Origin of the sequence: Kitasatospora sp. NPDC085879, assembly GCF_040686255.1 — a bacterium.
Classification (GTDB): Bacteria; Actinomycetota; Actinomycetes; order Streptomycetales; family Streptomycetaceae; genus Kitasatospora.
In genome coordinates this window covers 1-55,361 of the sequence record NZ_JBFBJZ010000024.1, presented here as the reverse complement: position 1 = coordinate 55,361, position 55,361 = coordinate 1, and the positions used below count along the sequence as shown (strand labels likewise).

The following is a 55,361-nucleotide window of genomic DNA, read 5'->3' as shown; positions in this document are numbered from 1 at the left end:
ACTCGGGCAAGGACCGGACGGGCATCGTGGCGGCCCTGGTGCTGACCCTGCTGGGCGTCCCGGAGGAGGACGTCCTCACCGACTTCGCCCGCACCGAGGACGCCACCGCCCGCCTGGTCGCCGAATGGCACGCCCGCCACCCGGACCTCACCCTCGTCTGGCCGGGCTACGGCCGCGCCCCGGCGGGGATCATGCGCCGCTTCCTTGCCGGCCTGGCCGACCGCTACGGCTCCGTCACCGACTACGCCGCCACCCGCCTGAACGCCGACCCGGCCCTCGTCGCAGCCCTCCGCACCCGGCTTCTCAGCGATTGACGGAGGAGAGCGGGGACGCGTGGTGGAGGTGCCCCCGCGCGCCCCTGCCGTAGGTCACACCGCCGCGCCGCGCAGCCGCTGCACCGCCGGCTCCAGGCCGGACAGGATGGTGTCGAAGCGGCGCGTCCCGGTCGTGGAGTCCACCTGCAGGCGGCTGATCCGCAGCGGGTGGGCCGGCAGCCGGGGCCCGAGCCGGTGGTCGGAGAGGAAGCCGAGCCGGTAGCCGAGGCGGCGCAGTACCGCGTCCGCCCGCGGGTCGTACCCCCCGTCCGGGTAGGCGAAGGCGGTGGGTGCCTCGCCGAGCCACTGGGTGAGTGCCATGTGGGCGGCGGTGATCTCGGTGTGCACGGTCGAGTCGTCGCAGCGCCCGAGCGAGGGGTGTCCGAGGGTGTGGTTGCCGATGGCGACGTCGGCGGCCCGCAGGGCCCGCAGGTCATCGGGCCGCAGCTGCTCCTGCCGCGGCGGCCGCCGGTCGGCGCTGACCCGCAGTTCCTGCAGGCAGCGGCGGCGGTCCGGGTCGGGCAGTTCGCGCAGCCGGGCGAGCAGCCGTCCGGGCGGCCCGCCGGGCAGCAGGCGGGCCCGGCCGCCGTGCCGGGCGAGGTAGGCGGCCTCGTGCCACCAGAACGGGCGGTCGGTGCCGATCAGCTCGGCGATCACGAAGGCGGCGGCGGGGATGCCGCGGGCGGCGAGCATCGGCAGGGCGTGGGTGAAGACGGAGCGGTCGGCGTCGTCGAAGGTGATCAGTACGGACCGCGGCGGCAGCGGACGCCCCTCCGTGACGGCCCGCTCGACCTCGGTGAGCGAGACGGGGTTGGCGAGCCGGCGCAGCCGGTCCAGCTGGGCGCCGAAGGAGCGCGGGTCGGTGACCCCGTGGTAGGCGAGGACGGCGAGCCGCTGGGCGGCCCGGGCCCGGAAGAGCGGCTGGGCCGGGGTGAGGCGCAGCCAGCTGCCGCGGTCCCGCACCGGCCCCCGGCCGCGGGCGTGCACCGGATCGCGCAGGACGGACGTGGTCGACGGGGTGCCGACGCTCGTCGAAGCGCCGACGGTCGTGGACTCGGAGTACGGCACGCGGTTCCCCCCTCGGTCGCCGCAGCGCGGCGTGGCGGTACCGTCGGCAGGCGGAGCCCGGCCTCCGACCCCGGGTGCGGCGGCTCCGCCCCCGGTGTGATCCGGTCCGCCGCCGGGGACTCCCTGCCCGGCCGCGGACGGCTCCTGGATCGCTCAATGTAATGGAGACCATCGGGTCCGACGGATGGTTGTACGGCCCTCGGCGAAATTTCTCCGGCGTGCGCGGGCGCCGTTCCGGCGTACTCGTGGAGACTGGCGGTGTGCCCGCGGCAGGGCGCTCGAGTAGCGTGGAGGACATGGTGCACACGGATCGTCACGAGTCGCTGACTCGCTGGGCGCGGATGTGGAGCGGATGCGCGCTGGAGCGCCACAAGCTGCTGCTCACGGCGGTCGGGGCGGCCTGCATCGCGGTGGGCATCCTGGTGGCCGTACTGGTGCCGGACACCGGTGGACCGGCCTGGGCGATGGCCGTGGCCGGCTGCCTCGCCGCCGGTGTGGTGGTGCTGGCGCGCGTCGCGGTGGCCGTCCTGCGCGGGCCCGCCCGGGTCGGCTGACGCGGGGCGCAATTCGCGCTCCGAAAGCCGCACCGTCCGAATGCCGGACGGAATGTCCCGGCGCACCGCGCCTTTCCGGTCGACGCCACCCCATTCCGGCCGAAGAGGGCCCGGGAATGACCGAACGGGCCGCTTTTCGGCCCACCTACCCGCTTCTTTCACATTTCTCGGGCAGCAGCCCCACACTTCCCCCTACTGTGGTTCCCGCCCGGACCGCGACACCGCCGGGCAGGGGCCGGTCGGACGGCGCCGGGGAGGGCGCCGCGGAGGGGAGAACGATGGGGACGACCGCCGCGCCCGCGGCTGCCGGAGGATTCCGCACCACGCTCAAGCGCGGCCTGGCCCGCGCCACCGGCTCCGTGCCGGGCGAGGGCGCGACGTACCTCATCTACCACCGGATCGGCGGCGGCACCGCGGACGAGCTCGACGTCGCCACCGCCGACTTCACCGCCCAGCTCGACCTGCTCGCCGACCTGCCGCCCGGCCGGGTGGTCTCCATCGACGAGGCGACCGACCGGCTGGCGGCCGGCCGCCGCACCCCCAGCACGGTGCTCACCTTCGACGACGGCTTCTCCGACGTGTACGAGCGGGCATGGCCGCTGCTCAAGGAGCGCGGCCTGCCGTTCACCGTCTACCTGGCCAGCGGCCACGTCGGCGGTGAGATGCGCTGGGAGGGCTCCACCGCGAAGGGGCCGGCCGCGCCCGGGCTCGGCTGGGCCCAGCTGCGCGAGATGGCCGACTCGGGCCTGTGCACCGTCGCCAACCACACCCGCACCCACGCCCGGCCGGTCCTGCTGACCACGGCCGAGCTGGACGGCTGCAACGACGACGTCGAGGAGCACCTCGGCGCCCGGCCGCGGCACTTCGCCTACACCTGGGGCGTGCCGGTGCCGCACATGGCGGTGGCGCTGCGCGCCCGGTTCCGGACGGCCGCGACCGGCGAGGTCGGCCGCAACCTGCCCGGCTCGGACCCGGCCCGGTTCTGCCGGGTGCCCGTCCGCCGCACCGACCCGATCGACTTCTTCCGCGCCAAGCTGTACGGCCGGCTGGTCCCGGAGCGGGCCTACGCCCGGATCGTGGCCGCCGCCAAGGCGGTGGGCGCCCGTGCCTGAGCCCCGGCAGACGTCCGAGCCCCGGCCCCGGTTGCGCGGCCCAGGCGGCCGACCGCTGCGGGTCGCCCACCTGACCACCGTCGACATGAGCCTGCAGCTGCTGCTGGCCACCGAGCTCAAGGTCGACCTGGAGGCCGGCTTCGAGACCTACGGCATCAGCGCGCCCGGCCCCTACGTGCGGCAGCTGGAGGCGATCGGGGTGCGGCACGAGCCGCTGCACGCGCTGACCCGCGCCTGGCACCCGCGGGCGGACGCGGCGGCCGGGCGGGAGCTGCTGGCGGTGCTGCGCCGGATCGAGCCGGACGTGCTGCACACCCACAACCCGAAGACCGGTGTGCTCGGCCGGATCCTCGGCCGGCTGGCCGGGGTGCCGGTGGTGGTGAACACCTGCCACGGCCTGTGGGCGCAGGCCCACGACCCGCTGGCCAAGCGGGCCTTCGTGCTCGGCGCGGAGGCGCTGGCGGGCCGGTTCTCGCACGCGGAGCTGTACCAGAACGCCGAGGACCGGCGGACCCTCGCCCGCGCGGTGCCCCGGTACCGCTCGCGGGTGGTGGGCAACGGCGTGGACCTCACCCGGTTCACCGCCGTCCGCCCGGCCGACCGCGCCCGGGTGCGGGCCGAACTCGGCGTCGGCGTCGGCGAGCTGCTGGTCGGCGGGGTCGGCCGGCAGGTCGCCGAGAAGGGCATCCGGGAGTTCGCGGAGGCCGCGCGGGCACTGGCCGGCAAGGCCCGCTTCGTCTGGATCGGGCCGCCCGACCCGGACAAGCCGGACGCGCTGGCCGGCGCCGAGTACGGCGTCGAGTTCCCGGGCGCCCGCTCCGACATGCCGGAGCTGTACGCGGCGCTGGACGTGTTCGTCCTGCCGTCCTACCGCGAGGGCTTCTCGCGCTCCGCCATGGAGGCCGCGGCGGGCGGTCTGCCGATGGTGCTGAGCGACATACGAGGCTGCCGGGAGATCGGCACCGACGGCGAGCACCTGCTGCTCGCACCGCCCGGCGACGCCCGGGCACTCACCACGGCGCTGGACCGGCTCCTCACCGAGCCGGACCTGCGTGCGCGGCTCGGCGAGGCGGCCCGCGCGCGGGCGCTCGCCGAGTTCGACCAGCGTGCGGTGGCCCGGGTCTCGCTGGAGACCTACGCGGCCGTGGCCGGGGCCAGGGGGCTGCCCTGGACGGTCGGCTGAGGGGCCCGCACACCACCACACCCGTTGGGGGGAGAGCATGCAGCGTGTTGGGGGAGGTATCAGGCGCGGCGGTGATCTGCTGATCGCCGCCGCGGCCGGGATCGTCGCGGTCCCGCTCGGCCTGCTGATCGTCGTGCTGATCCGCTGCACGACGGGCGGCCCGGTGCTGTTCCGGCAGACCCGGACCGGCCGGCACGGCAAGGAGTTCGACATCCTCAAGTTCCGCACCATGCGGGAGAAACGTTACGCCGATGAGCCGGACGCACCACGGATCACCCGGCTCGGCCGCTTCCTGCGCACCACCAGCCTCGACGAACTGCCCCAGCTGTGGAACGTCGCCCTCGGCGAGATGGGCGTCATCGGCCCCCGGCCGACCCTGCCCGAGCAGGTCGTCCACTACTCCGACCACCAGCGCGGCAGGCTCGCCGTCCGCCCCGGGCTCACCGGCTGGGCCCAGGTCAAGGGCCGCAACTCGATCACCTGGCCGGAGCGCATCGAGCTCGACCTCTGGTACATCGCGCACCGCTCGCTCCTGCTCGACCTGCGCATCCTGCTGCTGACCGTCAAGGTGCTGCTCCGGCCGAGCGGCGTCACCGCGGCGGGCGGCGTCAACCCCGGCTTCCCCGTCCCGGCCGAGCCGCCGGTCCGGGTGGTCGTCCCACTGATCGCCCCGCGCGGGGCCGAGGAGGTCTCCTCGTCCGCCGCCGCCACCCGATGATGGAGCCATGACCGAAGCCGCCCAGCTGTGGATCGCCGGCGCCGGGGGCGTCGGCCGCGAGGCACTCGACACCGCACTCGCGGCCGGCGTCCCGGTCGCCGGCTTCCTCGACGACCGGGCCCGCGGCACCCTCGTCCGCGGCCTCAAGGTGATCGCCCCGGAGGACCTGCCGCCCGGCAGCCGCTACCTGGTCGGCATCGCCGACCCGCAGGTCCGGCTGCGGCTCGCCGCCCTGCTCGACGCCGCGGGCGGCGAGCCGGCGGTGCTCGTCCACCCCCGGGCGCTGATCGCCCCGGAGACCGAACTCGCCCCCGGCTGCCTGGTGATGGGCGGTGCGTACGTCTCCAGCAGCGTCCGCCTGGGCGCGCACAGCCAGGTGCACTACAACGCGACCGTCGGCCACGACGCGGTGCTGGGGGAGCGGGTCACGGTCTACCCCGGCGGCAACGTCTCCGGCGCCGTCCGGCTCGCCGAGGGGGCCACCGTCGGTTCCAACGCCGTGGTCCTCCAGGGCCGCACGGTCGGCGCGGGCGCGTTCGTCGGCGCGGCGGCCGTGGTCACCCGGGACGTCGCACCCGGCACGGTGGTGGTCGGCTCCCCGGCCCGGCTGCTGCGGCCGGCCGCGGACGGCTGACGAAGGCCCCGCTGGGCGGCGGAGGTTAGGGTCGGTCCATGGCCATCCCGACCTTCCTCGCCGAACTCCGTGCCCTCGTCGGCACCCGCCCGCTCTGGCTCTCCGGCGTCGCCGCCGTGATCACCGACGACCGCGGCCGCGTCCTGCTCAACCGCCGCAGCGACAACGGCAGGTGGGCGCTGATCGGCGGCATCCTCGACCCCGGGGAGCAGCCCGCCGAGGGCCTCGCCCGGGAGGTGCTGGAGGAGACCGGGGTCAGCGTCGAGCCCGAGCGGCTGACCTCGGTGACCGTCTCCCCGCTGCTGGAGTACCCGAACGGCGACCGCGCCCAGTACCTCGACCTCACCTTCCGCTGCCGGCTGCTGGCCGGCGAGCCGCGGGTGAACGACGACGAGTCGCTGGAGGTCGGCTGGTTCGCGCCGGACGCGCTGCCGCCGCTGGACGGCTACGCCCGGCACCGGCTGGACCTCGCCCTCGCCGGCGCCGAGCACACCGTCTTCTCCTTCGAACCGGACGTCAGCGGGAGCTGAACCACTCCGCGGTGCGCTCCAGGCCCTCCCGGAGCGGCACCGGCCGGACGTCCGGGAACAGCTCGCGCAGCCGCCCGTTGTCGGCCTGCGAGTCCCGGACGTCCCCCGCCCTCGGCTCGGTGTGCGCCGTCTCCAGCGGCCGGCCGAGCACCGAGCCCAGCTCGCCGACCAGTTCCAGCAGCGTGGTGCGGGTGCCGAACGCGAGGTTCACCGGGTCCGGGTGGACCACCCGGCGCAGCACCGCCTCGGTCAGCACCTGGGCCACCGTGCCCACATAGGTGAAGTCCCGGCTCTGCCCGCCGTCGCCGTGCACCGTGAGCGGCCGGCCGGCCAGCGCCGCGTCCAGGAAGGCCGGCACCACCGCCGCGTAGGCGTGCCCGGCGGGCTGCAGCGGACCGAAGACGTTGAAGAACCGCAGCGGCAGCACACCCAGGCCGTAGCAGTGGTGGTAGGCGGCGAGGTACGCCTCAGTGGCCAGCTTGCTCACCGCGTACGGGCTCATCGGGGCGGTGCGCATGGTCTCGCGCTTGGGCAGCTCCCGGTTGGCGCCGTACACCGAGGAGGAGGACGCCGCCGCCACGTACAGGCCGCCGGCGCGGCGGGCCGCCTCCAGCACCTCCAGCGTGCCGGTGGCGTTGGCGTGGTGGCTGGCCAGCGGGTCCGCCACCGAACGGGGCACCGAGGGCAGGGCGGCCAGGTGCACCACCGCGTCGGCGCCCGCGAAGGCCTCGTCCAGCAGCGCCGCGTCGAGGATCGTGCCCTGGTGCAGGGCGACGCCCAGGCCGTCCAGGTTGGCCTTGTCGCCGGTGGACAGGTCGTCCACCACCCGGACCTCCTCGACTTCCGGACGGGCCAGCAGGGCCCGGGCCAGGTTGGCGCCGATGAAGCCGGCTCCGCCGGTGACGACCACGCGCATGCTGGGACTCCCCCCGTTCGGCCGGAGCCTCTCCCCGCCCCGCGCTCCCGGCCGATGCTAGCGGCGCGCCCACCGCCCGGAGGGCGTTCCGTCACAGATGGGGCCGACCGGTCTTGTGCTGTCGGTACGTCTCCTCGGCCGCGTCCAGGACGGCCGAGAGGTCGCCGCCCGCCGTCGCGGTGACCACGGCCGCCACCGCACCCTCCACGAACGGCGCGTCGGCGAACCGCACCGGGAAGGGCAGCCCGTGCTCGTCCGCGTCGGCCAGCAGCGCCAGCACCGTGGAGACCGCGCTGCCCAGGTCGGAGAGGACCGCCACGCCGTGCCCCTGGTCCACCCGCCGGGCCGCCGCCGCCACCAGGACGGCACTGGTGCCCAGATCGTCGTCCCCGGTGCCGCCGGTCGCCGCCACCGGGGACGGGTCCTCGGTGCCGGTCATCGCCAGTGCCAGCCGGCGCACCGCCAGCGCCAGCTCCTGGCTGTGCGACACCAGCACCACCCCGACCCGGCCGTGCCCGGTCGGCCGGGCCGGCCTGGGCACCGGCGCCGGCCGGGTCGCGGTCGCCGTCCCGGCGGACGGGGCTGACGGGGCGTCGGAGATCGGGATGACATCGGCGTGCGTGCCGGCCCGGCGGTCCATCGGCGGCTCCCTGGAGGCTGCGGCGATCGGAAAGGCTGCAGGAGGCGGAAGGTCGTGCGGGCACCACTCTCGCAGCCCGCCGCCGCGGGACGGGCCAATGGCGGCCGTGTCTACCACAGCCGCTCCGCGTCCGGGGGCGATCCGCCGCATCCGGCACCCTCCGGGCGAAGTCGCCCCGACGGCCGACGGCCGCTGGCTACGCTGGAGCCCGGACGACAGCGGGAGGAACAGGGCATGGCGACCGACACGGCGACCGGCACGGAGCGCGCCCCCAAGCCGAGACTCGACCTCGACGGGGCGAAGTGGCTGTCCAGCAGCCAGGGGGTCGGGGACGTCCAGATCGCCTTCGTCGACGGCTTCATCGCGATGCGGGACGGACGCAGTCCGGACGGACCCGCGCTGATCTTCACCCCGGCGGAGTGGCGGGCCTTCGTGCTCGGGGCCCGGGACGGCGAGTTCGACCTCACCTGAGGCGGCGCCCGGCAGACCTCCGGCTGAACCCCCGGTGACGGCGCGGAGGTCACAAATGAATTCTGATGGTCTGAAACTCGTTGACTGCTGGACAAGCGGCGGCCCACAGTATGGAGCAGGCAGACGCCGTGCCGACCGCCCCCACGCGGTCGTGCACGGCGCCCGCTGTGCTGCCCGTCACCGGCGCCGGCGACGAGCTCCTCCCGAGGTGTCCCCACACGCACCGAAGTGCGTCGGCTGAACCGGCCCCGTGAAGGGCAGGCCGTCGCGGGGAGGAAGGGCACCACGCCGAGAGCTACTCAGCTCGGTACCCGATGTCCGGGTCATCCGCACGCCCCCACGCGGCGGTGCCCCGGACAGGTCCGCGAGTGCGACGGGCCGGGGCCCCGCGAACCTGGCTTGTGGAGTTGTCGTTACTGCTCCGCCCCCGGCCGGGACCCTTGCGGGCCACGGACCGGCGACGGTGGATCAGGTCTGTTCGCACGACGACGTGCTGAGCGAGGGAAGCGTGGCATGGCACGCCTGAACAAGCCGCCCCCCGGTGGGACGAACCCACAGCGGCTGTCGTGCTGAACCGAACGTAGCCCGGACGGTTGCTCAGAGTCAACATTGGTCTCTGAGCGTCGATGCCCGGCCGGTCACCGCCGTGCGCCCGCGTGCGCCGGTGGCACCCGCGCGCGGGCCCGGGGGCCCGCGACCCGTACGATGGTGTCATGTCATTCCTCCGCCGTCGCTCCGGCTCTCCCGCAGGTCCGGACTTCGACGTGCTCGCGATGGACCCGGGCGACTGGCCCGGCCACTTCGGGGCCATGACGATGAACGCCCAGGACGGCTCGTGCCAGGGGATCTTCCTGCGCTACGACCTCTTCGGGGGCCGCGGCCCCGCCATGTTCATCGGCAACCTGCCGGACGGCTCGCCGGCCCGCGAGCCCGAGGATGGCGTGCCCTTCGAGATCCGGCAGCTGCTCGCCGCCCTCGAGAACGAGGAGCAGGTCGACTTCGTCTCCGCCGAGGACTTCCCCGTGATGCTCGGCGACGACCTGCTGATCGTGAAGAAGGTCAAGGTCAGCGAGGAGCGGGTGTTCTGCTCCCAGTTCGGCCGCAGCGACGGCGTGCTGGTCACCATCGCCTCCTGGGACCGCCCCATCGCGGACGACCTCTACCAGCTGCTCAAGCCGCTTCCCGCGGAGATGTTCCAGCAGGGCTGAACCGACCGGTACGGACGCGCTTGACGGTTTCGATCAACGCTTCGTACAGTCACCGGCATGTCGTGCCGCCTCCCGCTGCTCACCCGCCGCCGGCACCTGGACCTGCGGCGCACCGCGGGCGGGACCTGTCCGGGCAGATGACCGGGGCCCCAGGCCCCTCTCGACCCCGCGGCACCGGGCCGCCCCAGGCCGCCCGCACCCCCGGACCGCCGGCCGCAGCACCCGCCGACGGACCGCACCCGTGCCGCCCGCCGCCCGCGTCCCCGCCGCCAGCCCGGAGGCACCTGCCATGACACCTGCAGCCACCCCGGTCGACGAGCGCGCCGCCGTCACCGAGGCCCTCGCCCGCCTGCCCCGCGTCGCCGACCTGCTCGCCGCCCGCGCGGAGGAGCACGACCGCGACGGAACCTTCCCCTACCAGGGCGTCGAGGCCGTGCACGAGGCCGGCCTGCTCACCCTCACTGTCGCCCGCCGGCACGGCGGCGCCGGAGCCGGCCTCGCCGACACCGTCCGCGCACTCGTCGAACTCGGCCGCGGCGACGCCTCCGTCGCCGTGCTCGCCGCGCACACCCTGCTGCTCCACGCCGAACAGGCCAGGACCGGACTCTGGCCGGCCGCCGCCTACCGCAGGGTGCTCACCGAGTCCCGCCGCGGCCCCGCGCTGCTCGGCACCCTGCGCAGCGAACCCGCCGGCCCGCCCGCCACGGTGGCCCACTGGGACGGCGAGGGCTGGGAGTTGACGGGCCGTAAGAGCGACTGCAGCGGCGCCGAGGCGCTCGCCTGGATGGCCGTGCCCGCCCGCACCGACGAGGCCGTCCCCCGGGTCGGCCTCTTCCTCGTCCGCGGTGACAGCCCGGGCCTGGAGATCGACCCGGTCTGGGACCAGCTCGGCCTGCGCGCCAGCGCCGGCCACGACGTCGTCCTCGACAAGGTCAGGGTCGCCCCCGAACTCGCCGTCCGGCTCACCCCGCCCGGCCGGGAGACCCCCGAGCAGCGGGCCGCCGCCGACACCGCCCGGGCCTGGCACGACCTCGCGCTCGCCGCCGTCCACCTCGGCACCGCCCGCGCCGCCCAGGACTGGCTGGTCCGCTTCCTGGGCCAGCGCACCCCGGCCAACCTCACCGAACCGCTCGCCACCCTGCCGCGCTACCGCACCGCGCTCGGCGAGATCGAGGCCGGACTGATCGGCGCCGAGGAGGTGCTCGGCGCGGTCGCCGCCGCCGTGGACCGCGGCGAGAGCGGCGCCGCCGGCGCCCGCAGCGCCGCCGCCCAGCTGCTCGCCGGCCGGGCCGCCGCCGCGGCCGTCCAGCAGGCCGTCGCCCTCAGCGGAACCCCCGGACTCAGCCGCCGCCACCCCCTGGAGCGCTTCCTGCGCGACATCCTCAGCAGCCGGATGCACTTCCCGCCGGACGAGACCGTCCTGGACGTCATCGCCGGGACGGCCCTGGAACGCGGCGGTCCGCGCCGCGCCGGGTAGCCCGGAGCAGCTCCGGACCCCCGGCCCCGACGCGGACCGCGCCCCGCTCAGCGGGTGCCGACCGCCGCACGCACCGCCCGGCGGGCCAGCGCCGCGTCGTCGTACAGCCGGCGGATCATGATGCGCTGCTCCTCGCCCGCCCCCGGGACGTCGTGCAGCCGGATCTCCCGCATCAGCACCAGGACGAGGTTCACCAGGAAGGCGTCCCGGGCCAGCGTGCCGCCGGACTGCGCGAGTTGGCTGATCTGCCGGCGCGCCGCGGTGTCCCCGGAGAGCACGCTCCACAGCACCGCCAGGTCGTAGCCCGGCAGGTACCAGCCGGCCTCCTCCCAGTCGAGCAGCACCGGCCCGGACGGCGCGAGCAGCAGGTTGCCGAGCAGCGCGTCGCCGTGGCACAGCTGCCAGCCGGTGTTCGCGAGGCCGTGCAGCAGCCCTCGCAGGTCGCCGGCGTCCCGGTCGGTGAGCTGGCCCACCGAGTGGTAGCGGGCGATCTCCAGCGAGTAGTCCAGCGGCTTGCCGAACACGTCCGTCGGCGGGCGCCACAGGTTCAGCGTGCGGACGGCGCCGAGCACCGCGCGGACCTCGCCCGGGGTCGGGGGGTTCACCGGGTGCCGCTCGCGGGCCGCCGGACGGCCCGGCACCCGCTCCAGCACCAGCACGCAGCGGTCGTGGTCGGCCGCCACCAGCCGAGGCAGCCGCACCGGCGGGCGGTGCCGGACGAACGCCCGGTAGACCGCCACCTCGTGGTGGAAGCGCTCGACCAGTTGCTCGTCCCGGGCCGCCTGCGGCGCCAGGCACTTGGCGACCACCGGGGCCCGGCCGATGGTGCCGGCGATCAGGATGTGCCGGCTGCCCTCCCGCAGCACCTGCCGGGGGAGGAAGGCGGGACATATCCGCGAGACGGCGGCCAGCGCGGCCTTCACGGCGGGCGTCTGCAGGGAGGCCGGGTCGACCCGGTCGACGAAGCCGTCGCCGGTGCGGGTGGTCAGCAGCCGGCCCGGAACGGGCCGGACGGGGACCTCGGACCGGCCGGCGAGCGCGGTACGGGCCAGGGCGGTGCGGGGGTCGCGCAGCTCGGTGCCCCTCGGCGCGGGCCGGCCGCCGGCCGCGGTCGGGGGCCGCAGTGCGGGGCGGCCCTGCCCCGGGAGGTGGCGCGCCATGCCCTGTTCGGGGGCGGGTGCCGGGCGGGTGCCGGTGCTGGCTGTGGAGTACATGGGCTGGTGAGGGTCCCTTCCTGGCCGACTGCTGTGCCGTCTTCGCCCCGTCGGGCCGGGGGCCTTGCGATGCCCCTGGCCCGACCGGCGGCCCGGGTGGAGTGCGGGCGTCGGGCGCGGTGCCGGCCGGCCTCCTCCGCACCCTGGGGAATGCGGTGTCCGCCTGCCGCGCCGTGCCCGACGCCCCCGCGCCACCCGGCCGCGCCACCCCCTCCGGAGGTGCCGGAGGCGTCCGCCCGGAGCCGTTCGGACGGGCCTCTGACGGTCCGTCGGGCCGGAACCGTGGACGTTCCGGCCGCCTCCCGGCTCCGAAGTCGGGGTGGCGCAGTCCTACCTGACACCCCGTCGGCACTGGCACACCATGTGGCGTGCCCTGGCGAACCCTGGCGAATGGTCGCGTGGCATGTGACAGAGCCACTACTGTCGAAATCAGCCGAGGAACCTGGGGGCTTCACGTGAGCAAGGGGCCGAACGCCAGACTCGCCGACCTGTTCGCCCTGACCGGATGGTCCAAGGGCGAGCTGGCCAGGCTGGTCAACCGGCGCGGTGCGGCGATGGGGCAGCAGCAGCTCTCCACCGACACCTCGCGGGTGCGGCGCTGGATCGAGCAGGGGGAGATCCCCCGCGATCCGGTGCCGCGGGTGCTCGCCGCCGTGTTCACGGAGCGGCTCGGACGTGTCGTCACCACAGAGGACCTCGGTCTGGAGCGACACCGGCCCACCAGGGCGGGCACCCCCACGGAGACGGCGGCGGTCGTGCCCTGGCAGCCGGATCGGACAGCGGCGGTCCTCACCGAGTTCACGGGAATGGACCTCATGCTGAACCGACGCGGTCTGGTCGGTGCGGGCGCGGCGCTCGCCGCCGGCACCGTCATCGCCGACAACCTCCACGACTGGCTCACCGGCGACGGTGTCGCCCACGCCGCCGAACGGCCGGGCCCACGCCACGTGCTGACCCAGGGCGGTCCGCAACCCGTCGTGGACGCGTACGACGCCGGCCCGGTCGGCAACGACGAGGTGACCGCCCTGGAGCGGTCCGTGGAGGTCTTCCGCGCCTGGGACGCCTCCCGCGGCGGCGGCCTCCAGCGCAAGGCCGTGGTCGGCCAACTGAACGAGGTCGGCGACATCCTGACGCATCGACACACCCCGGCTGTCGAACGGCGGTTGTGGACGGTCGCGGCCAACCTGGCGGTGCTGGCCGGGTGGATGTCCCACGACGTCGGCCTGGAGCCCACCGCGCAGAAGTACTTCGTGATCGCCGCGCAGGCCGCCAAGGAGGCCGACGACCGGCCCCGCGCCGGCGAGGCGATCTCCCGGGCCGCCCGCCAGATGCTCCACCTCGGCCGCGCCGACGACGCCCTGGAGCTCATGCAGCTCGCCCAGGCCAGCGCCGGCGACCGGGCCCAGCCGCGCACCCGGGCCATGCTGCACACCGTCGAGGCGTGGGCGCAGGCCTCGCTCGGCCGCTCCGACGCGACCCGGCGGGTGCTGGGGGAGGCCGAGGACCTCTTCGTGCAGGACGCCGACGAGGCGCCGCCGAGCTGGATGCAGCTCTTCAACGAGGCCGAGCTGCACGGCATGCAGGCGCTGGTCTACCGCACCCTGGCCGAGCACGACCCGGGTGCCGTCCGGCTCGCCGAGCAGCACGCCCGCCGGGCGATCGACCTGCGGCCGGCCGGCCGGGAGCGGTCCGCCCTGCTCGACCAGATCACCCTGGCCTCGGTCTACTGGATCTCCGGCGAGCCGGACGAGGCCTGCCTGCAGGCCAAGCTGGCGATGAACGCGATCAACCAGACGTCCTCGCTGCGGACCTGGGACCGGCTGCGCGAGATGTACCGGCTGGCCGGGCGCTACCAGGGCCTGCCGGAGGTCGCCGAGCTGCGCGATGAGATCGACGCGGTGATGCCCCAGCGCCGCCGGCAGGTCTAGAGCCGGCAGGGTCGGGCCGTCCGGGGCGTCCCGTCAGACCGGGCGGAGCAGCATGCGGAGGGCGGTGGCGCGGCCGTCCCCGCCGAGCAGCGGTGCGCCGGTGCAGCAGAGTGCGGTGGTGCGGCCGTCGGGCCGGCGTATTCGGACGACGGCGGATCCGGCCTGCCCGTGCACCAGGATGCGGGTGACCAGCCGGCAGAGCTGCGGGCGGTCCTCGGAGTGCAGCAGGGCGGGCAGGGCGTCCAGGGTGAGCGGGCCCAGCCGGTGGTCCCGGCCGAGCAGGCGGTAGGCGCCGTCCGACCAGTGCACGCCGTCGGTGAGCAGGTCCCACTCGGCGGCGGCGACGTCTCCCGGACGGCTCACGGCGGGTGCGTGGCCGGCGGTCAGGCTCATCGGTGCTCGCTGCGGTGTTCGTAGAGGTGAGGGTGCGGCCCGCGGAGGGCCGTCCACCGAGCCTGCCACAGCGGCGCGTCCGTTGTGGGGGATTTGCGGACATCGTCCGTGGATTTTCCGGAGGCATATGCCGGCACGCTGCGGGGCCGGGCTCGCGGGGGCGGTTCTGCGCCGCCGTTCCGTCGCCCTGTGTGCAGATAACCGCCCCAAGCGGTAGCCTTCGGTGATTCCGGCGCCCGGGCGCCTGTCCAGGACCGATCCACCCCCGGTGACGGAAAAGCCGTTGCCTCGACGACCGCCGCAACGGATGCTGACCTCATGTTCGAGCCAGTGATAGCGCCCAGTGCCAGTCTCGTCGGCCTCCTGCAGAGGGGCCGCGGCGACGGGCAACTGCATGCCCTGGCCGCCGACCGCGCCGAGGCGATCACCGCCCTCGAGTTCTGCGTCACCCACGACCCCCGTGCCGACTGGCAGGTCGAGAACCGCTCCCTCTACTACGCGCGCCTCTACATGGAGCTGGAGGCGCCGCTCACCGGCATCGAGGCCCACCTGCGCGCCCCCGAGGACGTGATCGACCAGGACGAGGCTCGCACCGGCCTCGCCCTCTCCGTCCTCGGCCACCTCGCCGCCTACGGCCGCCGCGACGCCGTCGACCTGCTGCGCGGCTACACCGCGACCGGCTGGAACTGGTCATGGGCGCTCGACGAACTCGCGCTGCGCGACGACGACCAGTCCCTGCTCTCGCTCGCCCCCGCCGTCCTCGCCCGCTTCCCGGCCGACCCGGAGGGCGACGCCGAGCTGCGCGCCGCCGTCCGCGGCGCGTACGAGCCGCGGCCCTGGCGGCTGTGGGCCGCCCACCACCCGCGGGTCGCCACCGCCGGCGAGCAGTCCCCCTTCGACCTGTGGCAGCGCCAGATGAACCGCGGCGGCGTCACCCCGGGCTGGAGCACCACCGACGTGCTCGCCTGGGCCGACCAGAGCGACCAGGCCGCCACACCCGCCGCCGCGCCGGACCGCTCACCCGAGGGCGCCGCCCGCCGCGCCGCCGCGGCAGCCCGCTGCCTGGCCGCGGTCGTCCGCCCGGAGGACCGCGACACCGTCCTGGACGCCGCCCGCAACGGCGCGCCCGGCGCCCGCACCGCCGCCCTGCGCTACCTCGTCGACCAGGGCGATCCGGCCGCGGCCGGCCTGATCGAGGCCGCCGCCGCCGACATCGACGAGCGGATCGTCACCGCTGCCCTGGAGGTGCTCGGCCGGATGCGCGGCCCCGAGGCCCTCGCGCACGCCCGCCGCTGGGCCGACCCGGCCACCGGCGGCGCCGACAGCGCGCTGGGCGAGGCCGCCGTGCAGCTCCTCGCCGACGCCGGCGAACCCGCCGACGGCCCGCTCGTGGTCGAGGCGCTGCGCCGCTGGATCTCGGTGCGCGGCACCGAGGGCGCCGGCCTGGCCACCCTGGTCGACGGTGCGGGGCGGCTGGCCGCCGTCGCAGCCGTCCCGGCCCTGCGCCACGTGTACGGGGAGACGGGCTCCTCCGAACTCCGCGGCCGCGCCGCCCGCGCGCTGGCCGCGACCGACCCGTACTTCGCCCAGGGCCCCGCGGTGGAGTGCCTCTGGGACTGCGAGGAGTCGACCCGTGAACTCGCCGCCCGCCACGTCACCACAACGGGTGATGTGCGGGTCCTGGAGCGCCTGCGCAGGCTCGCCGCCGACCCGGCGGAGGAGGCGGAAGTGCACGCCGCCGTGCGAGTACGGCTGACCGCGCGCGAGCGTCCGTAGCCGATCGAAGGTTGCGATCGGGGACAAATCGCCCGCCCCGGTGCGGCATGATGAGCGGACGCCGCACCGGCCGCCGGGCCGGCCGCCGATCCCCTGGAGCACCGCCGCCATGAACCGATCCCGTCTGCTCGCCCGTGCGGCAGTCCCGCTGGCCGCCGCGGCCGGCGTCCTGGCCCTGGCCGCGCCGGCGCTCGCCCACGTCGAGGTCGAGTCCGGCACCGCGCGGGCGCTGGCGACGAACGCGGTGGTGGCCTTCGACACCGAGGGCGAGTCGTCCAGCGCCGGGATCAAGCAGGTCAAGGTCGTGCTGCCCGCAGGGATCGCACCGTCCGACGTGTCCCTGGTCGAGGCGCCCAAGGGCTGGAGCTTCACCCCGTCCGAGGACGGCTACCAGGTGGCCGGCGCCGCGCTTGCCCCGGGGAAGAACGCCGCCTACAAGATCAAGGTGCGCCAGCTGCCGAACGAGAGGTCGGTCGCCTTCAAGACCCTGGTCACCTACTCGGACGGCCACGTCGACCGCTGGATCGAGCTGCCCCAGGGCGGCGCCGAGCCCGCGCACCCGGCGCCCGTCCTGAAGCTCGCCGCCGCCGCGCCCGGTGCCAAGCCGCTGCCCACCTCGTCGTCCGCGAGCCCCTCGGCCGCGCCGAGCCCGACGGCAACCTCCGGCGCGCCGAGCGCCGCGCCCAGTGCCGCGCCGTCCTCGGCGAGCCCGGAGGCCACCGTGCCGGTCGCCTCCGACGGCGGCTCCGGCAGCGGCACGGCCACCGTCGCGGTGGTCGCTCTGCTGGCCGCGGCGATCGTCGGCGTCCTCGTCTGGCGCCGTCGGGCGGCCCCGCGCGACTGACCGCCGAGGGGCGGCAGGTGCGCTACCCGCCGATGCCGGCGTCCGGGGCGAGCACGCCCGCGGTGACCAGTCCGATGATCACCACGCCGAGCGCCACCCGGTACACCACGAACGGCATGAAGCTGTTGTGCGAGATGTACTTCAGGAACCAGGCGATCGCCGCGTAGCCCACCGCGAAGGCGATCGCGGTGGCCAACAGGGTCGGCCCCCAGGCGGGCGCCGGACCCTCACCGATCTTGAACAGCTCCAGCGTGCCGGAGGCCAGCACCGCGGGGATCGCCAGCAGGAACGAGTAGCGGGCCGCCGCCTCCCGGCTGTAGCCCATCAGCAGGCCCGCACTGATGGTGCCGCCCGAGCGGGACACGCCCGGAATCAGCGCCAGCGACTGCGCCAGGCCGTACGCCGCCGCGTGGGGGAGCGTCAGATCGCTGATCGGGCGGGCGTTCCGGACCGCCCGCGAGCGGTCCGCCACCGCCAGGACCAGGCCGAACACGATCAGCGTCGTGCCGATGACCCGCAGGTCGCGCAGCGAGGTCTCGATGGTGTCCTGGAAGGCCGCGCCGAAGATCCCGATCGGCAGGGTGCCGACGATGACGAACCAGCCCAGCCGGGCGTTCGGGTCGCTGCGGCGCGCGGGCCTGAACAGCGAGGCCGCCCAGGCGCCGACGATGGCGGCGATGTCCTTGCGGAAGTAGATCAGCACCGCCGACTCGGTGCCCAGCTGGGTCACCGCGGTGAACGCCGCCCCGGGGTCGTCCCAGCCCGCCAGCGCCGAGAACACCCGCAGGTGCGCGCTGGAGGAGACGGGCAGGAACTCGGTGAGCCCCTGGACGAGGCCGAGCACGGCCGCGTGGAACCAGTCGATCACCGGGCACCGGCCAGGGGCGTCCGTCGAGGGCTGTGCATGGGGGCTGTCCTGTTCGTTCGTGGTGGTGCGCGGTCCGCCGAGGGCGCGACGCGGTCGGGGCGGCTGCCGGGGGCCTACTGCCGGGCCGCGCGGATCGCTGCGGCGCCCTCGGCGCAGCTGGAGAATAAGCATTCAAGATGTCCGGGACCTGTCCGCAGGGTCAAGATCCGGTGTCCCGCCGTCCCACCCGGGCCGGCCTTCCCGCACCATGACGGCATGTCAGGCCGGGTGCGCCCGCCCCGCTGCGGCATGCTGGCCCCGGGCCACCACACGGACGGGAGCGGACGGCATGAGCGGACGGCTGGCGGGCAAGGCGGCGGTGGTGACGGGCGCGGCCCGCGGGATCGGCCGCGCCACCGCGGAGCTCTTCGCCGACGAGGGCGCCCGGCTGGTCCTGACCGACATCGACGGCCCCGCGGTCGAGGCGCTCTGCACCGAACTCTCCGCCGACGGCGCCGAGGCCGTGCCGGTGACCGGCGACGTCGCCGTGCCCTCCGACGCCCGGGCGATGATCGACGCCTCGGTGCGCTCCTACGGCCGGATCGACGTCCTCGTCGCCAACGCCGGGGTGATCCCGCTGCACACCGTCGCCGAGGCCACCCCGGAGGACTGGGACGCCGTCATGGCGGTCGACGGCCGGGGCATGTTCCTCACCTGCAAGTACGCGATCGAGCAGATGGCCGCGGCCGGGGGCGGCTCGATCGTCTGCCTCTCCTCGATCTCCGGCGTCGCCGGGCAGGCGGGCCAAGCCGTGTACGGCCCGGCCAAGTTCGTCGCCACCGGGCTGACCAAGCACCTGGCCGTCGAGTGCGCCCCGCAGGGCATCCGGGTCAACGCCGTGGCCCCCGGCACCATCCGCACCGACCGCGTCAAGCAGCTCCCGGACGAGCCCGGCGGCCCCGAGTACCTGGAGGCCATCGTCCAGCAGCACCCGCTCGGCCGCCTCGGCGAACCCGAGGAGGTCGCCCGCGCGATCCTCTTCCTCGCCTCCGACGAGGCCTCCTTCGTGACCGGCGCGGTGCTGCCGGTGGACGGCGGCTACCTCGCCCGGTGACGGCCCCGCGGCCGGGCCTCAGCCACGGCGCGGGGCGAAGCGCAGCGGGGTGCCGGGCCGGGCCTGGGCCGCGGCCGCCAGGTCGGCGCGGGGGACGACACCGATCACCGGGTAGCCGCCGGTGGTGGGGTGGTCGGCCAGGAAGACCACCGGCAGGCCGTCCGGCGGTACCTGCACCGCGCCCAGCACCATGCCCTCGCTCGGCAGTTCGCCCGCCCGGGCGCGGACCAGCGGCGGGCCCTCGCTGCGCAGCGCGATCCGGTTGGACGCGGCGGCGACCCGGTACCCGGCGACCGGCGGCGGACCGGCGAACCAGGCGGCGTGCGGCCCCGGGAGCAGGTCCAGCACCAGCTCCCGCGGCGGTCCGGGCAGCGGCACGAACTCCGCCGCCGGTCCCGGAGGTGCGCTGCCGACCGGCAGCCGGTCGCCCTCCCCGAGCGGCGCGGGGCCGAGCCCGGACAGCAGGTCGGCCGAACGGCTGCCCAGCACCGGTGGCACGTCGATGCCGCCCGCGACCGCGAGGTAGCTGCGCACCCCGGCCGTCGCGGCCCCCACCTCCAGCAGCGCGCCGGCCGGCACCCGGACCGCCGCGCCCCAGGCGGCCGGCCGGCCGTCCACCCGGACGGGCGCGGGCGCCCCGGTCACCGCCACCACCACGGGTGCCGAGGGGCGGAGGGCGGTCCCGCCGAGGGTGGTCTCCAGGCCGGCCGCGTCCGGCGCGTTGCCGAGCAGGCGGTTGGCGGCCCGCAGCGCCGGTTCGTCGAGGGCGCCCGCGCGGGGCACGCCGAGGTGGGCGACGCCGCGCCGCCCGAGGTCCTGAACGGTCGTCAGCGGGCCGGGGCGCACCACCAGCAGGTCAGCCACGGGCCACCGCCTCGAACCGGACCCGGGTGCCCGGCGCCAGCAGGGCGGCGGGTTCGCGCCCGGTGTCCCACAGCCGCAGCGCGGTGTGCCCGAGCAACTGCCAACCGCCGGGGGAGGAGCGGGGATAGACCCCGGTGTACGGGCCGGCCAGCGCCACCGACCCGGTCGGGACGGAGCTGCGCGGGGTGGCCCGGCGCGGCACGTGGTACCGCTCGGGCAGGCCGGTGAGGTAGCCGAACCCGGGGGCGAAGCCGCAGAACGCGACCCGGTACTCGGGCTCGGTGTGGATGCGCATCGCGGCCTCCGGGGAGACCTCCCAGAGGTCCGCCACCTCGGCCAGGTCGGCGCCGTCGTACACCGTCGGTACGGACACCAGCGGTCCCTCGGCGGGCGGCCGTTCGGGCGGCGCCCAGCCGGCCAGCTCCCGGGCGAGGGCGGCGCGGTCGGCGACGCCGTCCAGCAGCACGGTGCACGCGGCGGGCACGATCTCGGTCACCGCGGGCAGTTCCGCGCGGCGGGCCAGCAGTTCGGCGTACAGCGAGGCGACGCGTTCGGCCGAGCCGGCCGTGACGAGCAGCGCGTCCTCGCCGACCGGGCGGACGGTCAGGGCGCCGTCGTTCCGCCGACCCTCCATCAGGTGAACGCCTCCACCCGTACACCGGCCGAGGCCAGTGCGCCGCGCACCCGCCAGGCGAGCTGGGCGGCGCCGGGGGTGTCCCCGTGGACACAGAGCGAGCGGGCGCTGACGGCCACCGTCTCGCCGCCGGCCGTGCTCACCGCGCCGTCCCGGGCCAGCCGTACGGCGCGGGTGATCACCGTCTCCGGGTCGTGCACCACGGCGCCCGGCTCGCGCCGCGGCACCAGTGTCCCGGCCCGGGTGTAGGCCCGGTCGGCGAAGGCCTCGGCGACCACCGGCAGCCCCACCCCCTCGGCCACGGCGAGGAGTTTGGAACCCGGCAGGCCCAGCACCGGCAGCGGGCCGTCGCACACGGCGCCCGCCCGCAGCACCCCGGAGACCACCGCCTCCGCCTGCTCGTCGTCGGCCACCACCCGGTTGTACAGCGCCCCGTGCGGCTTCACGTACGACACCCGGGAGCCGGCCGCCCGGGCGAAGACCTGCAAGGCGCCGATCTGGTAGGCGATTTCGTCGGCGAGCTCGTCCGGCGGCACGTCCATCGCGCGTCGCCCGAAGCCGGCGAGGTCCCGGTACGAGACCTGGGCGCCGATCCGGACTCCGCGTTCCGCGGCGAGCGCGCAGACCCGCCGCATCGTCGAGGGGTCGCCCGCGTGGAAGCCGCAGGCGACGTTGGCGCTGGTGACGACGGACAGCAGGGCCTCGTCGTCGGTCAGGGTCCACCGCCCGAAACCCTCGCCGAGGTCCGCATTGAGATCGATCACCGCGTCCGCCACGCGTTTGCCCGCCTTCCAGCAGCTCCTGGGGGTGATCGTAGGGCCTGATCGTTTGCCCGGACGCCGGGCCCGGCACCCGGGTGCCAGGTTTTGCCGAACGGCCGTCACCCGTTCGCGTCCGCAGCCGCACCATCGTGTCGGACGGGCCCGACCGACGGGGAGTTGGGCGTTCGTCACCGGCCCGCGACGCCGCGCGGTCAGACGAGCGCGACCGCCAGCAGGAACAGCACCACGGCGGAGGCGATCCACATCACCGTGCCCGCGACGCAGGCCCGCACGGTCCACAGCACCACCCGGACGGTGTCGAGCGGGCCGCCGCCGCGGATCCACCGCCGGGTCAGTGCGCAGTTCGCCGCCGGGCCGAGCCAGAGCGAGAGCCACCACATCAGGACGCCGACCGGCGAGAGCGCGAACGCGCCGACCGGTCCGGGCACGGAGGCCCAGAGGAACAGCAGAGCGACCTGGGTCGCCAGGCCGGCGGCCAACACCCCGAACGCCCGCGGCGCCGGCCGGGCGGCAGTGCCCCGGGCCGTCACCGGGCCGGCCGCAGCGCTCGGGCGGCCTCGGCCGCCACCGCGGCCGACTCCGCGACGAAGCGCGTGCGGCGCACACCCAGCACCCGCAGCGCCGGGCCGTGGTCCAGCGCCACGAAGACGGCCGCCGTGGCGGCGAGCAGCAGCCAGAGGGCGACGGCGGGGGAGTGCAGCGGGGCCGGCAGCCGCCCGATCGACGTCCGCAGCCGCAGGCAGTGGAAGGGGATGTGCCGCAGTTCGTCCGCGGCGATCCGTCCGGCGACCTCCGCGACCAGGCCGTTCGCCGCCCCGTCCCGGACGGCCCGGTAGTACGGCACCGCGACCACCTCGGCCACCAGCAGCACCATCAGCTCCAGCCGCAGGCCGAGCAGCCGCCGGAACCGGACGAAGAGCGCGTCGCTCCAGTGCGAGCCGAGCAGCGGGGTGTCGGCCGCCCCCAGCAGCTCGGCCAGCAGGCGGGCGTGGTTCCGCTCCTCGGCGACGAACAGCCGGACGGCGGCGGCGTAGTCGGCGTCCCCCGCCGTGTCCGCCTTGCCGATCAGACCGGCCCCGTCGCCGTCCTCGCCGACCTGGAACTTCTGCAGGCTGCGCAGCAGGGCCGTCGAGGCGCGGGCGCCGCGGGAGAAGTCCGGGTCGCCGAGGTCGGCGCGCCGGGCCGCCTCGGCGGTGAAGTGCGCCACCCAGCCGGCCTGGTCCAGACGGTCGAGTGCGGCCGGGGCGTCGGTCGCGGTCATCGGGCGGCCACCGGGGCGGTGAAGCCGTTCGGCGCGGTGACGGCGCGGGCCCACTCGAGCCGGCGGATCGCCCGCAGCACGATCAGCAGCGGCACGGCGCCGACCACACCGAACGACATGTCGACGAATCGCCAGTACAGCGGGATGCCGCGGAGCGGGCCGCAGATCAGCGCCAGCGGCAGGATCCCGGCGCAGGCGAGCAGCGCCCACTGGATCACCCAGACATTGCGCACCGGGTCGCGCAGCGGGCCCCAGAAGGCGGCGGCGATCACCAGGTGCGCGAAGGCCAGCCAGTCGGTGCCGTAGGCGAGGAAGGGGTGGCGGTCGCCGGTCTCGGCGATGCCGTCGCGCACCCGTACCGCCCACGCGGCGAGGTCGGGCCAGTGCGCGCCGAGCCGGCTGCCGTCGACGGCGGAGGCCAGCCAGCGGGTCTCGGTCTCCAGCGGGAAGGCGGTCAGGCCGCTGAGGACGAGGCAGACGATGAAGATCCACAGCCAGGTGCGGATGCGCCGCAGAGCGGCGTCCCGGTCCACCGGCGGGTCGGTGTCCTTGGTCATGGCCCGCACTCTAGACCCAGGAATTGAACACGTTCAAGTCGGAAACTGAACATGTTCAACAGGTGATCGCAGGCCACCCGGGGCCGCCGGAACCGGGGCAAGCAGGCTCGTTTCGGATGTTGTCGGTGCGAACCTCTAACCTTGTCCACCGTGACCGCCATCGCAGACCAGTCCGCCGAGTACGAGCTCCGGCCGCCCGCCGCAGCCGTCCGGCCCGCACCCGGCCCGGCCGCCGACGAGGGCCTCGCCCGCCGGCTCAAGGCGCTGGCCTGCACCGCACCGCTGCACGACCTCGACGCGCGCAAGGTCAACCTGGCCGGCGAGTACAGCTCGTACACCATGGCCGAGGTCGGCCTCGCGGCGATCGACCTCGTCACGCTCAACATGGACTTCGACACCGGGGCCGATCGCGACATAGTGCTCGGCCGCCTCCACCCCCGGATCGCCGCGCAGAACCCGACCCGCAGCAGCGCCGAGCACGAACGGGTCGGCCGCTGGGTGCTCGAGTCGCTGATCAACGTCGGCAGCGTCGACCGCGGCTTCCGCGCCGCCTACGGCACGTTCGGCGCGGACGGCGCCTACATCCGCCGCGATTACGACTTCAAGCTGATCGAAGAGGTGCCCGGCCCCGACGGCGGCGTCTACCTGCGCACCACCGACGAGGCCGTCAACGTCCTCGTCGGCGCCCTCGACACCGACGTCACCTCCGCCCAGATCGCCGCCGAGGTCAAACTCGAGGTGCTGATCCGCCGCGGCCGCCTCGCCGACGCGCAGCTCGCCGCCGAGCAGGCTCGCTACCGCACCGTCCAGTACGCCGAGACGCTGCGCCGCGCCCTGGAGGCCACCCGGCGCAACGTCCGCGCCGTCGACTGGATGGAGACCGTCCCCGACCTGATCGACGAGGCCCTTGACCACATCGCCGACCGGTACCGGCACGAGAACGCCATCCTCACCAACATCCGCAAGGCCCGGGACGAGAGCATCGACCCCGAGCACAAGCGCCGCGCGGCCGAGCTCGTCGACATCGTCAAGGACTGCATCCGCCGCCACACCCAGCTGCAGACCCGCCTGCTCGAGGCCGGCCCGCTCTTCCGCGCCGAACAGGACCGACAGGCCTTCGCCGCCCCCGGCGCCCGCAGCGGCATCGACCTGTACGGGCACCTCCTCGCCCCGCTGCTGGAACTGCCCGTCGAGCAGGCCGTCCGGCCCACCGACGCGTTCTTCGCCCGCGGCACCGGCCTGCGGACACCGACCTCCGTCCGGGTCGCCGACCTCGTCGACCTGCTGCTCACCCCGCCCGTCGAACGCGAACACCTCGGCGCCGAACTCCCCGAGCCCGACCTCGTCGCCACCCCCGACGACAGCCGCTTCAGCGAGGCCCAGCTCGAAGCCGCCCTCGAACTCCTCGACCTGCCCGCGGACGCGCCCCGACGGCTCTCCGGCCTGCTCGCCGACGCCCGCCGCCGGGACCCGGACCTGCCCTACCTGGTCGCCCTGCTCGCCGTCCACGCCGCCAGCCCGCCGGTCGGCACCGCCTACCGCCAGGGCGAGGAGCGCCTGCTCTTCGCCGTCGACGACGGCACCCACCTCGACGACCCCGAATTCGGCGGCGCCGACCTCATCGTCGGCAGCGCCCTCCTCGACGCCGCCGGCATGGCTGCCGACCGCAAGGAGGCCGGCTGATGCCACAGCCCACGCACGGGGATCACCACCCGCCCCCGGGGCATGCCCCTCAGCAGCCCGTATCCGATCCCCGCAAGGAGTCCCGTCCGTGACGATCAACCACGATGCGGCGTGGGCTCCCGAGCCGGAGCCGGCGGCAGCCCCCCTCACGCCCGCCGACGTCGCCGACGCCGCCCGCCTGGTCTCCTTCGGACTGCAGGCCAAGCTCCTGCCGGCGCGCGACGCCGAGTACGCCGAGCTGGTCCGCCGGTACCGCGAGGACCCTCCGTTCGCGCGGCTCGCCGACGCCGTGGCCACCGGCATGGGCCTGGTGGTGCTGGAGGTGTCGCCGCGGGCCGGCATGGCCGTGGCCGCCGCCGAGGACTCGGTCTTCGCGGTGCGGATGGGCGACTACTCCCGCCGGGCGGCGTCCGAGTCCACCGACCGCTTCCTGCACGGCCTCGCGCATCTCGCGGTCGCCGCCCTGGCCTTCCCCCGTCCCGAGGACCTCGCCGACGACGGCTACCTCGGCCGGGTGACGGTGAACGGTGTGGACGCCTTCGTCCGCCAGGCGTGCCGCCGCCTCGAGGAGCGGGCCGAGTCGCAGGGCGAGGTCACCGACCCGGCCAGCGACGCCCCCGGCCTGGAGGCGGCCTGGCGGGTGTGGGCCCGCCGCTCGTCCACCGGTGCGACGAAGGACGCCCGCCGGCTGGCCGGCTCCACCACCGGCATCGTCTCCAAGGCGGTGCTGTTCCTGGTCGACTCCGGATTCCTGCAGAAGACCTCGGACGACGCCGGCGGCACCTTCCGCACCACCGCCCGCTACCAGCTCCAGGTCCGCGACCTGGCGGGTTCGGCGGCGATGGCGGAGCTGACCGACCTCGGCGTCGTCCCGGTGACGGACGGCTCGGCCACCCTGCTGCCCGCCGACGACTCGGACGAACTCGTCGCCGACGCCGGCCTCCCGTTCCACGCACTCTGACGAGACCTCCGACACCCCCCTCCGACACCGAATTCCGACACGCCGTCCCCGACACTCCGCGCCGGTCCCAACCGACCGGCACCCACTCTGGAGAACCGCCGCACCATGTACGAGCTCAACCGGGTCCGCCTGTACTCGATCGGACCGGCCGGCGCCCGGTACGCCGACACGGTCCTCGACCTGCGCGGTGTCGGCGAGCCGGTGGCGGAGCCCGCCCCGCAGCAGATGGGCCTGTTCGGCGGGGAGCCGGAGGGCCCGCGCCGCCGCCCGGCCCCGGCCGGCGTGCTCTTCCTGGAGAACGGCGGCGGCAAGTCCGTCCTGCTGAAGCTGATCTTCTCGGTGATGCTGCCCGGCCACCGCAACACGCTGGGCGGCGCGAGCTCCGGCGTGCTGCGCAAGTTCCTGCTCGCCGACGACTGCGGCCACGTCGCCCTGGAGTGGCAGCACACCGTGACCGGCGAGCTGATCGTCGTCGGCAAGGTCAGCGAGTGGCGCGGCCGCCAGGTCTCGTCCGACCCGCGGAAGTTCGCCGAACTCTGGTACTCCTTCCGGCCCGGCCCCGGCCTGACCCTGGACTCCCTGCCGGTCGCCGAGCGGGTCGGTCTCGCCGGCCAGCAGAAGGCCCGCGGCCGCCGCCGCACCATGAAGGGCTTCCGGGACGCACTGACCGAGGCCGGCAAGGCGTACCCGTACCTCGACCTCACCTTCGAGGAGATCCACGACCGCTGGAACGAGCACCTCGGCGACCTCGGCCTCGACCCCGAACTCTTCCGCTACCAGCGCGAGATGAACGCGGACGAGGGCGAGGCGGCCGGCCTGTTCGCGGTGAAGCACGACGCCGACTTCACCGACCTGCTGCTGCGCGCCGTCACCGACACCCGCGACACCGACGGCCTCGCCGACCTCGTGCACGGTTTCGCCGCCAAGCTCGGCCGCCGCGCCGAGCTCACCGCCGAACGCGACTTCACCGCGGGCTCGCTGGACCTGCTGCAGCGGATCGTCGACGCCACCGCCGCCCGGGAGGGCGTCCGCGAGACGCACCGCGCCGCCGAGCGCCGCACCCGCCGCCTCGCCCACGCCCTCGGTTCCCGGGCAGCGGCCGAGCGCGGCCGCGCCCAGGACCTCGCCGTCGAGGTCGCCGCCGCCGCGAGCGCCGTCACCGCCGCCGAGTCCGACCGCACCCGGCACTCCCTGATCACCGCCGAACTCACCTACCGGCACGCCACCCTGGCGCTGGCCGCGGCCACCGGCGAGGCGGCCGCGCTGCGCCGCGAGCTGATCGAGGCCCGCACCCTGCACTCGGCCTGGCAGGCCGCCGAGGCCGTGCTGCGGCACCGGGCCGCCGCCGACCGGGCGGCCCGGGTGGCCGCCGCGATCCGCGAGGCCGAGCTGGACGCCGCCCCGGCGCTCGCCGCCCGCGCGCAGGCCGCCGGCGCCCTGGCCCGGGCGCTGGAGACCGCCGCGCTGGCCGCCGAGGCCCGCGCCGACCAGGAGGAGCTGCGCGCCGGCGAGCTGCAGGAGGACGGTTCCACCGCCCAGGCCGAGGCCACCGCCGCCGCCACCGCCGGGCAGAAGGCCCGCAGTGAGGCCGAGCACCTGCGCCAGCGCCTCACCGAGGTCGAGCAGGAGACCGCGGCCGCCGTCGAGGCCGGCTGGATCGACGCGTCCGAGACGGCCTCCAACCCCTCGGGTGACCCGGCCCGCGCGGCCCTGCACGCCTCGGACGCGGAGAAGGCCGCCACCGCGGCGCTGGAGCAGGTCCGGGCGGCCGCCGAGTCGGCCGCGGCGAGGGTCCGCGAGTCGGCCGGCGCCGAGGCCCGCGCCGAACTCGCCGCCGCGCGCGCCACGGACGCCCGCGCCGCCGCCGAGCGGGCCCTGGCCGCCGAGCACCGCACCGCCGCCCTGCTCGCCGCCGAGCCCCGGCTCGCCGATCTGCTCTCCCTGACGCCCTACCAGGAGGGCGCAGCCGAGGCCGAGGGCTTCCTCACCCCCGCCGTGCTCGACCGCAGCGCCGACGGCCTGCGCGAGCAGCTCGACCGGGCCGTCGCCACCGCCGAGCGCACCCTGTTCGACCTGCGCACGGCCGCCGCGGACGACTCCCGGATCCTCGCCGCGCTCGGCGACGGCGGCCTGCTGCCGCCCGGCCCGGACGTCCTCGCCACCGTCGAGTACCTCGGCGAGCACGGCATCCCGGCACTGCCGGGCTGGCGCTACCTCGCGCAGTCCGTCGACCCGGCCGACCACGACGCGATCCTCGCCGCCCGCCCCGAGCTGGTCGACGGCGTCGTCGTCACCGACCCGTCCTCGCTCGACCGCGCCCGCGAGGCCCTGCAGGCCGCCGCCCTGCTGCCCCGCTCCACCGTCGCCGTCGGCACCGCCGCCGCCCTGATCGCCCCGATCCAGGACGAGCCGCCGTTCTTCCTGGTGCCGCCGAACCCCGCGATGCACGACGAGCGGGCCGCCGACGACGAGCGGCGCGAGCTGCGCACCCGCGCCACCGCCCGCGAGGAGCACATCCGCGAGCTCGCCGCCCGGCTCGGCCACGACCGGGCGCTCGCCGCCCGGCTCGCCTCCTGGCACGCCCAGTGCCCGCCCGGCACCCTCGCCGAGCTCGCCGACGCCGTGCACGCCGCCGCCGAGCAGGCCGAGACCGCCACCGCGGTGCTCGCCGCCGCCCGCGCCGAGCACGCCGAGGCCGAGGCCGACCACGCCGCCGCGGCCGGTGTCCACGAGGAGCGCCGCGAGGCCGCCCAGCAGGCCCGCCGCCGCGCCGACGCGCTCGCCGGCCTCGCCTTCCGCCTGCGCGAGCGCGCCAACTGGACCCGCCGCCAGCGCGAACTCGCCGAGGACGCCGCCGAGTGCGACCGCCGGCAGGCCCTCTGCGCCGAGCGCGCCCGCACCTGCGACGAGGACCGCCGGGCCGCCCAGCGCGCCGCCGACGACGCCCGCCGCACCGCCCGCACCCTGCGCGCCGAGCGCGCCGAGCTCTCCACCGTCGCCGAGGACACCCCCGAGCCCGCCGGCACGCCGGCCTCGCTGCCCGCCCTCCGCGAGGCCTACCGGGCCGCCTCCCAGGTGTACGAGAAGGTCGGCGTCGGCGCCGACCTGCGCGCCGAGCAGGCCCGCGCCGAGGGCGACGAGGCCGCCGCCGCGGCCGAGCTCGACCGCCTCACCAACAAGGTCCGCACCCGCGCCGAGGAACTCCTCGCCAGCCCCGACGGTGCCGACGGCCCGGCCCGGCAGGCCGCCGCCGCCCGCGCCGAGGAGCTGGTCGCCACCATCGAGGCCCGCTCCGCCACCGCGAGCGAGCAGCTCGGCCGGCTCCGCGGCGACGCGGAGCGGTCCGCCCCCGCCGACGGCGAGGCCCACACCGAGCTGCCCGAGGACCTCGTCCCGGCCGACCCGGAGCACGCCCAGGTCCTGCTGCGCACCGCCACCACCCGGCTCGCCGAGCGCCGCGAGCGCCTGGACACGGCCCGCACCGAACACGCCGACCTGCTGCGCACCTTCGAGGCCGCGCAGGCCGCCGCCGCGAACTTCGACGAGGCGGCCGCGCAGCTCCGCGACGGCCTGCGCGACAACCCGGAGGAGGCCGAGCCGGGCGCCGAGCCGTACCTCGGCAGCCTGGCCGAGGCCCGCACCGCGGCCACCGAGAGCCGCCGCACGCTGCGGACGGCGGCCGGCGAGCTGAGCGGCGCCGAACTCGCCGTCCGGGACGCCGCCGACGCCCTGATCCGGCACGCCAACGCGGCCCGCTACGAGGCCGTCCGCACCCCGGCCCGCCAGCAGATCCGCGAACTGCCGACCGCGGCGCTGCCCGACCACGCCGCCGCCTGGGCCGCCGCGTTCGCCCCCCGGCTGCGGGTGCTCACCGACGAACTCGCCCAGCTGGAGCGCAACCGCGGCTCCATCGTCGACCGGCTGCGCGGCCTGGTGGAGTCCTCACTGGCCACCCTGCGCGCCGCCCAGCGGCTCTCCCGGCTGCCGGAGGGCCTGGGCGAGTGGTCCGGCCAGGAGTTCCTGCGGATCCGCTTCGAGGACCCGGACCACGCCGTGCTCGTCGAGCGCCTCGGCGAGGTCATCGACGAGGCCACCCGCGCCGCCGTCAAGAAGAACTCCGACCTGCGCCGCGACGGCATGTCGCTGCTGCTGCGCGGTGTCGCCGCGGCGATCGGCCCCAAGGGCGTCAGCGTCGAGATCCTCAAGCCGGACGCGGTGCTGCGCGCCGAGCGGGTCGGCGTCGGCCAGATGTCGGACGTCTTCTCCGGCGGCCAGCTGCTCACCGCGGCGATCGCGCTGTACTGCACCATGGCCGCGCTGCGCGCCAACGACCGCGGCCAGTCCCGGCTGCGGCACGCGGGCACGCTGTTCCTCGACAACCCGATCGGCCGGGCCAACGCCACCTACCTGCTGGAGCTCCAGCGGGCGGTCGCCGACGCGCTGGGCGTCCAGCTGATCTACACCACCGGCCTGTTCGACACCACCGCGCTGGCCGAGTTCCCGCTGGTCATCCGGCTGCGCAACGACGCCGACCTGCGGGCCGGCCTCAAGTACATCTCGGTGGAGGAGCACCTGCGTCCCGGCCTGCCCGCCCCGCAGGACCCGGACGGCCCGACCGTCCACGGCGAGATCACCGCCACCCGGATGTTCAAGCGCCCGGCCGAGGCCCCGGCGGGCTGAGCCCCCTTCCGCCGCAGGCGGCCTGACGGCCCGTCGGGCCGCCCGCGATCCCGGTCCGCGCCCCGCGAAGATCCGTGCGGGGTTAGGCTCGTCGCCGAGGACGGGCCCCGGAATCCGCCGCGGGCCCGGCCCGCCACGACCTGGGGGAGGTCCGTCCGGTGGAACCGCACCACGTGGCACGGACGGGCGGCTTCCCGTCCCCGCACACCGCCCTGCTCCGCTCCCCGCGCCGCGGCACCCGCACACGGCCCACCGGCCACCGCGTGGTGCGCGCCGCCCACGGACGTGTCCCCACGTCCTCCCGGCCCTGCGTCCCGCCGACCGCGCGACCGCTCGTGGCTCTCCCGTCCGCCGCATCCCTCGGAGGCAACGCATGCCGGTGATCGCCCACTTCAGCGACATCCACCTCGGCCAGGTCCGCCCCGGCCCGGACGGGCCGGACGGCGGCGCCCGCGCCGAGGCCCGTGCGGCACGCGTGATGGCCTACCTGGAGGCACTGCCCGGCCGGATCGACGCCGTGCTGGTCACCGGCGACATCGCCGACCACGGCGCGCCCGAGGAGTACGCGGCGGCCGCCCGGGTGCTCGCCTCCGGGCGCTGGGAGGTGCTGACCTGCCCCGGCAACCACGACGTCCGTGAGGCCTACCGGGCCGGGCTGCTCGGCGAGGAGCCGTCCGCGGGCCCGGTCAACCGGCTGCACGAACTGCCCGGCCTCACCGTGCTGGCGGCCGACTCCAGCATCCCCGGCCGGGACGAGGGCCGGATCGACGAGGAGACCCTGGCCTGGCTGGACACCACCCTCAGCCGCGCCCGCCGGGACGTCCCCGCCGTGGTGGCGTTCCACCACCCGCCGGTGGTGCTGCACGCCCCGTACGTCGACGAGATCCGGCTCCTCGACGAGCAGCGCCTGGCCGCCGTGCTGCGCTGCCACCCGCAGGTCGCCGCCGTGCTCTGCGGCCACGCGCACACCCCGGCGGCGACCGCCTTCGCCGGCCTGCCGCTGGCCGTCGCACCCGGCGTGGTCTCCACCGTCACCCTGCCGTTCGAGGGCGGCGAGGGCATCGTCTTCGACCACCCGCCGATGCTCGCCTTCCACATCCTGGACGAGCAGCGCAGGCTGACCACGCATCACCGCATCGTTCTCCCCTGAGACCGGGCCGTCCCCCACCGGCGCCGTCGCGCAAGGCACCCGCACCCGCAACGCCCGACCAGGAGCCCCCATGCCCCGCACCCTGCACGCCGAGCCGGTCGTCCGCGACCGTGCCCACCTCAACGAGAGCCCGCTCTGGGACGATCGCCACCAGGTCCTGCGCTGGGTCGACATCCTGGCCGGCCGGGTGCACAGCTGGGACCCGGCCACCGGCGAGCGGACCCTGTTCGAGGCCGGCCTGCCGGTCGGTGCGGTGGCGCTGCGGGAGGCGGGCGGCCTCGTGCTGGCCGTCGCCGACGGCTTCGCGGTCCTCGACGGCGACCGGCTGACCCGGATCGCCGACCTGGACCCCGCGGGCGGCGAACTGCGCATGAACGACGCCGTCTGCGACGCCGAGGGCCGCCTGCTCGCCGGCACCATGGCCTACTCGCACGAGCCGGGCCGAGGGACCCTGCACCGCCTCGACCCCGACCACACCGTCCACACCGCGCTGCCCGCGGTCACCATCTCCAACGGTCTCGACTGGTCGCCGGACGGCGCCACCGCCTACTACGCCGACAGCCCGACCCGCGAGGTCCGCGCGTACCGCTACCACGAGGGGCGGCTGCTCGACCCGCGCCCGTTCGCCGCGCCCGAGGGCGGCGTGCCGGACGGCCTCGCGGTCGACGCCGAGGGAGCGGTGTGGGTCGCCGTGGCCTTCGCCGGCACGGTCTGCCGGTACCTGCCGGACGGCACCCTCGACACCGTCGTGCGCGTCCCGGCCACCGTGACCACCAGTTGCGCCTTCGGCGGGCCCGGCCTCGACACGCTGTACATCACCACCGCCACCGAGAACCTCACCCCCGCGCAGCTCGCCGAGCAGCCGCTGGCGGGCGGGATCTTCGCCTGCTCGCCCGGGGTCCGAGGCCGGGCGGCGCACCGCTTCCGCGGCTGACCGCGGGCCGCCGCACCGGCCCGCGGAGCAGGTGCGGCGGCCCCGATACACCCTCCGGTGGGCGAGGTGTCGTACTCGGTCGGAAACTTGAAGAAGTCTTGCCGGTCTTGGATGCTGGACCCCAGGGGCGTGTCCCCGGGTGGTGGGCCGGCGCCGCTGCCGGCAACGGAGGTCAGCCGTGACGGACTTGTTCCGCGAGGAGCTGGGGGCGCAGCTGGTCCAGGCCCGCGACGACCTCGCCGCCGCCAGGGAGGCGGGTGACGAGGACGGAGTCCAGGCCTACCGCGGGCGGATCGCGAGTCTGCTGCGGATCGCCGCGCGGCACGGTGTCGAGCTGCCCCACGCGCCGGACGAAGAGGAAGACGAGGACGACTGAGCATGGCGGTCCCGCTCTACCAGGCCAAGGCGGAGTTCTTCCGGACCCTCGGCCACCCGGCCCGCATCCGTGTCCTCGAACTCCTCCAGGAGGGTCCCCGTCCGGTCCGCGAGCTGCTGGCCGCGATGGACATCGAGCCGTCGAACCTCTCCCAGCAGCTGGCCGTGCTGCGCCGCACCAATCTGGTCACCGCGACCCGTGAGGGCAACACCGTCGTCTACGAGCTGAGCACCCCGGACGTCGCCGAACTGCTGCGCGCCGCGCGCCGGATCCTCACCGAGATGATCGCCGACCAGGGTGTGCTGCTGGCCGAGCTGCGCGGCGGCATCCGGGTGCCGACGGCCTGAGCCGCGGCGGCCCCGGGCGAGACGTCAGGTCGGACGCGCCCCGGTGGCGCGGTGGCCGGCGACCACGCTGTCGAGCAGGCCGGGGAAGCGGGCGGCGAGGTCCTCGGTGCGCAGCGAGTTCATCTTGGAGGTGCCGCGCCGGAACTGCCGGATCACCCCGGCCTCCCGCAGCACCCGGAAGTGGTGGGTGAGCGTGGACTTGGCCACCGGCACGTCGAAGGCCAGGCAGTTGACCTCGTCGGCGCAGCCGGCCAGCGAGGACACGATCCGCAGGCGGACGGGGTCGGCGAGCGCGTGCAGCACGGCCTCCAGGCGGATCTCGCCGACGGCGGGCTCCGGGAAGGGCGTACAGGTGTCGTGGCTGGTCTCGGTCACCCCCTCATAGTACGAGGGTCATCGTAGTTTGACAGGTGTCGTAGTACGAGAGTTATCGTACTGATCAGCACCAGCAGGACATCCCCGCCGGCCTGTCCGGCCACCGCCGAAGGAGCCGCCGTGAGCGCCCTGTTCGAGCCGATCACCCTCCGCTCGCTGACCGTGCCCAACCGGGTGTGGCTCGCCCCGATGTGCATGTACTCCGCCGCGCCGGACGGGCCCGAGCAGGGCGTCGCCACCGACTTCCACCTCGCCCACCTGGGCTCCCGGGCCGCCGGCGGCGCCGGCCTGGTGATGACCGAGGCGACCGCCGTCCGGGCCGACGGCCGGATCTCCCCGTACGACCTCGGCCTGTGGAACGACCGGCAGCAGGAGGCCCTCGCCCGGATCGCCGCCCTGATCACCGCGCACGGCGCGGTCCCGGCGATCCAGCTCGCCCACGCCGGCCGCAAGGCCTCCACCGGCCGCCCCAACGACGGCTCCAAGCCGCTCGCCCCGGCGGACGGCGGCTGGCAGCCGGTCGGCGCCTCGCCGATCGCGTTCGGCGCCGGCTGCCCGGTGCCGGACGAGCTGACCGCCGACGGGATCGCCGAGCTGGTGCGGGACTTCGCGGCCGCCGCGGTCCGCGCCCGGGAGGCCGGATTCCAGGTCGTCGAGGTGCACGGCGCGCACGGCTACCTGATCCACTCCTTCCTCTCCCCGCACTCCAACCACCGCACCGACGGCTACGGCGGCTCCTTCGCCGGCCGCGCCCGGTTCGCGCTGGAGGTCGCCGCCGCCGTCCGCGCGGTCTGGCCGGAGGACCTGCCGGTGTTCTTCCGCGTCTCCGCCACCGACTGGCTGGACGGCGAGAGCGGCTGGACGCCCGAGGAGACCGTGCTGCTCGCCAAGGAGCTGCAGGCCCTCGGCATCGACCTGGTCGACGTCTCCAGCGGCGGCAACGTGCAGAACGCCGCGATCGCCCTCGGCCCCGGCTACCAGGTCCCGTTCGCCGAGCGGATCCGCGCCGAGGCGGGCGTCCCGGTCAGCGCGGTCGGCCTGATCACCGAGCCCGCCCAGGCCGAGGAGGTCGTCGCCGCGGGCCGCGCCGACGCGGTGATGCTCGGCCGCGAACTGCTCCGCCACCCGTACTGGCCGCTGCACGCCGCCCGCGAGCTCGGCGCCGAGCGCAGCTGGCCCCGCCAGTACGGCTACGCGGTCGGCGCCCGCGGCTGACCGGCCGTCAGCGCCAGACCCGGCTGCTCTCCAGCGGCGCCCGGCGACCCGCCGGGCGCCGCCGCTGTTCCCGGCTGCCCGCCAGCGGCGAGGCCGAGTTCGGCCCGCGCTGCCGCTGCGCCGCGATCTGACGTGAGATCAGGATCTCCAACAGGCTCCACGCCGTGCCGAACACGCCGAGGCCCATCAGCAGCAGGGCGGGCGCCAGCAGTCCGCTCGCCGCGTACGAGGCCAGCACCGCGACGATCAGCGCCACCAGCGTCAGGGCGAGGCTGAGCAGCGCGCGCACCGCGGTGGAGCGCACCTCGTCGGGCAGACGGCGGCGAACGGCGGACATCGGCGGGCCTCCCCGGCGCGGCGGACGTGCGGAGCGCGGCGGGGTGTGCTCCGGCGCACCCCGCCCGGCATCCACCACCCTGCCCCAGCTCCGGCCCGCCATGCCCGGAAATCCCCGATTCACCCCGGAATCAGGCCGTCCGGACCGGACGGACCGTCAGTCCAGGGTCGCGTTCAGCTCGTCGAGCGCCCCCGCGACGATCGTGCGCATCGCCCGTTCGGCGCGCTCGGCGTCACCCGCGCAGATCGCCTCGGCCACCTCGCGGTGCAGCTGCACGGCGTACGGCCGCGGCTGGTGCGGCATCAGGTGGTGCTCGGTGCGGCCGGTCAGCACCGCGCCCACCGTGTCCTTCAGGTGCGCGAACATCTCGTTGCCCGAGGCGCGCAGCACGATCGTGTGGAAGGCGATGTCGTGCGCCAGGAAGGTCTCCAGGTCCGCGGCGCGCGCGGTGACGGTCAGCTCCACCGCCAGGGCGCTCAGCTCGCGACGGTCGTCGTCGTCGGCGTGCACGGCCGCCAGCGCCGCCGCGGCCGGCTCCACCGCCACCCGCAGTGAGCCGAGCGAGCGCAGCTGGGCCGCCCGGTCGGCGCCCGCCAGCCGCCAGCGGATCACCAGCGGGTCGAAGACGTCCCAGTCGGTCTTCGGCCGGACGGTGATCCCGATGCGCCGCTTCGGCGCCACCATGCGCATCGACTCGAGAATGCGGACGGCCTCGCGGACCACCGTGCGGGAGACCCGGAAGCGCTCCTCCAGCTCCTCGGTGCGCAGCACCGCGCCGACCGGGATCTCACCGCCGGCGATGGCCGGGCCGAGGTCGGCGAGCAGTCGGCCGGGCAGGCCCTGGATCTCCATCGGGCCAGACTATCGGGAAGCAAAAGTATGACGATTGGATTGCGACCGCTTGAATAAGTCATACCTTTGCGTCAAGGTGAGCGCGGACCAGGCAGAAGAGGAGCACCACCCATGGCTCTCAGCGTCGAGAACCAGCCGCCCGTCGTCGTGGTGATGGGCGTGTCCGGCGTCGGCAAGACCACCGTCGCCGAACTGCTCGCCGAGCGGCTTGGCGTGCCGTACGCCGAGGCCGACGACTTCCACCCGGAAGCCAACATCGCCAAGATGAGCGCCGGCATCCCGCTCGACGACCAGGACCGCGAACCGTGGCTGCACGCCCTCGGCGACTGGCTCGGCGGGCGCGCCGCCGCCGGCACCGGCGGCGTCGTCACCTGCTCGGCCCTCAAACGGCGCTACCGCGACACCCTCCGCGAGCACTGCCCGAACGCCTTCTTCCTGCACCTCAGCGGCGGACACCACCTGATCCGGGACCGCCTCGCCCACCGCGTCGGCCACTTCATGCCGACGTCACTCCTCGACTCCCAGTACGCCGCGCTCGAACCGCTCCGGCCCGACGAGCACGGCGCCGTACTGGATGTCGGCCCCACCCCCGCTACCCTCGTCGAGTCGGCCGCAGCCCTGCTGGGCCATGTCAACGGAGACCTCGCGTGACCCCCACCTCCCTGCTCGCGGCCGCCGCACCGGCCCTGCCGCACACCGACAGCAACGGCAGACTGCTCATCGCGGTGCTGCTCAGCATCGGCGCCATCGTGCTGCTGATCACCAAGCTGAAGCTGCACCCCTTCCTGGCCCTCCTCCTCGGCTCGGGCCTGCTCGCGGCCGTCGCCGCCGCCCCCTTCGACAAGCTGCTCACCAGCTTCGCCACCGGGTTCGGCAGCACCGTCGCCGGCGTCGGCCTGCTCATCGGCCTCGGGGCGATGCTCGGCAAGCTGCTCGCCGACTCGGGCGGCGCCAACACCATCGCCGACACCGTGCTCGCCCGGACCGGCAAGCGCGGGCTGCCCTGGGCGATGGCCCTGATCGCGGCCGTGCTGGGCCTGCCGCTCTTCTTCGAGGTCGGCGTCGTCCTGCTGATCCCGATCGTGCTGCTGGTCGCCCGCCGCGGCAACGTCCCGCTGATGCGCATCGGCATCCCCGCCCTCGCCGGCCTCTCCGTGCTGCACGGCCTGGTGCCCCCGCACCCCGGCCCACTGGTCGCCGTGGACGCGCTCAAGGCCGACCTCGGCGTCACGCTCGCCTTCGGCCTGCTGATCGCCGTCCCCACCCTGATCGTCGCCGGACCGCTCTTCGGCCGGATCGCCGAGCGCTGGGTCGGCCCGCTCACGATGCCTGCCGGGCCGGGCTACGACGCCGCCCCCGGCCCGGACACCGCCGCTGCCGACGGTGACGTTGCCGGTGGCGGTGACGGGACCCCGCACGGGAGCGCCCCGGCCGGCACCGCGTCCGCGACGGCCACGGCCACCCGGACGGAGCTGCCCACGGCCGTCCGCCCCGAGCACACCCCGCGGTTCGGCGCCGTACTCGTCACCATCCTGCTGCCGGTCGTGCTGATGCTCGGCAAGGCCCTGGTCGACGTGGTGGTCGACGACCCGAAGGCCGGCATCCAGCGGATCGTCGACTTCATCGGCTCGCCGCTGATCGCCCTGCTCGCCGCGACCCTGCTCGGCATGGTCACGCTCGGCCGCGCGGCCGGCTTCGACAAGCAGCGGATCTCCGACACCGTCGCCGCCTCGCTCGGCCCGATCGCAGGCATCGTCTTCATCGTCGGCGCCGGCGGCGGCTTCAAGCAGACGCTGATCGACGTCGGAGTCGGCCAGGCCGTCAGCGAGTGGGCCACCGACTGGCACGTGTCCGCCCTGCTGCTCGGCTGGCTGATCGCGGTCCTGATCCGCCTCGCCACCGGCTCCGCCACCGTCGCGACCATCACCGCCGCCGGCATCGTCGCCCCGCTCGCCGCCGGCATGTCCAGCAGCCACTCCGCCCTGCTGGTCCTGGCGATCGGCGCCGGCTCGCTCTTCTTCTCGCACGTCAACGACGCCGGCTTCTGGCTGGTCAAGGAGTACTTCGGGATGAGCGTCGGCCAGACAATCAAGTCCTGGTCGGTCATGGAGACGGTGATCTCCGTCGTCGCGATCGCCCTGATCCTGCCGCTCAGCCTGATCGTCTAGCCCGCTGCGCCAGCAGCTCCCCGAGCGGGGCGTCCGGCGTCTTCCGCCAGCGCTTCGGGCGCCGCCCGGCGGCACGCTCCGCCACCTCGGCCGCCCGGTCCCCGACCGGGCGGCCGTCCAGCACCGCCAGCACCGTCCGGTGCAGCCGGCGGTTGGCGCTGTTCACCGCCCGCTTGTTGCGCCGGATGCTCCGGCGCGAACTCTTGTCGTTCTCGCCGAAAGCGTTCCGGCGGTCCTTCAGGTAGCTCAGCCGCTTCTTCTCCTGCGGCGTCCTGCGCACCATGCACACCGCCCCCTTCCCCGCACCGACGCTAGGCGCCGGGCGGCGAAGGGGGCGAATGCTTTTCCCGCTGCTGTGCTTACTTGTTCTTCCCAGGCTTCGCGAGGCTGTGCTTACTTGTTCTTCCCACGCTTCGCGAGGAAGGCCTCGACCTGCTGGCGGACCTCCGGGGTGTCCAGGCCGCGCACGGTCATGGTGGTGCGGCGGCGCAGCACGTCGTCCACGGTGTACGCCCACTCGTTGTCGGCGGCGAAGGCGACCTGCGCCCAGACGTCCGGGCCGTCGGCGTGGATCGGCTCGCCGAGCTCCGGGTGCTGCGCGATCAGGTGCGCGATCTCGAAGGAGAGCGTGCCGTAGTGACTGGCCAGGTGCTTGGCGACCAGCGGCTCCATCCGCGAGCCGGGCTCGCGGTCGACCAGCAGGCGGTGCGCGACGGCGTTCGGCGCGCCGACGCCGGGCAGCGGCACGGTCGCCGGGAAGGGCGACATGTCCTCGGCCAGGCCGGTACCGGGCACGTGCTTGAGCTTCTCCAGCACGGCGCGGCCGATGTGCCGGTAGGTGGTCCACTTGCCGCCGGCGACCGACAGCATGCCGCCGCGGCCTTCGCTGACGACGGTCTCGCGCTTGGCGGCGGCGGTGTCGCCGGGGCCGCCGGGCAGCACCCGCAGGCCGGCGAAGGCGTAGGTGATCAGGTCGCGGTCGAGGTGCTCGTCGCGGATCGCGTGGCCGGCCTCGTCCATGATCTGGTCGATGTCGGCCTCGGTGGCGCGGACGTCCAGCGGGTCGCCGGTGTACTCCTCGTCCGTGGTGCCGAGCAGGACGTGGTCCTCCCACGGGATCGCGAAGGAGACGCGGTACTTGTCGATCGGGATGGTGAGCGCGGCGCGCCACGGGGTGCGGCGCTTGACGACGACGTGCGCACCCTTGGAGAGCCGGATCGACGGGGCGGCGCCCGCGTCCTCCATCTTCCGCAGGTGGTCGACCCAGGGGCCGGTGGCGTTGAGCACCAGGCGGGCGCTGACGCCGAACTCGCTGCCGTCCAGGCGGTCGCGCAGCTCGGCGCCGGAGACCCGGCCGCCGGTGAAGCGCAGACCGGTGACCTCGGCGTGGTTGAGCACGACCGCGCCGGACTCGACCGCGGCGCGGACGGTCATCACGGCGACCCGGGAGTCGTTCATCTGGTGGTCGCCGTAGACGGCCACCGAGCGCAGGCCCTCGGTGCGCAGCGCCGGCACCTGCTGGGCGGCGTGCGCGGCGGTGGAGACCCGGCCCATGCCGTCGCGGAAGGCGGAGAGCGCCGAGTAGAGGAAGACGCCGGCGCCGAGCTTGGGGGCGCTGTGCGGGCCGCCCTTGTAGACCGGCACGAAGAAGGTCAGCGGGTTGACCAGGTGCGGGGCGACGTCGGTGGCGAGCGCGCGGCGCTCCTTGTGGTTCTCGGCGACCAGCCTGACCGCGCCGGTCTGCAGGTAGCGCAGACCGCCGTGGACGAGCTTGGAGGAGGCGCTGGAGGTGGCGCCGGCGAAGTCGCCAGCGTCGACCATGGCGACCTTCAGACCGGCCTGCGCCGCCGTCCAGGCGGTCGCGGTGCCGAGGATGCCGCCGCCGATCACCAGCAGGTCGTAGGTGGCCTTGCCGAGCAGCTCGCGGGTCTCGGCGCGGGAGGCGGTGCGGGCGGTGGTGAAACCGGCGCCCAGAGTCGGAATGGTAGCCATGGTGTGTGTACGGCGGCCTGGTCGGGCTGCCGTGTCTCCTCTCGGGTGTGCGGTGCGGTCTCCGCCGGGAGACCGGGGCCCGGCCCCCGGTGCGGCGGGGCCGGAACGTCACGAAGGCCGGCCGGGGCGGCGCTGCCCCGGCCGGCTGTGCGTCAGCTCTGGTCGTCCTCCTCCACCCAGCCCATGGTGCGCTCGACCGCCTTGAGCCACTTCTTGTACTCGCGGTCGCGGGTGGCCTCGTCCATCCGCGGGGTCCACTCCGCGGCGCGGTGCCAGTTGGCCCGCAGGGTGTCGAGGTCGCTCCAGAAGCCGACCGCGAGACCGGCCGCGTAGGCCGCGCCCAGTGCCGTGGTCTCGGCGACGTAGGGGCGCTCGACGGGGGCGTCCAGGACGTCGGCGATGTTCTGCATGAGCAGGTTGTTGGAGGTCATGCCGCCGTCGACCTTGAGCGCGGTGAGCTCGACGCCGGAGTCCTTCTGCATGGCGTCGACGACCTCGCGGGTCTGCCAGGCGGTGGCCTCCAGGACGGCCCGGGCCAGGTGGCCCTTGGTCACGTAGCGGGTCAGGCCGGCGATCACACCGCGGGCGTCGGAGCGCCAGTACGGGGCGAACAGGCCGGAGAACGCCGGGACGAAGTAGGCGCCGCCGTTGTCCTCGACGGTGGAGGCGAGGGTCTCGATCTCGGCGGCCGTCGAGATGATGCCGAGCTGGTCGCGGAGCCACTGCACCAGCGAGCCGGTGACGGCGATCGAGCCCTCGAGGGCGTAGACCGGGGCCTGGTCGCCGATCCGGTAGCCGACGGTGGTCAGCAGGCCGTGGTACGAGTTGACGATCTTCTCGCCGGTGTTCAGCAGCAGGAAGGTGCCGGTGCCGTAGGTCGACTTGGCCTCGCCCTCGTCGAAGCAGGTCTGGCCGAACAGCGCGGCCTGCTGGTCGCCGAGTGCGGAGGCGACGGGCACGCCCGCCAGGTCGCCGACCGCGTGGCCGTAGACCTCGGCGGAGGAGCGGATCTCCGGGAGGACCGCGAGCGGAACGTCCATGGACTCCGCGATCTTGTCGTCCCACTCCAGGGTGTGGAGGTTCATCAGCATGGTGCGGCTGGCGTTGGTGACGTCCGTGACGTGCTTGCCGCCGTTGACACCGCCGGTGAGGTTCCAGATGACCCAGGTGTCCATGGTGCCGAAGAGGATCTCGCCGGCCTCGGCGCGCTCGCGCAGGCCCTCGACGTTGTCCAGCAGCCAGCGGATCTTCGGGCCGGCGAAGTAGCTGGCCAGCGGCAGGCCGGTCTCGCGGCGGTAGCGGTCCTGGCCGACGTTGCGGCCCAGCTCGCGGCAGAGCGCCTCGGTGCGGGTGTCCTGCCAGACCAGCGCGTTGTGGACGGGCTCACCGGTGTTCTTGTCCCACAGCACGGTGGTCTCGCGCTGGTTGGTGATGCCGATGGCGCGGATGTCGTCCTTGGTGAGGCCGGCCTTCTCCAGGGCCCCGCGGATCACCGACTGGACGCGGGTCCAGATCTCGGCGGCGTCGTGCTCGACCCAGCCCGGCTGCGGGAAGATCTGCGAGTGCTCCTGCTGGTCGACGGCGACGATCCGGCCGTCGGCGCCGAAGATGATGCAGCGGCTGGACGTGGTGCCCTGGTCGATCGCGGCGATGTAGTTCCCGGTGGGCGTGGTGCCAGAAGTCATGGGGTCCTCGGATCTGGATGAGGGATTCAGGACAGGGCGGGCCTGACGTGGGGTCAGTCCCCGTGGACGGGTGCCGGGCAAACCCCGGTCGGGCTCAGAAGACGATGTGGTAGAAACCGCCGGCCAGCAGGCCGCCGATGGCCGGGCCGGCCACCGGGATCCACGCGTACGACCAGTCCGAGCTGCCCTTGTTCGGGATCGGCAGCAGGCTGTGGGCGACGCGCGGGCCGAGGTCGCGGGCCGGGTTGATCGCGTAGCCGGTCGGGCCGCCGAGCGAGAGACCGATGCCGACCACGGTGAGCGCGACGATCAGGATGCCGGTGCCGGAGAGGCCGAGGCCCTTGTTCAGGCCCTGGGTGAGGATGGCCAGGCAGAGCACGAAGGTGCCGATGATCTCGGTGAGCATGTTCTGGATCGGGTTCCGGATCTCCGGACCGGTGGAGAAGATGCCGAGGGTGGGGTCCTCGTTGGCCTGGAACTGGCCGAGGTAGGTGACCCACACCAGGACTCCGCCGATGAACGCGCCGAGCATCTGGGAGCCGATGTACAGCGGGACCTTGCTCCAGTCGCCGGTCTCGGCGGCGATGGCCAGGGTGACCGCGGGGTTGAGGTGGGCGCCGGACTTGGGGGCCGACATGTAGGCGGCGATGAGGACCGCGAAGCCCCAGCCGAAGGTGATGGCGAGCCAGCCGGCGTTGATCGCCTTCGACTTCTTGAGCGTGACCGCGGCGCAGACGCCGCCGCCGAGCAGAATCAGAGCGGCGGTGCCGAGGGTTTCGCCGACGAAGATGTCGCCGTTGGAGAAAGCGGACACAGAGACTCCCTTGTCCTGGTGGCCCGGAGGTGCGGGTGGGGGCAGGTGTGCCGGGGCGATCCGGTGCGGGTGAGCGCAGTGGGAGCGGATCTTCCCGGCCGCCGTTCGACAATGTCGACCGACATGCGGAAGCTTCTACCGCTGCCACCCTCCACGTCAAGGCAGGGTTACGCACCTGTGACGGACGAGGACGCAGGGACGCGCCGGACAGGCGGTGCGCGTCGGCGGAACGGGCGAACGGGCGGCCCCGGACGGGGTTCCGGGCGCACTTCGGGGCCCCGCCGGGCATGCGAAGGGGCGCGGACGGGCTGCTGCCCGTCCGCGCCCCGCGCGAACGTGTGAACGGCCTGCGGCCGGCGGTCAGAACCGCCCGGCGCCCAGGTCCCGGGAGATCGCCCGGGCGGCGCTGCGCACCGAGGCGACCAGCGACGGCTTGACGAAGCCGTCCTCGGTGACCGTCTCCACCGGGCCGCTCACGCAGACCGCGCCGACCGGATTGCGCCGCCGGTCCTGGATCAGCGCACCGATCGAGGCCACCCCCTCCCAGGTCTCCTCGATCGAGTCGGCCCAGCCCCGCTCGCGGATCAGCGCGCACTCCGCGTCCACGTCCACCGGATCGGTCAGTGTGCGCAGCGTGTAGGGCTCGTACGGGCCGTCGCCCAGCTGCCCGCGGGCCACCGGGTCGTACGCCAGCAGCACCTTGCCCAGCGCGGTGGAGTGCAGCGGCTGCATCGAACCGACCTCCAGCACCTGCCTGGTGTCGTCGGGGCGGAAGACGTGGTGCACGATCAGCACGCCCTGCTGGTGCAGCACGCCCAGGTAGACCGTCTCGCCGCTGGCCCGGGCCAGGTCGTCGGCCCACACCAGGGCGCGCGCCCGCAGCTCGTGCACGTCCAGGTAGCTCTGGCCGAGCCGCAGCAGCTCGGCACCGAGCTGGTACTTCCCGCTCTCCGGGTCCTGCTCGACGAAACCCTCCTGCTGCAGCGTGCGCAGGATGCCGTGCGCGGTGCCCTTGGCCAGGTCGAGCGCGGTCGCGACCTCGGACAGCCCGAGCCGGCGCTCACCGCCGGCCAGCAGGCGCATGATCGCGGCGGCCCGGGAGAGCGACTGGATCGGGCCGGGCATTGGCTACCTCCCCTGACAGGCGGTCGACATTGTCGACCGAAGTGTTGACGGCACGAGTCTGCCAGGCCGACGGCCGGATGCGCACCTTTCCGATCACTCCGCACCGCGCGCGAGAGCGCACCGACCGCCCCGCACGCCGTGCGCGGCCGCGCTCACCCCGCATCGCGCACCGCACGGGCGAGCCCCGCGATCTCCCGCTCGCCGACCCGGCAGCACCCGCCGACCAGCCGCGCCCCGTCCGCGAGCCAGCCGGCCACCCGTTCCGGCCGGAAGGTCGACCCGCCCCGCCAGCCGCGTGCCCCGGCGTCCCAGCTCTCGCCGCTGTTCGGATACACCACCACCGGCTTTCCGGTCGCCCGCGCGGCCACCGGCACCGCCCGGTCCGCGTCGTCCGGGCTGCAGCAGTTCACCCCCACCGCCACCACGGCGTCCACCCCCGCGGCCAGGCCCAGCGCCCCGGCCAGCGGCTGCCCCGCCCGCGTCCGGTCGCCCGCGACACTGAACGACAGCCACGCCGGCACCCCGAGACCGTCGACCGCCCGCAGCAGCGCCTCCGCCTCCACCGCGTCCGGGACGGTCTCCAGCGCCAGCACGTCCGGGCCGGCCGCCGCCAGCACCTCCAGCCGCGGCCGGTGGAAGCGCTCCAGCTCCGCCACGCTCAGCCCGTACCGCCCCCGGTACTCCGAGCCGTCCGCCAGCATCGCGCCGTACGGACCGGCCGACGCCGCCACGAACAGCGGCCCGGCCGCCCCCTCCGCCTCGGCCCGCCGCGCGGCGTCCCGCGCCAACCGGACGCTCAGCGCCAGCAGCCGCTCGGCCTCCGCCCGGCCGACGCCCCGGCGCGCGAACCCCTCGAACGAGGCCTGGTAGCTCGCCGTGATCGCCACCTGCGCCCCGGCCCGGAAATATCCCAGGTGCGCCTCGGCCACCGCCTCGGGCGCGTCCGCCAGCAGCCGGGCCGACCAGAGCGCGTCCGACAGGTCGTGCCCGGCGTCCTCCAGCTGGTTGGACAGCCCGCCGTCCAGCACCAGCGGCCCCGCCGCCAGAGCGGCGGCGAAGCCCGGGCGGGCGGCCGCGGACGGGGGAGCGGCGGGCACGGTCCCTCCTGCTGCGGTGGGGCGCGACGGCGCTGCGGTGCGCGGCGCGGCGGCCCGAACGGTGCGGATGCCTGAACTGTAGAGCGGCCGCGGCCACGGCGGACCGCCGGGTCGTCGATCGGCGCTTTCACCGGCCGTCCCGGATCCACCCGTACGAGTGATCGAAAACGGCTGGCGGTCGTCGGTCGACTGCGCTACGTTCTTCTCACTCGGAGAACAACCCGTCCGGCGGCGCAGACACCGCAATGCGGGGCACAGGCACGACAGGTACGGCAGGAACGACCGAAGGCAGGTGGGCGATGGCAGCCGACGACGCGACCGAGGGCGGCGCCGAGCGGGAGTGGCTCGCGCAGTACGACCCGCGCGCCTACACCCCCGTGGCGGTCACCGTCGACGTGGTCGCCCTGACACTGCGCGGCGGCGAACTCCACGTCCTGCTGGTCGAACGCGGAGAGCCGCCCTACCAGGGCTGCTGGGCCCTGCCCGGCGGCTTCCTCCGCGCCGGCGAGGAGGACCTCCCCGGCGCCGCCGTCCGCGAACTCGCCGAGGAGACCGGCCTCCAGGGCACTCTGGAGGCCGCCGTCGCCCTCAGCCGCATCCACCTGGAGCAGCTCGGCAGCTACGGCGCCCCCGACCGTGACCCGCGCATGCACGTGGTCTCCGTCGCCTACCTCGCCTTCGCCCCCGACCTGCCCGACCCGCAGGCCGGCAGCGACGCCGCGGCCGCCGCCTGGCACCCGGTCTCCGCACTCGACCCGGCCCACCCCCGAACGGCCGGGCCGCACGCCGACGCCCACGGGGGTGGCGTCGGCGCGCGGCCCGGCATCCGACTCGCCTTCGACCACGCCGCGATCCTCGCCGACGGCCTGGACCGCGCCCGCGCCAAGATCGAGTACAGCCCGCTGGCCACCGCCTTCCTCCCGCACGACTTCACCATCCCCGAGCTGCGCACCGTCTACGAGGCCGTCTGGGGCGAGCGCCTGCACGCCGGCAACTTCCACCGCAAGGTGCTCTCCGTGCCCGGATTCGTCGAGTCCACCGGCGCCACCACCGAACGCGGCGGCACCCGCGGCGGTCCCCGCGCCCGCACCTACCACGCCGGCGACGCCCACCTCCTCCACCCGCCGCTGCTGCGCCCCTCCCACGAGGACGGCATCCGATGACCGCGCCCCGCGCCGCCCGGCCGCCCACCGCACCCGGCGCGACCCCGCGCGGCTTCGCCGAAGCGGCGGCCGCCGTCCTCGCCGCCGGCGGCCCGTACGACGTCTTCCCCGCCGACCCGGCAGACGCCGCCCGCCGGTACCGCCGCCTCGCCCGGCTCCTCCACCCGGACACCGCGCCCGCCGCCGAGCGGTCCCGCGCCACCGCCGCGTTCCTCGCCCTCGGCCGGCTCTGGGAGCAGCACCACGGTCCCGCCGCCGGCACCGACGAGCTCCGCACCCGCCGGCACACCTACCGGCTGGGGCCGGTCGCGGCCACCGGCGACATCGCCGTCCTGCGCTCCGCCACCACCGAGGCCGGCACCGAGGTCCTGCTGAAGATCCCCCGCAGCGCCCTCGACAACGACCTCCTCGACCGCGAGGCCGCCGCCCTCACGGGGCTCGCCCGCCACGGGGACGGCCGCTTCCACGCCTACGCCCCGACCCTGCTGGAGACCTTCCGCCACCAGGACACCACCGACCCGGCCGACGCCCCGCGGCAGGTCAACGCCCTCGTCCACCGGCCCGGCCTGCGCCCGCTCACCGACATCCTGCGGGCCTACCCCGACGGGCTCGACCCACGTGACGCCGCCTGGATCTGGCGCCGCCTGCTCGTCGCCCTCGGGTACGCCCACCGGGCCGGCGTCCGACACGGCGCCGTCCTCCCCGAGCACGTCCTCGTCCACCCGGCCGACCACGGCCTCGTCCTCGTCGACTGGTGCTACGCGGGCACCGGCGCGCCCGCCCCCGCGCCCGCCCTGGTCGAACGCCACCGCGCGCTCTACCCGCCCGAGGTCCCGGCCCGACAGGCTGTCACCGAGGCCACCGACATCCACCTCGCCACCCGGTGCGTCCAGCAGCTCATGGGCGACCGCGCGCCCCGGCAGATCCGCGCCTTCATCACCGGCTGCACCCTGCCCGCCGAGCCCCGCCGACCGCACGACGCCTGGAAGCTCCTCGCCGAGCTCGACGACCTGCTCCACACCCTCTACGGCCCGCGCACCTTCCGGCCGTTCCACCTGCCACCCACCATCTGAGGAGGCCCCCATGGGCAGCGGCACCTGGTCCACCGACGTCTACGACGCCGCCGCGCACTACCGCACCGGCACCGGCGCCAGCGCCTTCGCCTACAGCGACGCCACCACCCGCGGCGCCCGCTCCGGCTGGAAGGCCCACCCCACCCTCGACCCGCACGGCCTCACCACCCGTGAGAGCCGGGACTCGGACGAGCACCCCACCTCGCTCGCCGTCGCCGTCCTCTTCGACGTCACCGGCTCCATGCAGACCGTCCCGCGCACCCTGCAGACCAAGCTCCCCGAACTCTTCGGCCTGCTCCTGCGCAAGGGCTACACCGAGCACCCGCAGATCCTCTTCGGCGCCGTCGGCGACGCCACCTGCGACCGCGTCCCGCTCCAGCTCGGCCAGTTCGAGTCCGACAACCGGATGGACGACCACCTCGGCAACATCCTGCTCGAAGGCGGTGGCGGCGGGCAGATGACGGAGTCCTACGAGCTCGCCATGTACGCCATGGCCCGCCACACCTCACTCGACTGCGTCGAGCGCCGCGGCCGCAAGGGCTACCTCTTCCTCATCGGCGACGAACTGCCCTACGGCAAGGTCAAGGCCCGCGAGGTCCGCGCCGTCCTCGGCGAGGACATCCCCGAGGACATTCCGATCACCGCGATCCTCGCCGAGCTCCGGCAGCTGTTCCACGTCTACTTCATCCTCCCGGCCGGCGCCGCCCACGCCGGCAACACCGAGGTCCTCGACACCTGGCGCAAGCTCCTCGGCCAGCACGTCATCGAACTCGACGACCTCGACGCCGTCTGCGAGACCATCGCCCTCACCATCGGCCTCGGCGAGGAGGCCATCGACCTCCAGGAAGGCCTCGACGACCTCACCGACATCGGCTCCGACGCCGCCGCCACCGTCGGCAAGGCCCTCCAGTCCCTCGCCCGCCACTCCCGCACCCCCGCCGTCCCCGGCACGTCCCTCCTCACCCCCGACGACCGCGCCACCACCGGCACCACCCGCCTCTGAGCCGGTACCACCGCCGGGTGGCCGGCCCACGTCCGCACGTCCGCACGTCCGCACGTCCGCACCTCCGCACCTCCGCACCTCGGCACCGAAGGGGTACCGCCGTGACCGACACCCGCCCCGCAGGCCCCGGCACCGGCCCCCTCGACGGGCACGTCATCGTCTGCGACCTCGGCTTCGGGGACGCCGGCAAGGGGACGGTGGTCGACCACCTCTGCCGAGGCCCGCTCGGCCCCGAGAGCCCCCACCCGGCCCGCGCCGTCGTCCGCCACAACGGCGGCGCGCAAGCCGCCCACAACGTCGTCACCGACGACGGACGCCACCACACCTTCGCCCAGTTCGGCTCGGGCACCCTCGCAGGCGTCCCCACCCATCTCTCCCGCTTCATGCTGGTCGACCCGCTCGCCCTGGCCGCCGAGGCCCACCACCTGGCGGCCCTCGGCGTGCCCGACCCGCTCGCCCTGCTCACCGTCGACCGCCGCGCGCTCCTCACCACCCCGTACCACGCCGCCGCCAACCGCATCCGCGAGCAGCGCCGAGGCCACGACCGCCACGGCTCCTGCGGCCTCGGCATCGGCGAGACCGCACGCTACGCACTCGACCACCCCGACGACGCCCCGACCGCCGACGACTGCACCCGCCCCGCCCGCCTGCTCACCCGCCTCACCCTGCTCCGCGACCGCCTCGCCGACCGGCTCGGCCTCACCCCGGCCGATCTCGACGCCCCGCCGCCCGCCGCCTGCGTCGAGGCCTTCACCGCCTTCGCGGCCCGCGTCCGCCTCACCGACGAGGGCCACCTCGCCCGCCTGCTCCGCACCGGCCCGGTGATCTTCGAGGGCGCCCAGGGCGTCCTGCTCGACGAGTGGCACGGCTTCCACCCGTACACCACCTGGTCCACCACCACCTTCGCCCATGCCGAGACCCTCCTCGCCGAGGCCGGCGCACCCGCCGCCGCGCTGCGGCTCGGCGTCCTGCGCACCTACACCACCCGCCACGGCCCCGGCCCGCTCCCCACCGAGGACAAGTCCCTCGACCTGCCCGAGCCCCACAACGGCACCGGCCGCTGGCAGGGCGCCTTCCGCCTCGGACACTTCGACACCCCCGGCCACCGCTACGCCCTGGCCGCCGCGGGCGGAGCCGACGCCCTCGCCCTCACCCACCTCGACGCCCCCGCCCGCCACCCCGAGCTGCGCCTGTGCGACACGTACGAGCTGGACGGCGCACCGCTGCACGCCATCGGCACCGGCATGAGCGGCGACCTCGACGCCCAGAGCCGCCTCACCGAGGCCCTGCTTCGGGCCCGCCCGGGCACCCTCACCGACCCAGGCCCGGACCGGCGGGACTGGTCCGACGCGATCGCCGACCGCCTCCGCACCCCCGTACTCCTCGAGTCCCACGGCCCGACGGCCCGTCAGAAACGCCTCCGCAGAGCCCCCGTTCACCGCAGTACCATCCACCCCATGACCACAGACCAGGCCGACCGGAAGACCTACGGCCCCGGCACCCACTGCCACTGGTGCGGCACCGCCTACAGCCCCGGCACCTCGGGCTGGCCCCGCACCTGCCCGGGCTGCAGCGAGATCAGCTACCGCAACCCGCTGCCCGTGGTCGTCACCCTGCTGCCCGTCGTCTCACCCGAAGCGGAGGGGCTCGTCGTCATCCGCCGCACCATCGAGCCCGGCTACGGCGAGCTCGCCCTGCCCGGCGGCTACATCGACTACGGCGAGAGCTGGCAGCAGGCCTGCGTCCGCGAGCTCCGCGAGGAGACCGGCATCGAGGCCGACCACGCCCGGGTCACCCTGGTCGCCACCGACTCCGACACCGCGGGCGGCTTCCTCTGCCTGTTCGGCATGCTCCCCGCCCGCCGGATCGAGGAACTCCCGCCGTCCGTCCCCACCCCCGAGACCGAGGGCTGGCAGTTCCTCCCCATCGCCTCCCGGCTGGCCTTCCCCTTCCACACCCGGGTCGCCCACGCCTGGTTCAACGGCGAGTACTCCCACCTGGTCTGATCACGGGCGCCGCCCCACCCGCCGCGCCCACCCACCACGCGCGGCCGCCACACCCCGCCGCCACCCGGGGGGCTCTGGCGCACCCGACGATCACATGGCAAGGTCTGCTCGTCAGCCACCTCGCGGGCGGCGCCCGCCACAAGCAGCCCCGCCCACCGCCCCCGGCCCCCGGGCGGGGGCGCACCACCCCGGGAGACCACCACCGTGAGCACCCCACCCGAAGGCCGACCGCTCTGGCGCCCTGACCCGGCCCGCGCCGCATCCGCCCGGATCGTCGCCTTCCAGGCCTGGGCCGCAGAGCACCACGGCGCACCGGCGGCCCCGCTCGCCCCCGCGGACGACGACGAGCAGGCCGCCGCCCGCTACGCCGACCTCCAGGCCTGGTCCACCGAAGACCTGGAGCGCTTCTGGACGGCCGTCACCGAGTGGTTCGACGTCCGCTTCACCACCCCGCCCGAGGCCGTCCTCGCCGACCCGGCGATGCCCGGCGCCCGCTGGTTCCCCGGCGCCCGCCTCAACTACGCCGAGCACGCCCTGCGCGCCGCCGAGGACCCGGACCGCGCCGACCGGCCCGCGATCCTGCACCTCGACGAGACCACCGAGCAGCCCACCGCCCTCAGCTGGGCCGAGCTGCGCCGCCGGGTCGGCTCGCTCGCCGCCGCCCTCCGGGCCCGCGGCGTCCGCCCCGGCGACCGGGTCGGCGCCTACCTGCCGAACATCCCGCAGGCCGTCGTCGCCCTGCTCGCGACCGCTGCCGTCGGCGCCGTCTGGACCTCCTGCGCCCCCGACTTCGGCGCCCGCAGCGTCCTCGACCGGCTCCAGCAGATCGAGCCCACCGTCCTCTTCGCCGTCGACGGCTACCACTACGGCGGCAAGGACCACGACCGCACCGAGGTCGTCGCCGAACTCCGCCGCGAACTCCCCTCGCTGCGCACCGTCGTGCACATCCCGCTGCTCGGCGGCCCGGCCCCCGAGGGCGCCCTCGCCTGGGACGACCTGGTCGGCGGCGACGACGAGCCGGTCTTCGAGCCCGTCCCCTTCGACCACCCGCTCTGGGTGCTCTACTCCTCCGGCACCACCGGCCTGCCCAAGGCCATCGTGCAGAGCCAGGGCGGCATCCTCGTCGAGCACCTCAAGCAGGCCTCGCTCCACCTCGACCTCGGCCCGGACGACCGCTTCCTCTGGTACACCTCCACCGGCTGGATGATGTGGAACTTCCTCGTCGCCGGCCTCCTCGTCGGGTCCACGATCGTCACCTACGACGGCAGCCCGGGGCACCCCGACACCGGCGCACTCTGGTCGGTCGCCGCCCGCACCCGGGCCACCGTCCTCGGCACCTCCGCCGCCTACGTCATCGCCAGCCGCAAGGCCGACCTCCACCCCGGCGCCGACCTGGACCTCTCCGCCGTGCGCTGCATCGGCACCACCGGCTCCCCGCTGCCGCCCGACGGCTTCCAGTGGATCTACGACGAGGTCAAGAAGGACGTCTGGCTCGCCTCCGTCAGCGGCGGCACCGACGTCTGCAGCTGCTTCGTCGGCGGCGTCCCCACCCTCCCCGTCCACCTCGGCGAGATCCAGGCACCGTGCCTGGGCGCCGCCGTCGAGTCCTGGGACGTCCAGGGCCACCCGCTGACCGACCTGGTCGGCGAGCTCGTGGTCATCAAGCCGCTGCCCTCCATGCCGATCGGCTTCTGGAACGACCCGGACGGCACCCGCTACCGGGACAGCTACTTCGACATGTACCCGGGCATCTGGCGCCACGGCGACTGGATCACCGTCACCTCCCGCGGCACCGTCGTCATCCACGGCCGCTCCGACTCGACCCTCAACCGCCAGGGCGTCCGGATGGGCTCCTCCGACATCTACGAGGTCGTCGAGCGTCTCCCGGAGATCGCGGAGTCCCTGGTCATCGGCGTCGAGGAGCCGGACGGCGGCTACTGGATGCCGCTCTTCGTCGTCCTCGCCCCCGGCGCTGACCTCGACGACTCGCTGCGCGCCCGCGTCCGCACCGAACTGCGCACCCAGCTCTCGCCCCGGCACGTCCCGGACGAGATCATCGCCGTCCACGGCCTCCCGCACACCCTCACCGGCAAGCGGATCGAGGTCCCGGTGAAGCGGCTGCTCTCCGGCACCCCGCTGGAGAAGGCGGTGAACCCGGGCTCGGTCGACAACATCGACCACCTCCGGTTCTTCGAGCGCCTGGGCGCCGAGCGCCGCGGCTGAGCCCTGCCCCGCAGTCCGGGCCCGGACAGCCGAGCAGGGGCGCTTCCAACCCCCACGGTGGAAGCGCCCCTGCGGCCCCGGCCCTGCTCCGGGGCGTCTACTCGCCGGACAGCACCTGGTGCGCCGCCGCGCGCGCGTCGGCCGCGCTGTCCGCGGCCCGCGCCGCTGCCGCGGCACGCCGGCACTGCGCCAGCGTCACCTTCGCCAACGCCGACCGCACGTAGGCGATCGACGAGGCACCCATCGACAGGCTCGTCACACCGAGACCGGTCAGCACACAGGCGAGCAGCGGATCGGCGGCCGCCTCACCGCACACACCGCAGCTCTTGCCGGTCGCCTGCGCGGCCTCGGCCGACAGCGCGATCAGGTCGAGCAGCGCCGGCTGCCACGGGTCCTGCAGCCGCGCCACCGCACCGACCTGCCGGTCCGCCGCGAAGGTGTACTGCGCCAGGTCGTTCGTCCCCAGCGACAGGAACTCGACCTCCTGCAGGACGGACCGGGCCCGCAGCGCCGCCGACGGGATCTCCACCATCGCACCGAACTTCGCCACCAGCCCGGCCTCCCGGCAGGCGTCCGCGAATGCCCGCGCGTCCTGCCGGTCCGCCACCATCGGCGCCATGACCTCCAAGTGGACGGGCAGTCCCTCGGCCGCCCGGGCGAGCGCCCGCAGCTGCGTCGACAGCACCTCGGGGTGGTCCAGCAGTGTCCGCAGACCCCGTACACCCAGGGCGGGGTTCGGCTCGTCGGCCGGCGTCAGGAAGTCCAGCGGCTTGTCCGCCCCGGCATCCAGCACCCGGACGACCACCCGGCCCTCCGGGAAGGCCTCCAGCACCTTCCGGTACGCCTCGTACTGCTTCTCCTCGCTCGGCGCCTTCGCGGAGTCGTCGAGGAAGAGGAACTCGGTACGGAACAGGCCGACGCCCTCCGCCTCGGCCTCCAGCGCCGCCGGCAGGTCCGCCGGGCCGCCGATGTTCGCGAGCAGCGGCACCAGGTGCCCGTCCGAGGTGCGGCCCGGGCCGGAGGACGCGGCCAGCGCGGCCTTCCGCTCGGCCGCCAGCCGTCGCAGCTCCTCCTGCCGTTCGGCGGACGGGTTCACCAGCACCTCACCGCTGCTGCCGTCCACCGCGACGACGACGCCCTCGGCGACCTCGGTCGCCCGGGGCAGCGCCACCACGGCCGGCACGCCCAGCGCCCGCGCCAGGATCGCGCTGTGGCTGGTCGGCCCGCCCTCCTCGGTGACGAAGCCCAGCACCAGAGCCGGGTCGAGCAGCGCGGTGTCCGCCGGCGCGAGGTCGTGCGCGAAGAGCACGTACGGCTCGTCGCTGTCCGGCACACCGGGCATCGGCACGCCGAGCAGCCGCGCCACGATCCGGTTCCGGACGTCGTCCAGGTCGGCCACCCGACCGGCAAGGTAATCGCCGGCCGCGGCCAGCAGCGCGCGGTACGCGGCGAAGGCGTCGTAGATGCCCCGCTCGGCGCTGCTGCCGACCGCGATCCGCCGGCTGACGTCCGCCATCAGCTCCGGGTCCTGCGCCATCAGCGCCTGGGCCTCGAGGACGGCCTGCGCCTCACCACCGGCCAGGTTGCCGCGCGCGATCAGGTCGGCCGCGACCGCGTCCACCGCGGCCTGGGCACGAGCCTGCTCGCGCGGGGCGTCCTCACTCGGGACCTGTGTCGCCGGGGGTTCCAGCACCGCCGTCCCCATGTGCCGCACCGGGCCGATGGCGACCCCGTGGCTGACCCCTACGCCGCGAAGCATCGGTTCCACGTTCAGAGATTCCTTTCACCCGGCCAGCGGGAGTCAGTTCCAGGTGAAGAGTTCGCCGCCCGGCGCGACGTCACCGCTCTCGGCCACACCGGAGAGCGCCTCGGACGTGGCCTCCAGCGCGACGATCGGGGAGATCGGCGACTTGCCCGCGGCCTCCACGGCCGCCGGGTTCCAGCGGATCACCGGCTGACCGCGCTTGACCTCGTCCCCCTTGCCGACGAGCAGCTCGAAGCCCTCGCCGTTGAGCTGGACGGTGTCGATGCCGAGGTGGGTCAGCACACCATGGCCGTCCGCGTCGACGACGACGAACGCGTGCGGGTGCATGGAGACCACGAGGCCGTCGACCGGGGCCACCGCCTCGGTGGGCTCGCGCACCGGGTCGATGGCGGTGCCGGGTCCGACCATCGCGCCGGAGAAGACGGGGTCCGGCACGTTGGCCAGTCCGACGGCCCGGCCGGCGAGCGGCGAGGTCACAGTGGTCATGGTGGAGCCTCCCAGGTGCGGAGTACAGCGCGTGCGGCCGCGGAGCAGCGGCATCGGCATCAGCTGAAGCCTAAATCATGTCAACTTCGGACATACCGGCACGTAACGGCAGAGTGCGCCGAGCGGGGCGACGCCCAGCTCCGACAGCACCGAACCGCCCGAGACCGACCCGTCGACGCAGGAATGACGGGCCTGTCGCGACGTAAGTGGTCTAGTCCTCTGTGTCGATGCGCGGCACTCTACGGCATGTGGGGGCGTGCAGACGATGGCCCCGCTCGGGTCCCCGCCCGGCCGGCCTCCGACCGCGGGTGCTCCGTCCGGGTGACCACGCCGCGCCTCGATTAGGCGCGCGGGCCGAGACCGGCTATCGTTGCTCAGGTCGCCGCGCGGCGATGGTTAACTCCGGATGTCGGGAACGTAAAGCACTGGTTAAACAGTGGCAAACGGGTCTGATAAGCTGGAAACACGAAAGAGCGAAACGCCCGGAGGGTCCGCTGGAAGGCGGTCCGAAGGAAGTGTCCGTTCCTTGAGAACTCAACAGCGTGCCAAAAGTCAACGCCAGATATGTTGACATCCCCGGCCGGTCCGTTTGGATCGGTTGGAGATTCCTTTTGAAATAACACAGCGAGGACGCAGTGCGCGGGGCCGCCTATTCCGGTGGTTGCCGTGCCGCTCAACGCGAGTGTGAACCGGCGGCTTTTAATTAAGCATGGCCGAGTAATCATTCACGGAGAGTTTGATCCTGGCTCAGGACGAACGCTGGCGGCGTGCTTAACACATGCAAGTCGAACGGTGAAGCCCTTCGGGGTGGA

The 55,361-nt window shown here is 74.9% G+C and carries 53 protein-coding genes, 1 rRNA gene and 1 pseudogene (1 of these 55 running past the window's edge); 32 read left to right on the top strand and 23 right to left on the bottom strand.

The window, feature by feature from the left end:
- Positions 1-314, top strand: the final stretch of a protein-coding gene (locus tag AB0P35_RS19870; protein WP_363512221.1) for a tyrosine-protein phosphatase. It extends 415 nt beyond the left edge of the window; 314 of the gene's 729 nt are visible here — the last part of the coding sequence; the start codon falls outside the window, past its left edge; the stop codon is at positions 312-314.
- Positions 315-368: 54 nt separating this feature from the next.
- On the opposite strand, the gene AB0P35_RS19865 is transcribed toward AB0P35_RS19870, so the two are convergent.
- Positions 369-1,382, bottom strand: coding sequence for a polysaccharide deacetylase family protein (locus AB0P35_RS19865; RefSeq protein ID WP_363512219.1), 1,014 nt, complete (start codon positions 1,380-1,382; stop codon positions 369-371).
- 296 nt (positions 1,383-1,678) lie between these two features.
- On the opposite strand from AB0P35_RS19865, the gene AB0P35_RS19860 reads away from it, so the two are divergent.
- From AB0P35_RS19860 to AB0P35_RS19835, 6 genes are all read left to right on the top strand, one after another.
- The gene (locus AB0P35_RS19860) at positions 1,679-1,936 is read left to right on the top strand and encodes a hypothetical protein (protein WP_363512217.1); all 258 of its coding nucleotides are present in this window, start codon (positions 1,679-1,681) and stop codon (positions 1,934-1,936) included.
- Positions 1,937-2,214: 278 nt separating this feature from the next.
- Positions 2,215-3,048 (top strand): polysaccharide deacetylase family protein, encoded by an 834-nt coding sequence (locus tag AB0P35_RS19855; protein WP_095876406.1) that lies wholly within the window; start codon positions 2,215-2,217, stop codon positions 3,046-3,048.
- An 85-nt stretch (positions 3,049-3,133) separates the two neighbouring features.
- Positions 3,134-4,231 carry a glycosyltransferase gene (locus AB0P35_RS19850; protein WP_363512215.1) on the top strand — a complete coding sequence of 366 codons (1,098 nt, stop codon included), beginning with the start codon at positions 3,134-3,136 and terminating at the stop codon, positions 4,229-4,231.
- Positions 4,232-4,268: 37 nt separating this feature from the next.
- Positions 4,269-4,949 carry a sugar transferase gene (locus AB0P35_RS19845; RefSeq protein ID WP_363512213.1) on the top strand — a complete coding sequence of 227 codons (681 nt, stop codon included), beginning with the start codon at positions 4,269-4,271 and terminating at the stop codon, positions 4,947-4,949.
- A 7-nt stretch (positions 4,950-4,956) separates the two neighbouring features.
- A complete protein-coding gene (locus AB0P35_RS19840) occupies positions 4,957-5,583 on the top strand; it encodes a NeuD/PglB/VioB family sugar acetyltransferase (RefSeq protein ID WP_363512211.1) in 627 nt (208 codons plus the stop codon).
- Positions 5,584-5,621: 38 nt separating this feature from the next.
- Positions 5,622-6,113 carry an NUDIX domain-containing protein gene (locus tag AB0P35_RS19835; protein ID WP_095876403.1) on the top strand — a complete coding sequence of 164 codons (492 nt, stop codon included), beginning with the start codon at positions 5,622-5,624 and terminating at the stop codon, positions 6,111-6,113.
- Here AB0P35_RS19835 and AB0P35_RS19830 read toward each other — a convergent pair.
- Both AB0P35_RS19830 and AB0P35_RS19825 read right to left on the bottom strand, forming a co-directional pair.
- Complete coding sequence (locus AB0P35_RS19830) at positions 6,100-7,029, bottom strand: NAD-dependent epimerase/dehydratase family protein (RefSeq protein ID WP_363512209.1); 930 nt, start codon at positions 7,027-7,029, stop codon at positions 6,100-6,102. The genes AB0P35_RS19835 and AB0P35_RS19830 overlap by 14 nt on opposite strands.
- A 91-nt stretch (positions 7,030-7,120) precedes the next feature.
- The gene (locus AB0P35_RS19825; protein WP_363512207.1) at positions 7,121-7,669 is read right to left on the bottom strand and encodes a PTS fructose transporter subunit IIA; all 549 of its coding nucleotides are present in this window, start codon (positions 7,667-7,669) and stop codon (positions 7,121-7,123) included.
- Between the two features lie 234 nt (positions 7,670-7,903).
- On the opposite strand from AB0P35_RS19825, the gene AB0P35_RS19820 reads away from it, so the two are divergent.
- The 4 genes from AB0P35_RS19820 to AB0P35_RS19805 all read left to right on the top strand — a co-directional run bounded on the left by AB0P35_RS19820 (position 7,904) and on the right by AB0P35_RS19805 (position 10,825).
- Positions 7,904-8,140 (top strand): DUF397 domain-containing protein, encoded by a 237-nt coding sequence (locus tag AB0P35_RS19820; protein WP_363512205.1) that lies wholly within the window; start codon positions 7,904-7,906, stop codon positions 8,138-8,140.
- A 713-nt stretch (positions 8,141-8,853) separates the two neighbouring features.
- The gene (locus AB0P35_RS19815) at positions 8,854-9,348 is read left to right on the top strand and encodes a hypothetical protein (protein ID WP_095876399.1); all 495 of its coding nucleotides are present in this window, start codon (positions 8,854-8,856) and stop codon (positions 9,346-9,348) included.
- A gap of 57 nt (positions 9,349-9,405) precedes the next feature.
- A complete protein-coding gene (locus AB0P35_RS19810; RefSeq protein WP_363512313.1) occupies positions 9,406-9,489 on the top strand; it encodes a putative leader peptide in 84 nt (27 codons plus the stop codon).
- Between the two features lie 148 nt (positions 9,490-9,637).
- Positions 9,638-10,825: an acyl-CoA dehydrogenase family protein gene (locus AB0P35_RS19805; RefSeq protein ID WP_363512203.1), complete on the top strand. Its 1,188-nt coding sequence runs from the start codon at positions 9,638-9,640 to the stop codon at positions 10,823-10,825.
- A gap of 47 nt (positions 10,826-10,872) precedes the next feature.
- Here the strand turns inward: AB0P35_RS19805 and AB0P35_RS19800 are convergent, their stop codons facing one another.
- Entirely contained in the window at positions 10,873-12,039 is a 1,167-nt protein-coding gene (locus AB0P35_RS19800) for an aminoglycoside phosphotransferase family protein (protein WP_257019422.1), read from the bottom strand.
- A 455-nt stretch (positions 12,040-12,494) separates the two neighbouring features.
- Between AB0P35_RS19800 and AB0P35_RS19795 the strand changes: the two genes are divergently transcribed.
- Entirely contained in the window at positions 12,495-13,967 is a 1,473-nt protein-coding gene (locus tag AB0P35_RS19795; RefSeq protein WP_363512201.1) for a hypothetical protein, read from the top strand.
- A 33-nt stretch (positions 13,968-14,000) separates the two neighbouring features.
- On the opposite strand, the gene AB0P35_RS19790 is transcribed toward AB0P35_RS19795, so the two are convergent.
- Positions 14,001-14,360: a PAS domain-containing protein gene (locus AB0P35_RS19790; RefSeq protein ID WP_095876396.1), complete on the bottom strand. Its 360-nt coding sequence runs from the start codon at positions 14,358-14,360 to the stop codon at positions 14,001-14,003.
- 318 nt (positions 14,361-14,678) lie between these two features.
- Between AB0P35_RS19790 and AB0P35_RS19785 the strand changes: the two genes are divergently transcribed.
- Both AB0P35_RS19785 and AB0P35_RS19780 read left to right on the top strand, forming a co-directional pair.
- Positions 14,679-16,136, top strand: coding sequence for a HEAT repeat domain-containing protein (locus AB0P35_RS19785; RefSeq protein WP_363512199.1), 1,458 nt, complete (start codon positions 14,679-14,681; stop codon positions 16,134-16,136).
- A gap of 109 nt (positions 16,137-16,245) precedes the next feature.
- The gene (locus AB0P35_RS19780) at positions 16,246-16,980 is read left to right on the top strand and encodes a DUF1775 domain-containing protein (protein ID WP_363512197.1); all 735 of its coding nucleotides are present in this window, start codon (positions 16,246-16,248) and stop codon (positions 16,978-16,980) included.
- A gap of 22 nt (positions 16,981-17,002) precedes the next feature.
- Here the strand turns inward: AB0P35_RS19780 and AB0P35_RS19775 are convergent, their stop codons facing one another.
- Positions 17,003-17,845, bottom strand: a complete 843-nt coding sequence (locus AB0P35_RS19775) for an undecaprenyl-diphosphate phosphatase (protein ID WP_095877224.1) — start codon at positions 17,843-17,845, stop codon at positions 17,003-17,005.
- Between the two features lie 331 nt (positions 17,846-18,176).
- Here AB0P35_RS19775 and AB0P35_RS19770 point away from each other — a divergent pair, with 331 nt between their 5' ends.
- On the top strand, positions 18,177-18,941 hold the full coding sequence (locus AB0P35_RS19770) for an SDR family NAD(P)-dependent oxidoreductase (RefSeq protein ID WP_363512195.1): 765 nt from the start codon (positions 18,177-18,179) through the stop codon (positions 18,939-18,941).
- Positions 18,942-18,959: 18 nt separating this feature from the next.
- Here the strand turns inward: AB0P35_RS19770 and AB0P35_RS19765 are convergent, their stop codons facing one another.
- From AB0P35_RS19765 to AB0P35_RS19740, 6 genes are all read right to left on the bottom strand, one after another.
- Positions 18,960-19,805 carry a biotin-dependent carboxyltransferase family protein gene (locus AB0P35_RS19765; protein ID WP_363512193.1) on the bottom strand — a complete coding sequence of 282 codons (846 nt, stop codon included), beginning with the start codon at positions 19,803-19,805 and terminating at the stop codon, positions 18,960-18,962.
- Positions 19,798-20,439 carry a 5-oxoprolinase subunit PxpB gene (gene pxpB, locus AB0P35_RS19760; protein WP_363512191.1) on the bottom strand — a complete coding sequence of 214 codons (642 nt, stop codon included), beginning with the start codon at positions 20,437-20,439 and terminating at the stop codon, positions 19,798-19,800. The genes AB0P35_RS19765 and pxpB overlap by 8 nt, the downstream gene beginning before the upstream one ends.
- A complete protein-coding gene (locus tag AB0P35_RS19755; protein ID WP_257019421.1) occupies positions 20,439-21,215 on the bottom strand; it encodes a 5-oxoprolinase subunit PxpA in 777 nt (258 codons plus the stop codon). The genes pxpB and AB0P35_RS19755 overlap by 1 nt, the downstream gene beginning before the upstream one ends.
- A gap of 197 nt (positions 21,216-21,412) precedes the next feature.
- Positions 21,413-21,703, bottom strand: coding sequence for a hypothetical protein (locus AB0P35_RS19750; RefSeq protein WP_363512188.1), 291 nt, complete (start codon positions 21,701-21,703; stop codon positions 21,413-21,415).
- Positions 21,704-21,747: 44 nt separating this feature from the next.
- Positions 21,748-22,482, bottom strand: coding sequence for a ferritin-like domain-containing protein (locus AB0P35_RS19745; RefSeq protein ID WP_363512186.1), 735 nt, complete (start codon positions 22,480-22,482; stop codon positions 21,748-21,750).
- The gene (locus tag AB0P35_RS19740) at positions 22,479-23,039 is read right to left on the bottom strand and encodes a hypothetical protein (protein ID WP_363512184.1); all 561 of its coding nucleotides are present in this window, start codon (positions 23,037-23,039) and stop codon (positions 22,479-22,481) included. Before AB0P35_RS19740 ends, AB0P35_RS19745 begins: the two co-directional genes overlap by 4 nt.
- Positions 23,040-23,189: 150 nt before the next feature.
- Between AB0P35_RS19740 and AB0P35_RS19735 the strand changes: the two genes are divergently transcribed.
- The 7 genes from AB0P35_RS19735 to AB0P35_RS19705 all read left to right on the top strand — a co-directional run bounded on the left by AB0P35_RS19735 (position 23,190) and on the right by AB0P35_RS19705 (position 33,170).
- On the top strand, positions 23,190-24,722 hold the full coding sequence (locus tag AB0P35_RS19735) for a hypothetical protein (protein WP_107486850.1): 1,533 nt from the start codon (positions 23,190-23,192) through the stop codon (positions 24,720-24,722).
- Between the two features lie 94 nt (positions 24,723-24,816).
- On the top strand, positions 24,817-25,683 hold the full coding sequence (locus AB0P35_RS19730) for a hypothetical protein (RefSeq protein ID WP_363512311.1): 867 nt from the start codon (positions 24,817-24,819) through the stop codon (positions 25,681-25,683).
- 105 nt (positions 25,684-25,788) lie between these two features.
- Complete coding sequence (locus AB0P35_RS19725; RefSeq protein ID WP_363512181.1) at positions 25,789-30,363, top strand: hypothetical protein; 4,575 nt, start codon at positions 25,789-25,791, stop codon at positions 30,361-30,363.
- Between the two features lie 373 nt (positions 30,364-30,736).
- Complete coding sequence (locus AB0P35_RS19720; protein ID WP_363512179.1) at positions 30,737-31,513, top strand: metallophosphoesterase; 777 nt, start codon at positions 30,737-30,739, stop codon at positions 31,511-31,513.
- A gap of 70 nt (positions 31,514-31,583) precedes the next feature.
- On the top strand, positions 31,584-32,447 hold the full coding sequence (locus AB0P35_RS19715; protein WP_363512177.1) for an SMP-30/gluconolactonase/LRE family protein: 864 nt from the start codon (positions 31,584-31,586) through the stop codon (positions 32,445-32,447).
- 178 nt (positions 32,448-32,625) lie between these two features.
- Positions 32,626-32,823 carry a hypothetical protein gene (locus tag AB0P35_RS19710; RefSeq protein ID WP_095876386.1) on the top strand — a complete coding sequence of 66 codons (198 nt, stop codon included), beginning with the start codon at positions 32,626-32,628 and terminating at the stop codon, positions 32,821-32,823.
- 2 nt (positions 32,824-32,825) lie between these two features.
- Positions 32,826-33,170 carry a metalloregulator ArsR/SmtB family transcription factor gene (locus AB0P35_RS19705; protein ID WP_363512175.1) on the top strand — a complete coding sequence of 115 codons (345 nt, stop codon included), beginning with the start codon at positions 32,826-32,828 and terminating at the stop codon, positions 33,168-33,170.
- 24 nt (positions 33,171-33,194) lie between these two features.
- Here AB0P35_RS19705 and AB0P35_RS19700 read toward each other — a convergent pair whose 3' ends face one another.
- Positions 33,195-33,545, bottom strand: a complete 351-nt coding sequence (locus AB0P35_RS19700) for a helix-turn-helix transcriptional regulator (RefSeq protein WP_363512173.1) — start codon at positions 33,543-33,545, stop codon at positions 33,195-33,197.
- Positions 33,546-33,665: 120 nt separating this feature from the next.
- Between AB0P35_RS19700 and AB0P35_RS19695 the strand changes: the two genes are divergently transcribed.
- Positions 33,666-34,760 (top strand): NADH:flavin oxidoreductase/NADH oxidase, encoded by a 1,095-nt coding sequence (locus AB0P35_RS19695; RefSeq protein ID WP_363512171.1) that lies wholly within the window; start codon positions 33,666-33,668, stop codon positions 34,758-34,760.
- Positions 34,761-34,767: 7 nt separating this feature from the next.
- On the opposite strand, the gene AB0P35_RS19690 is transcribed toward AB0P35_RS19695, so the two are convergent.
- Both AB0P35_RS19690 and AB0P35_RS19685 read right to left on the bottom strand, forming a co-directional pair.
- Positions 34,768-35,097 (bottom strand): hypothetical protein, encoded by a 330-nt coding sequence (locus AB0P35_RS19690; protein WP_095876382.1) that lies wholly within the window; start codon positions 35,095-35,097, stop codon positions 34,768-34,770.
- Between the two features lie 156 nt (positions 35,098-35,253).
- Positions 35,254-35,949, bottom strand: a complete 696-nt coding sequence (locus AB0P35_RS19685) for an FCD domain-containing protein (RefSeq protein WP_363512169.1) — start codon at positions 35,947-35,949, stop codon at positions 35,254-35,256.
- 111 nt (positions 35,950-36,060) lie between these two features.
- On the opposite strand from AB0P35_RS19685, the gene AB0P35_RS19680 reads away from it, so the two are divergent.
- Both AB0P35_RS19680 and AB0P35_RS19675 read left to right on the top strand, forming a co-directional pair.
- Entirely contained in the window at positions 36,061-36,600 is a 540-nt protein-coding gene (locus AB0P35_RS19680) for a gluconokinase (protein ID WP_095876380.1), read from the top strand.
- Entirely contained in the window at positions 36,597-38,117 is a 1,521-nt protein-coding gene (locus AB0P35_RS19675; protein WP_363512167.1) for an SLC13 family permease, read from the top strand. Before AB0P35_RS19680 ends, AB0P35_RS19675 begins: the two co-directional genes overlap by 4 nt.
- On the opposite strand, the gene AB0P35_RS19670 is transcribed toward AB0P35_RS19675, so the two are convergent.
- The 6 genes from AB0P35_RS19670 to mmuM all read right to left on the bottom strand — a co-directional run bounded on the left by AB0P35_RS19670 (position 38,101) and on the right by mmuM (position 44,830).
- Entirely contained in the window at positions 38,101-38,400 is a 300-nt protein-coding gene (locus AB0P35_RS19670; protein ID WP_363512165.1) for a hypothetical protein, read from the bottom strand. The two genes, AB0P35_RS19675 and AB0P35_RS19670, sit on opposite strands and share 17 nt — an antisense overlap.
- A gap of 110 nt (positions 38,401-38,510) precedes the next feature.
- Entirely contained in the window at positions 38,511-40,109 is a 1,599-nt protein-coding gene (locus AB0P35_RS19665; RefSeq protein ID WP_363512163.1) for a glycerol-3-phosphate dehydrogenase/oxidase, read from the bottom strand.
- Between the two features lie 152 nt (positions 40,110-40,261).
- Complete coding sequence (gene glpK / locus AB0P35_RS19660; protein ID WP_095876376.1) at positions 40,262-41,794, bottom strand: glycerol kinase GlpK; 1,533 nt, start codon at positions 41,792-41,794, stop codon at positions 40,262-40,264.
- A 94-nt stretch (positions 41,795-41,888) separates the two neighbouring features.
- Complete coding sequence (locus tag AB0P35_RS19655) at positions 41,889-42,608, bottom strand: MIP/aquaporin family protein (RefSeq protein ID WP_363512161.1); 720 nt, start codon at positions 42,606-42,608, stop codon at positions 41,889-41,891.
- A gap of 360 nt (positions 42,609-42,968) precedes the next feature.
- The gene (locus AB0P35_RS19650) at positions 42,969-43,733 is read right to left on the bottom strand and encodes an IclR family transcriptional regulator (RefSeq protein WP_095876374.1); all 765 of its coding nucleotides are present in this window, start codon (positions 43,731-43,733) and stop codon (positions 42,969-42,971) included.
- A gap of 152 nt (positions 43,734-43,885) precedes the next feature.
- Positions 43,886-44,830, bottom strand: a complete 945-nt coding sequence (gene mmuM, locus AB0P35_RS19645) for a homocysteine S-methyltransferase (RefSeq protein WP_363512159.1) — start codon at positions 44,828-44,830, stop codon at positions 43,886-43,888.
- A gap of 299 nt (positions 44,831-45,129) precedes the next feature.
- On the opposite strand from mmuM, the gene AB0P35_RS19640 reads away from it, so the two are divergent.
- From AB0P35_RS19640 to AB0P35_RS19615, 6 genes and pseudogenes are all read left to right on the top strand, one after another.
- Positions 45,130-45,993 (top strand): NUDIX domain-containing protein, encoded by an 864-nt coding sequence (locus AB0P35_RS19640; RefSeq protein ID WP_363512157.1) that lies wholly within the window; start codon positions 45,130-45,132, stop codon positions 45,991-45,993.
- Positions 45,990-47,066 (top strand): molecular chaperone DnaJ, encoded by a 1,077-nt coding sequence (locus AB0P35_RS19635; protein WP_363512155.1) that lies wholly within the window; start codon positions 45,990-45,992, stop codon positions 47,064-47,066. Before AB0P35_RS19640 ends, AB0P35_RS19635 begins: the two co-directional genes overlap by 4 nt.
- 10 nt (positions 47,067-47,076) lie before the next feature.
- Complete coding sequence (locus tag AB0P35_RS19630; protein WP_363512153.1) at positions 47,077-48,069, top strand: hypothetical protein; 993 nt, start codon at positions 47,077-47,079, stop codon at positions 48,067-48,069.
- Between the two features lie 17 nt (positions 48,070-48,086).
- A pseudogene (locus AB0P35_RS19625) lies at positions 48,087-49,283 on the top strand (adenylosuccinate synthetase); the annotation flags it as partial.
- Positions 49,284-49,526: 243 nt separating this feature from the next.
- Positions 49,527-50,075 carry an NUDIX domain-containing protein gene (locus AB0P35_RS19620; RefSeq protein WP_363512309.1) on the top strand — a complete coding sequence of 183 codons (549 nt, stop codon included), beginning with the start codon at positions 49,527-49,529 and terminating at the stop codon, positions 50,073-50,075.
- A 204-nt stretch (positions 50,076-50,279) separates the two neighbouring features.
- Positions 50,280-52,298, top strand: a complete 2,019-nt coding sequence (locus tag AB0P35_RS19615; protein WP_363512151.1) for an acetoacetate--CoA ligase — start codon at positions 50,280-50,282, stop codon at positions 52,296-52,298.
- A gap of 97 nt (positions 52,299-52,395) precedes the next feature.
- Here the strand turns inward: AB0P35_RS19615 and ptsP are convergent, their stop codons facing one another.
- Entirely contained in the window at positions 52,396-54,066 is a 1,671-nt protein-coding gene (ptsP, locus tag AB0P35_RS19610; protein ID WP_363512149.1) for a phosphoenolpyruvate--protein phosphotransferase, read from the bottom strand.
- A 33-nt stretch (positions 54,067-54,099) separates the two neighbouring features.
- Entirely contained in the window at positions 54,100-54,549 is a 450-nt protein-coding gene (locus AB0P35_RS19605; protein ID WP_363512147.1) for a PTS glucose transporter subunit IIA, read from the bottom strand.
- A 724-nt stretch (positions 54,550-55,273) separates the two neighbouring features.
- On the opposite strand from AB0P35_RS19605, the gene AB0P35_RS19600 reads away from it, so the two are divergent.
- A 16S ribosomal RNA gene (locus tag AB0P35_RS19600) occupies positions 55,274-55,361 on the top strand; the annotation flags it as partial.

What these genes read in the sequence shown, in the direction of transcription:
- AB0P35_RS19860 (WP_363512217.1), top strand. Translation starts at nt 1,679, where the DNA reads ATGGTGCACACGGATCGTCACGAGTCGCTGACTCGCTGGGCGCGGATG.
- AB0P35_RS19855 (WP_095876406.1), top strand. Translation starts at nt 2,215, where the DNA reads ATGGGGACGACCGCCGCGCCCGCGGCTGCCGGAGGATTCCGCACCACG.
- AB0P35_RS19850 (WP_363512215.1), top strand. Translation starts at nt 3,134, where the DNA reads ATGAGCCTGCAGCTGCTGCTGGCCACCGAGCTCAAGGTCGACCTGGAG.
- AB0P35_RS19845 (WP_363512213.1), top strand. Translation starts at nt 4,269, where the DNA reads ATGCAGCGTGTTGGGGGAGGTATCAGGCGCGGCGGTGATCTGCTGATC.
- AB0P35_RS19840 (WP_363512211.1), top strand. Translation starts at nt 4,957, where the DNA reads ATGACCGAAGCCGCCCAGCTGTGGATCGCCGGCGCCGGGGGCGTCGGC.
- AB0P35_RS19835 (WP_095876403.1), top strand. Translation starts at nt 5,622, where the DNA reads ATGGCCATCCCGACCTTCCTCGCCGAACTCCGTGCCCTCGTCGGCACC.
- AB0P35_RS19830 (WP_363512209.1), bottom strand. Translation starts at nt 7,029, where the DNA reads ATGCGCGTGGTCGTCACCGGCGGAGCCGGCTTCATCGGCGCCAACCTG.
- AB0P35_RS19825 (WP_363512207.1), bottom strand. Translation starts at nt 7,669, where the DNA reads ATGGACCGCCGGGCCGGCACGCACGCCGATGTCATCCCGATCTCCGAC.
- AB0P35_RS19820 (WP_363512205.1), top strand. Translation starts at nt 7,904, where the DNA reads ATGGCGACCGACACGGCGACCGGCACGGAGCGCGCCCCCAAGCCGAGA.
- AB0P35_RS19815 (WP_095876399.1), top strand. Translation starts at nt 8,854, where the DNA reads ATGTCATTCCTCCGCCGTCGCTCCGGCTCTCCCGCAGGTCCGGACTTC.
- AB0P35_RS19810 (WP_363512313.1), top strand. Translation starts at nt 9,406, where the DNA reads ATGTCGTGCCGCCTCCCGCTGCTCACCCGCCGCCGGCACCTGGACCTG.
- AB0P35_RS19805 (WP_363512203.1), top strand. Translation starts at nt 9,638, where the DNA reads ATGACACCTGCAGCCACCCCGGTCGACGAGCGCGCCGCCGTCACCGAG.
- AB0P35_RS19800 (WP_257019422.1), bottom strand. Translation starts at nt 12,039, where the DNA reads ATGTACTCCACAGCCAGCACCGGCACCCGCCCGGCACCCGCCCCCGAA.
- AB0P35_RS19790 (WP_095876396.1), bottom strand. Translation starts at nt 14,360, where the DNA reads ATGAGCCTGACCGCCGGCCACGCACCCGCCGTGAGCCGTCCGGGAGAC.
- AB0P35_RS19785 (WP_363512199.1), top strand. Translation starts at nt 14,679, where the DNA reads ATGTTCGAGCCAGTGATAGCGCCCAGTGCCAGTCTCGTCGGCCTCCTG.
- AB0P35_RS19780 (WP_363512197.1), top strand. Translation starts at nt 16,246, where the DNA reads ATGAACCGATCCCGTCTGCTCGCCCGTGCGGCAGTCCCGCTGGCCGCC.
- AB0P35_RS19770 (WP_363512195.1), top strand. Translation starts at nt 18,177, where the DNA reads ATGAGCGGACGGCTGGCGGGCAAGGCGGCGGTGGTGACGGGCGCGGCC.
- pxpB (WP_363512191.1), bottom strand. Translation starts at nt 20,439, where the DNA reads ATGGAGGGTCGGCGGAACGACGGCGCCCTGACCGTCCGCCCGGTCGGC.
- AB0P35_RS19745 (WP_363512186.1), bottom strand. Translation starts at nt 22,482, where the DNA reads ATGACCGCGACCGACGCCCCGGCCGCACTCGACCGTCTGGACCAGGCC.
- AB0P35_RS19740 (WP_363512184.1), bottom strand. Translation starts at nt 23,039, where the DNA reads ATGACCAAGGACACCGACCCGCCGGTGGACCGGGACGCCGCTCTGCGG.
- AB0P35_RS19725 (WP_363512181.1), top strand. Translation starts at nt 25,789, where the DNA reads ATGTACGAGCTCAACCGGGTCCGCCTGTACTCGATCGGACCGGCCGGC.
- AB0P35_RS19720 (WP_363512179.1), top strand. Translation starts at nt 30,737, where the DNA reads ATGCCGGTGATCGCCCACTTCAGCGACATCCACCTCGGCCAGGTCCGC.
- AB0P35_RS19715 (WP_363512177.1), top strand. Translation starts at nt 31,584, where the DNA reads ATGCCCCGCACCCTGCACGCCGAGCCGGTCGTCCGCGACCGTGCCCAC.
- AB0P35_RS19705 (WP_363512175.1), top strand. Translation starts at nt 32,826, where the DNA reads ATGGCGGTCCCGCTCTACCAGGCCAAGGCGGAGTTCTTCCGGACCCTC.
- AB0P35_RS19690 (WP_095876382.1), bottom strand. Translation starts at nt 35,097, where the DNA reads ATGTCCGCCGTTCGCCGCCGTCTGCCCGACGAGGTGCGCTCCACCGCG.
- AB0P35_RS19685 (WP_363512169.1), bottom strand. Translation starts at nt 35,949, where the DNA reads ATGGAGATCCAGGGCCTGCCCGGCCGACTGCTCGCCGACCTCGGCCCG.
- AB0P35_RS19680 (WP_095876380.1), top strand. Translation starts at nt 36,061, where the DNA reads ATGGCTCTCAGCGTCGAGAACCAGCCGCCCGTCGTCGTGGTGATGGGC.
- AB0P35_RS19670 (WP_363512165.1), bottom strand. Translation starts at nt 38,400, where the DNA reads ATGGTGCGCAGGACGCCGCAGGAGAAGAAGCGGCTGAGCTACCTGAAG.
- AB0P35_RS19665 (WP_363512163.1), bottom strand. Translation starts at nt 40,109, where the DNA reads ATGGCTACCATTCCGACTCTGGGCGCCGGTTTCACCACCGCCCGCACC.
- glpK (WP_095876376.1), bottom strand. Translation starts at nt 41,794, where the DNA reads ATGACTTCTGGCACCACGCCCACCGGGAACTACATCGCCGCGATCGAC.
- AB0P35_RS19650 (WP_095876374.1), bottom strand. Translation starts at nt 43,733, where the DNA reads ATGCCCGGCCCGATCCAGTCGCTCTCCCGGGCCGCCGCGATCATGCGC.
- AB0P35_RS19640 (WP_363512157.1), top strand. Translation starts at nt 45,130, where the DNA reads ATGGCAGCCGACGACGCGACCGAGGGCGGCGCCGAGCGGGAGTGGCTC.
- AB0P35_RS19635 (WP_363512155.1), top strand. Translation starts at nt 45,990, where the DNA reads ATGACCGCGCCCCGCGCCGCCCGGCCGCCCACCGCACCCGGCGCGACC.
- AB0P35_RS19630 (WP_363512153.1), top strand. Translation starts at nt 47,077, where the DNA reads ATGGGCAGCGGCACCTGGTCCACCGACGTCTACGACGCCGCCGCGCAC.
- AB0P35_RS19620 (WP_363512309.1), top strand. Translation starts at nt 49,527, where the DNA reads ATGACCACAGACCAGGCCGACCGGAAGACCTACGGCCCCGGCACCCAC.
- AB0P35_RS19605 (WP_363512147.1), bottom strand. Translation starts at nt 54,549, where the DNA reads ATGACCACTGTGACCTCGCCGCTCGCCGGCCGGGCCGTCGGACTGGCC.